Source organism: Clostridium sp. CTA-7 (genome assembly GCF_054768095.1).
Map to the genome: position 1 here is coordinate 57,672 of NZ_BAAAAV010000009.1, position 57,671 is coordinate 115,342.

54 protein-coding genes and 1 pseudogene (1 of these 55 only partly in view) are annotated in these 57,671 nt (G+C 28.0%); 49 read left to right on the plus strand and 6 right to left on the minus strand.

Annotated features, from left to right (window positions below; all coding sequences use genetic code 11):
- Positions 1–11: 11 nt before the first annotated feature.
- The 23 genes from ACYUEX_RS15555 (at position 12) to ACYUEX_RS15665 (ending at position 25,641) form a co-directional block, all read left to right on the plus strand.
- On the plus strand, positions 12–1,613 hold the full coding sequence (locus ACYUEX_RS15555; RefSeq protein WP_460288994.1) for an NAD(P)/FAD-dependent oxidoreductase: 1,602 nt from the start codon (positions 12–14) through the stop codon (positions 1,611–1,613).
- Between the two features lie 238 nt (positions 1,614–1,851).
- Positions 1,852–2,760 (plus strand): phosphate butyryltransferase, encoded by a 909-nt coding sequence (gene ptb / locus ACYUEX_RS15560; protein WP_460288995.1) that lies wholly within the window; start codon positions 1,852–1,854, stop codon positions 2,758–2,760.
- 25 nt (positions 2,761–2,785) lie between these two features.
- Positions 2,786–3,856 (plus strand): butyrate kinase, encoded by a 1,071-nt coding sequence (gene buk / locus ACYUEX_RS15565; protein WP_460288996.1) that lies wholly within the window; start codon positions 2,786–2,788, stop codon positions 3,854–3,856.
- 150 nt (positions 3,857–4,006) lie between these two features.
- On the plus strand, positions 4,007–4,840 hold the full coding sequence (locus ACYUEX_RS15570) for an AIM24 family protein (protein ID WP_411169569.1): 834 nt from the start codon (positions 4,007–4,009) through the stop codon (positions 4,838–4,840).
- Between the two features lie 100 nt (positions 4,841–4,940).
- Positions 4,941–5,240: a YerC/YecD family TrpR-related protein gene (locus ACYUEX_RS15575; protein ID WP_322389793.1), complete on the plus strand. Its 300-nt coding sequence runs from the start codon at positions 4,941–4,943 to the stop codon at positions 5,238–5,240.
- A 113-nt stretch (positions 5,241–5,353) separates the two neighbouring features.
- Positions 5,354–6,697: a phosphoglucosamine mutase gene (gene glmM / locus ACYUEX_RS15580; RefSeq protein ID WP_460288997.1), complete on the plus strand. Its 1,344-nt coding sequence runs from the start codon at positions 5,354–5,356 to the stop codon at positions 6,695–6,697.
- Positions 6,698–7,105: 408 nt separating this feature from the next.
- Positions 7,106–8,134 carry a LacI family DNA-binding transcriptional regulator gene (locus tag ACYUEX_RS15585; protein WP_460288998.1) on the plus strand — a complete coding sequence of 343 codons (1,029 nt, stop codon included), beginning with the start codon at positions 7,106–7,108 and terminating at the stop codon, positions 8,132–8,134.
- Positions 8,135–8,183: 49 nt separating this feature from the next.
- On the plus strand, positions 8,184–9,503 hold the full coding sequence (locus ACYUEX_RS15590; protein WP_460288999.1) for a glycoside hydrolase family 30 protein: 1,320 nt from the start codon (positions 8,184–8,186) through the stop codon (positions 9,501–9,503).
- A gap of 98 nt (positions 9,504–9,601) precedes the next feature.
- A complete protein-coding gene (locus ACYUEX_RS15595) occupies positions 9,602–10,885 on the plus strand; it encodes an ABC transporter substrate-binding protein (protein ID WP_460289000.1) in 1,284 nt (427 codons plus the stop codon).
- Between the two features lie 147 nt (positions 10,886–11,032).
- Positions 11,033–11,995: a carbohydrate ABC transporter permease gene (locus ACYUEX_RS15600; protein WP_411169575.1), complete on the plus strand. Its 963-nt coding sequence runs from the start codon at positions 11,033–11,035 to the stop codon at positions 11,993–11,995.
- The gene (locus ACYUEX_RS15605) at positions 11,995–12,843 is read left to right on the plus strand and encodes a carbohydrate ABC transporter permease (protein ID WP_411169576.1); all 849 of its coding nucleotides are present in this window, start codon (positions 11,995–11,997) and stop codon (positions 12,841–12,843) included. The genes ACYUEX_RS15600 and ACYUEX_RS15605 overlap by 1 nt, the downstream gene beginning before the upstream one ends.
- A gap of 19 nt (positions 12,844–12,862) precedes the next feature.
- Complete coding sequence (locus ACYUEX_RS15610; protein WP_460289001.1) at positions 12,863–15,139, plus strand: glycoside hydrolase; 2,277 nt, start codon at positions 12,863–12,865, stop codon at positions 15,137–15,139.
- Positions 15,140–15,269: 130 nt separating this feature from the next.
- Entirely contained in the window at positions 15,270–17,312 is a 2,043-nt protein-coding gene (locus ACYUEX_RS15615; protein ID WP_460289002.1) for a beta-galactosidase, read from the plus strand.
- 143 nt (positions 17,313–17,455) lie between these two features.
- Positions 17,456–17,884 (plus strand): Rrf2 family transcriptional regulator, encoded by a 429-nt coding sequence (locus ACYUEX_RS15620; RefSeq protein ID WP_460289003.1) that lies wholly within the window; start codon positions 17,456–17,458, stop codon positions 17,882–17,884.
- A gap of 135 nt (positions 17,885–18,019) precedes the next feature.
- Entirely contained in the window at positions 18,020–18,643 is a 624-nt protein-coding gene (locus ACYUEX_RS15625) for a DsbA family protein (RefSeq protein ID WP_460289004.1), read from the plus strand.
- A gap of 66 nt (positions 18,644–18,709) precedes the next feature.
- Positions 18,710–19,486, plus strand: coding sequence for a 4,5-DOPA-extradiol-dioxygenase (gene ygiD, locus ACYUEX_RS15630; RefSeq protein ID WP_460289005.1), 777 nt, complete (start codon positions 18,710–18,712; stop codon positions 19,484–19,486).
- 71 nt (positions 19,487–19,557) lie between these two features.
- Positions 19,558–19,977, plus strand: a complete 420-nt coding sequence (locus ACYUEX_RS15635; protein WP_322412729.1) for a hypothetical protein — start codon at positions 19,558–19,560, stop codon at positions 19,975–19,977.
- 79 nt (positions 19,978–20,056) lie between these two features.
- Positions 20,057–21,013 carry a 1,4-dihydroxy-2-naphthoate polyprenyltransferase gene (menA, locus tag ACYUEX_RS15640; protein ID WP_460289006.1) on the plus strand — a complete coding sequence of 319 codons (957 nt, stop codon included), beginning with the start codon at positions 20,057–20,059 and terminating at the stop codon, positions 21,011–21,013.
- Between the two features lie 220 nt (positions 21,014–21,233).
- A complete protein-coding gene (locus ACYUEX_RS15645) occupies positions 21,234–21,686 on the plus strand; it encodes a hypothetical protein (protein ID WP_460289007.1) in 453 nt (150 codons plus the stop codon).
- Positions 21,687–21,948: 262 nt separating this feature from the next.
- Entirely contained in the window at positions 21,949–22,584 is a 636-nt protein-coding gene (locus ACYUEX_RS15650) for a CatA-like O-acetyltransferase (protein WP_460289008.1), read from the plus strand.
- Positions 22,585–22,679: 95 nt separating this feature from the next.
- Positions 22,680–22,940 carry a GIY-YIG nuclease family protein gene (locus tag ACYUEX_RS15655; protein WP_411169585.1) on the plus strand — a complete coding sequence of 87 codons (261 nt, stop codon included), beginning with the start codon at positions 22,680–22,682 and terminating at the stop codon, positions 22,938–22,940.
- A gap of 683 nt (positions 22,941–23,623) precedes the next feature.
- Entirely contained in the window at positions 23,624–25,450 is a 1,827-nt protein-coding gene (glmS, locus tag ACYUEX_RS15660) for a glutamine--fructose-6-phosphate transaminase (isomerizing) (protein WP_460289009.1), read from the plus strand.
- A gap of 26 nt (positions 25,451–25,476) precedes the next feature.
- A complete protein-coding gene (locus tag ACYUEX_RS15665; protein WP_322379274.1) occupies positions 25,477–25,641 on the plus strand; it encodes a hypothetical protein in 165 nt (54 codons plus the stop codon).
- 62 nt (positions 25,642–25,703) lie between these two features.
- On the opposite strand, the gene ACYUEX_RS15670 is transcribed toward ACYUEX_RS15665, so the two are convergent.
- Complete coding sequence (locus ACYUEX_RS15670; RefSeq protein WP_460289010.1) at positions 25,704–26,438, minus strand: alpha/beta hydrolase; 735 nt, start codon at positions 26,436–26,438, stop codon at positions 25,704–25,706.
- Between the two features lie 67 nt (positions 26,439–26,505).
- Here ACYUEX_RS15670 and ACYUEX_RS15675 point away from each other — a divergent pair, with 67 nt between their 5' ends.
- The 7 genes from ACYUEX_RS15675 to ACYUEX_RS15705 all read left to right on the plus strand — a co-directional run bounded on the left by ACYUEX_RS15675 (position 26,506) and on the right by ACYUEX_RS15705 (position 32,392).
- The gene (locus tag ACYUEX_RS15675; protein ID WP_460289011.1) at positions 26,506–27,351 is read left to right on the plus strand and encodes a helix-turn-helix domain-containing protein; all 846 of its coding nucleotides are present in this window, start codon (positions 26,506–26,508) and stop codon (positions 27,349–27,351) included.
- Positions 27,352–27,461: 110 nt separating this feature from the next.
- Positions 27,462–28,406 (plus strand): ABC transporter substrate-binding protein, encoded by a 945-nt coding sequence (locus ACYUEX_RS15680; RefSeq protein ID WP_460289012.1) that lies wholly within the window; start codon positions 27,462–27,464, stop codon positions 28,404–28,406.
- Positions 28,407–28,460: 54 nt separating this feature from the next.
- Positions 28,461–29,468, plus strand: a complete 1,008-nt coding sequence (locus ACYUEX_RS15685; RefSeq protein ID WP_460289013.1) for a FecCD family ABC transporter permease — start codon at positions 28,461–28,463, stop codon at positions 29,466–29,468.
- On the plus strand, positions 29,461–30,483 hold the full coding sequence (locus tag ACYUEX_RS15690; protein WP_460289015.1) for a FecCD family ABC transporter permease: 1,023 nt from the start codon (positions 29,461–29,463) through the stop codon (positions 30,481–30,483). The genes ACYUEX_RS15685 and ACYUEX_RS15690 overlap by 8 nt, the downstream gene beginning before the upstream one ends.
- Before the next feature lie 10 nt (positions 30,484–30,493).
- Positions 30,494–31,279: an ABC transporter ATP-binding protein gene (locus tag ACYUEX_RS15695; RefSeq protein ID WP_460289016.1), complete on the plus strand. Its 786-nt coding sequence runs from the start codon at positions 30,494–30,496 to the stop codon at positions 31,277–31,279.
- A 236-nt stretch (positions 31,280–31,515) separates the two neighbouring features.
- On the plus strand, positions 31,516–31,758 hold the full coding sequence (locus ACYUEX_RS15700; protein WP_460289017.1) for a hypothetical protein: 243 nt from the start codon (positions 31,516–31,518) through the stop codon (positions 31,756–31,758).
- Positions 31,759–32,092: 334 nt separating this feature from the next.
- The gene (locus ACYUEX_RS15705) at positions 32,093–32,392 is read left to right on the plus strand and encodes a (2Fe-2S)-binding protein (RefSeq protein WP_460289018.1); all 300 of its coding nucleotides are present in this window, start codon (positions 32,093–32,095) and stop codon (positions 32,390–32,392) included.
- A gap of 88 nt (positions 32,393–32,480) precedes the next feature.
- Here ACYUEX_RS15705 and ACYUEX_RS15710 read toward each other — a convergent pair whose 3' ends face one another.
- Both ACYUEX_RS15710 and ACYUEX_RS15715 read right to left on the minus strand, forming a co-directional pair.
- Positions 32,481–33,611: an MFS transporter gene (locus tag ACYUEX_RS15710; RefSeq protein ID WP_460289019.1), complete on the minus strand. Its 1,131-nt coding sequence runs from the start codon at positions 33,609–33,611 to the stop codon at positions 32,481–32,483.
- A 164-nt stretch (positions 33,612–33,775) separates the two neighbouring features.
- Positions 33,776–34,402, minus strand: coding sequence for an FMN-dependent NADH-azoreductase (locus ACYUEX_RS15715; RefSeq protein WP_460289020.1), 627 nt, complete (start codon positions 34,400–34,402; stop codon positions 33,776–33,778).
- Positions 34,403–34,570: 168 nt separating this feature from the next.
- Here ACYUEX_RS15715 and ACYUEX_RS15720 point away from each other — a divergent pair, with 168 nt between their 5' ends.
- The 3 genes and pseudogenes from ACYUEX_RS15720 to ACYUEX_RS15730 all read left to right on the plus strand — a co-directional run.
- A complete protein-coding gene (locus ACYUEX_RS15720) occupies positions 34,571–35,044 on the plus strand; it encodes a MarR family winged helix-turn-helix transcriptional regulator (protein ID WP_411169597.1) in 474 nt (157 codons plus the stop codon).
- A gap of 212 nt (positions 35,045–35,256) precedes the next feature.
- Positions 35,257–35,379, plus strand: coding sequence for a hypothetical protein (locus ACYUEX_RS15725; protein ID WP_460289021.1), 123 nt, complete (start codon positions 35,257–35,259; stop codon positions 35,377–35,379).
- 27 nt (positions 35,380–35,406) lie between these two features.
- Positions 35,407–35,526: pseudogene (locus tag ACYUEX_RS15730) on the plus strand (HNH endonuclease); the annotation flags it as partial.
- A gap of 146 nt (positions 35,527–35,672) precedes the next feature.
- Here ACYUEX_RS15730 and ACYUEX_RS15735 read toward each other — a convergent pair.
- The gene (locus tag ACYUEX_RS15735; RefSeq protein ID WP_460289087.1) at positions 35,673–35,840 is read right to left on the minus strand and encodes a hypothetical protein; all 168 of its coding nucleotides are present in this window, start codon (positions 35,838–35,840) and stop codon (positions 35,673–35,675) included.
- Between the two features lie 626 nt (positions 35,841–36,466).
- Between ACYUEX_RS15735 and ACYUEX_RS15740 the strand changes: the two genes are divergently transcribed.
- From ACYUEX_RS15740 to ACYUEX_RS15755, 4 genes are read left to right on the plus strand one after another with little or no spacing between them, the layout of a single operon-like run.
- A complete protein-coding gene (locus ACYUEX_RS15740) occupies positions 36,467–37,249 on the plus strand; it encodes an ABC transporter ATP-binding protein (protein ID WP_460289022.1) in 783 nt (260 codons plus the stop codon).
- Positions 37,239–39,290 carry an FtsX-like permease family protein gene (locus tag ACYUEX_RS15745; protein WP_460289023.1) on the plus strand — a complete coding sequence of 684 codons (2,052 nt, stop codon included), beginning with the start codon at positions 37,239–37,241 and terminating at the stop codon, positions 39,288–39,290. The genes ACYUEX_RS15740 and ACYUEX_RS15745 overlap by 11 nt, the downstream gene beginning before the upstream one ends.
- A 14-nt stretch (positions 39,291–39,304) precedes the next feature.
- On the plus strand, positions 39,305–39,973 hold the full coding sequence (locus ACYUEX_RS15750) for a response regulator transcription factor (RefSeq protein ID WP_460289086.1): 669 nt from the start codon (positions 39,305–39,307) through the stop codon (positions 39,971–39,973).
- Positions 39,963–40,982, plus strand: coding sequence for a sensor histidine kinase (locus tag ACYUEX_RS15755; protein WP_460289024.1), 1,020 nt, complete (start codon positions 39,963–39,965; stop codon positions 40,980–40,982). Before ACYUEX_RS15750 ends, ACYUEX_RS15755 begins: the two co-directional genes overlap by 11 nt.
- A 201-nt stretch (positions 40,983–41,183) precedes the next feature.
- Here ACYUEX_RS15755 and ACYUEX_RS15760 read toward each other — a convergent pair whose 3' ends face one another.
- On the minus strand, positions 41,184–41,672 hold the full coding sequence (locus ACYUEX_RS15760; RefSeq protein WP_460289025.1) for a DUF892 family protein: 489 nt from the start codon (positions 41,670–41,672) through the stop codon (positions 41,184–41,186).
- A 235-nt stretch (positions 41,673–41,907) separates the two neighbouring features.
- Between ACYUEX_RS15760 and ACYUEX_RS15765 the strand changes: the two genes are divergently transcribed.
- The 9 genes from ACYUEX_RS15765 (at position 41,908) to ACYUEX_RS15805 (ending at position 54,560) form a co-directional block, all read left to right on the plus strand.
- Complete coding sequence (locus tag ACYUEX_RS15765) at positions 41,908–42,330, plus strand: MarR family winged helix-turn-helix transcriptional regulator (RefSeq protein WP_460289026.1); 423 nt, start codon at positions 41,908–41,910, stop codon at positions 42,328–42,330.
- A gap of 80 nt (positions 42,331–42,410) precedes the next feature.
- A complete protein-coding gene (locus ACYUEX_RS15770) occupies positions 42,411–43,010 on the plus strand; it encodes a nitroreductase family protein (protein ID WP_411169604.1) in 600 nt (199 codons plus the stop codon).
- Positions 43,011–43,145: 135 nt separating this feature from the next.
- Positions 43,146–43,853 carry a pirin family protein gene (locus ACYUEX_RS15775; protein ID WP_460289027.1) on the plus strand — a complete coding sequence of 236 codons (708 nt, stop codon included), beginning with the start codon at positions 43,146–43,148 and terminating at the stop codon, positions 43,851–43,853.
- Between the two features lie 298 nt (positions 43,854–44,151).
- On the plus strand, positions 44,152–47,679 hold the full coding sequence (gene nifJ, locus ACYUEX_RS15780; RefSeq protein ID WP_460289028.1) for a pyruvate:ferredoxin (flavodoxin) oxidoreductase: 3,528 nt from the start codon (positions 44,152–44,154) through the stop codon (positions 47,677–47,679).
- Between the two features lie 535 nt (positions 47,680–48,214).
- On the plus strand, positions 48,215–49,711 hold the full coding sequence (locus ACYUEX_RS15785; protein ID WP_460289029.1) for a glycosyltransferase family 39 protein: 1,497 nt from the start codon (positions 48,215–48,217) through the stop codon (positions 49,709–49,711).
- A gap of 142 nt (positions 49,712–49,853) precedes the next feature.
- A complete protein-coding gene (locus tag ACYUEX_RS15790) occupies positions 49,854–51,317 on the plus strand; it encodes a glycosyltransferase family 39 protein (protein ID WP_460289030.1) in 1,464 nt (487 codons plus the stop codon).
- Complete coding sequence (locus ACYUEX_RS15795; RefSeq protein ID WP_460289031.1) at positions 51,318–53,120, plus strand: LTA synthase family protein; 1,803 nt, start codon at positions 51,318–51,320, stop codon at positions 53,118–53,120. It abuts the gene before it with no gap.
- Positions 53,121–53,175: 55 nt separating this feature from the next.
- Complete coding sequence (locus ACYUEX_RS15800; protein WP_460289032.1) at positions 53,176–54,135, plus strand: glycosyltransferase family 2 protein; 960 nt, start codon at positions 53,176–53,178, stop codon at positions 54,133–54,135.
- Between the two features lie 14 nt (positions 54,136–54,149).
- Entirely contained in the window at positions 54,150–54,560 is a 411-nt protein-coding gene (locus ACYUEX_RS15805) for a GtrA family protein (RefSeq protein WP_460289033.1), read from the plus strand.
- Positions 54,561–54,650: 90 nt separating this feature from the next.
- Here the strand turns inward: ACYUEX_RS15805 and ACYUEX_RS15810 are convergent, their stop codons facing one another.
- Positions 54,651–55,388 carry an NAD-dependent protein deacylase gene (locus ACYUEX_RS15810; RefSeq protein WP_460289034.1) on the minus strand — a complete coding sequence of 246 codons (738 nt, stop codon included), beginning with the start codon at positions 55,386–55,388 and terminating at the stop codon, positions 54,651–54,653.
- Positions 55,389–55,967: 579 nt separating this feature from the next.
- Here ACYUEX_RS15810 and ACYUEX_RS15815 point away from each other — a divergent pair.
- From ACYUEX_RS15815 to ACYUEX_RS15825, 3 genes are all read left to right on the plus strand, one after another.
- Complete coding sequence (locus tag ACYUEX_RS15815) at positions 55,968–56,894, plus strand: lysostaphin resistance A-like protein (protein WP_460289035.1); 927 nt, start codon at positions 55,968–55,970, stop codon at positions 56,892–56,894.
- Positions 56,884–57,276, plus strand: a complete 393-nt coding sequence (locus ACYUEX_RS15820; RefSeq protein WP_411169616.1) for a helix-turn-helix domain-containing protein — start codon at positions 56,884–56,886, stop codon at positions 57,274–57,276. Before ACYUEX_RS15815 ends, ACYUEX_RS15820 begins: the two co-directional genes overlap by 11 nt.
- Positions 57,277–57,598: 322 nt before the next feature.
- A protein-coding gene (locus ACYUEX_RS15825; RefSeq protein WP_460289036.1) for a GNAT family N-acetyltransferase crosses the window boundary here: on the plus strand, positions 57,599–57,671 show its start. It continues 446 nt past the right edge of the window; 73 of the gene's 519 nt are visible here — the first part of the coding sequence; it begins with the start codon at positions 57,599–57,601; the stop codon falls past the right edge of the window.

Here is a 57,671-nt window from a genome sequence, read left to right on the forward strand (position 1 = left end):
GAGATTTAATTATGGCAATTAGAGTTAATAATATGGCCTTAAAAATAGATGAAGATAAAAATTTATTAATAAAAAAAGTAGCTAAAAAACTAAAAGTTTCTATAGATGAAATGCAAAATTTCAAAATAGTAAAAGAAAGCCTAGATGCAAGAAAGAAAAATGATATAAAGTATATATATTGCGTAGAAGTAGAGCACAAAAATGAAGAGAAATTGGTCAATAAATTAAGAGATAAAGATGTAAAGCTAGAAGATCCTCATTATGATGCCGATATAGTTTTTGGTGGAAAAGAACTAAAAAATAGGCCAGTAGTAGTTGGATTTGGACCGGCAGGAATATTTGCAGCTTTATTATTAGCAGAAAAAGGATATAAGCCTTTGGTAATAGAACGTGGAGAAGATGTGGATAAGAGAACAGAGACTGTTGATAAGTTCTGGAAAACAGGTGAATTAAATACAGAGTCTAATGTTCAATTTGGAGAAGGGGGAGCAGGGGCCTTTTCAGATGGTAAATTAACTACAAGAATCAAAGATAGAAGATGTGACTATGTATTAAAAGGGTTAGTTAGAGCTGGTGCACCAGAAGATATAACCTATGTAGGAAAGCCTCATGTTGGAACTGATATTTTAAAGGGTGTAGTTAAAAATATAAGAGAGAGAATTAAAGAATTAGGTGGAGAGGTATTATTTTCATCAAAATTAGAAGAGATAAAAAGTGAAGCTGGTGAACTAAAATCAATTATAGTTAATGGAAAAGAAATAGAATGTGAAAATCTTATATTAGCAATTGGACATAGTTCCAGAGATACATATGAAATGTTACATAAAACAGGAGTGTCTATGGAACCAAAAGCCTTTGCAGTTGGAGTTAGAATAGAGCATCCTCAAGAACTTATAAATAAAAGTCAATATGGAGATATGCATGAACATCCAAAGCTTAAAGCAGCAGAATATAGATTAACTTATCAAAGTGAAAAGTTAAAAAGAGCAGTTTATTCATTTTGCATGTGTCCTGGTGGTGTTGTAGTTGCAGCAGCTTCAGAAAATGAAAGATTAGTATCAAATGGAATGAGCTATCATGCAAGGGATTTAGCTAATGCAAATTCAGCTCTAGTGGTAACTGTAGGACCAGATGATTTTGAAGGAGATTCACCGCTTAGAGGAATGGAGTTCCAAAGACACTATGAAAGCTTAACATTTAAAGTAGGTGGAGGAAAATATAAAGCTCCAGTACAATTAGTTGGAGATTTTATGGAAGACAGAGTAAGCACAAAATTAGGAAAAGTTATTCCTAGCTATACAGCAGGTTATGTATTTAAGGATTTAAGAGAGTGTCTTCCTGATTATGTAATAGAAGCCTTAAAAGAAGGAATAGCTGATTTTGATAAGAAAATAAAAGGATATGGAGATTTCGATTCAGTTTTAACAGGTATAGAAACAAGAACATCTGCTCCTGTAAGAATAACTAGAGATGAAAAGCTTCAAAGTATATCAATAAAAGGTTTATTCCCAGCAGGGGAAGGCGCTGGGTTTGCAGGCGGAATAATATCAGCAGCAGTTGATGGATTGAAGGTTGCAGAAAAAATAATGGAAGAATATAAGCCAATAAAATAAATATTAGAGAAAATTCTGAAAATTCAAGTTTTCAGAATTTTTTTTGATACAATATAAAAGAGAAAAGGAAATATTTGTAGTTTATATCACTAATTGATATAATTTTAACAAAAAAGGGTTGAAGGTAAAGATTAATTAAGGACTATAATAAGCATTAAAGAAAGAAAATTCTTAATTTTTAGAATAGTAATTAATTATTAAAATAAAAATTTACATAATGAGTATGAGGGGTGCTAAAATGAGTAAGAATTTTGATGATTTATTACAGAAGATTAATGGTTGTACTAAGAAAAAGGTGGCAGTTGCTGTAGCTCAAGATGAACCAGTTTTAGAAGCAGTTAAAGCAGCTAAAGAAAGAGGAATTGCAGATGCCATTTTAGTAGGAGATTCCAATAAGGTAAAAGAAATAGCAGAAAAGATTGATATGGATCTTTCACAATTTGAGGTTGTTCGCGAAACAGATATAAAGAAAGCGACTTTAGAAGCAATAAGATTAGTATCAACTGGTAAAGCTGATATGGTTATGAAAGGATTAGTAGATACAGCCACATTTTTAAGAAGTGTTCTCAACAAAGAAATAGGATTAAGAACAGGAAAGCTTATGTCACATGTTTCTGTATTTGAAATACAAGGAGTAGATAGATTAATTTTACTAACAGATGCAGCATTTAATACTTATCCAGATTTAAAGGCAAAGGTTCAAATATTAAATAATGCAGTAGATGTAGCACATGCTTGTGGAATAGAAGTTCCTAAGGTAGCACCTGTATGTGCTGTAGAAGTTGTAAATCCAGATATGCCAGCAACAGTAGATGCAGCATTATTATCAAAGATGAATGATAGGGGACAAATTAAAGGTTGTGTAGTAGACGGACCTTTAGCTCTTGATAATGCGCTATCAGAAGAAGCAGCACATCATAAAGGAATAACAGGAAAAGTAGCAGGAAAGGCAGATATAATATTACTTCCAAATATTGACACAGCTAATGTTATGTATAAAACTTTAACATATACATCAAAATCAAGAAATGGAGGACTTTTGGTTGGAACATCTGCACCTGTAATTTTAACATCAAGAGCCGATAGTTTTGAAACGAAGGTAAACTCCATTGCTTTAGCAGCATTAGTTGCAGAAGCTAAAAAGTAAAATAAGGAATGGAGGAAGCTTTGTTATGTCTTACAAATTATTAATCATCAATCCAGGATCAACTTCAACTAAAATTGGTGTTTACCAAGATGAAAAAGAGGTTTTTATAGAAACCTTAAGACACTCTGCAGAAGAAATAGGAAAGTATGAAAGTATTTATGATCAGTTTCTATTTAGAAAAGAGATAATTATAAAAGTACTAAAGCAAAATAATATTGATTTAAAAACTTTAGATGCGATAGTTGGTAGAGGTGGAATGCTAAAGCCAATGGAAAGTGGTACTTATAAGGTTAATGAAAAGATGATAGAAGATTTAAAAGAAGGTATTCAAGGACAGCATGCATCAAATTTAGGAGGAATAATTGCAAGTCAAATAGGTAATGAACTGAACATACCATCTTTTATAGTAGATCCAGTTGTTGTAGATGAACTTAATGATATAGCAAGAGTTTCAGGCGTTCCTGAGTTACCAAGAGTTAGTAAGTTTCATGCTTTAAATCAAAAAGCTGTAGCAAAAAGATATGCAAAGGAATCAGGAACTAAATATTCAGATTTAAATTTAATAGTTGTTCATATGGGGGGCGGAGTTTCAGTAGGAGCCCATAAAAATGGAAGAGTAGTAGATGTAAATAATGCATTAGATGGAGAAGGGCCATTTTCACCAGAAAGAGCGGGATCAATACCAGTAGGAGCTCTTATAAAAATGTGCTATAGTGGAGAATTCACAGAACAAGAAGTATACAATAAGATACTTGGAAAAGGTGGATTTGTAGCATACTTGAATACAAATGATGCAAGAGATGTACTAAAATTAGCAGCAGAAGGAAATAAAGAAGCGAAGTTATGCTTTGATGCATTTATATATCAAATTTCTAAATCAGTTGGTGAAATGGCAACAGTTTTAGACGGAAAAGTTGATAGAATAATTTTTACAGGAGGAATAGCTTACTCAGAAAAAGTTGTAGAAGAATTAAAAAAGAGAGTAGATTGGATAGCAGATATTACAGTATATCCAGGAGAAGATGAATTATTAGCTTTAGCACAGGGAGCAATAAGAGTAATGACTGGAGAAGAAGAAGCAAAGGAATATAACTAAAGGAACAAAGCTACTATGAATATTAACATTTGATATTTATAGTAGCTTTTTATTAAGACTTTAGATTAACTTTATATATAATATACCTAAATTTACATAGTAGTTTACAAATATAAATTTATGGTAAAATATAGATAAGGGAGGGGTTTTATGAGAACTTCGTTTAATACAAATAATAAAATGACAATGCTATCAGAAATGAGAAATGATAGTATATTTCAGATATTAGAATATGATGATCTAGAAGGATCAGATGATCTAAACTTATCAATATATCTTAGTTTTATGAAAGAATCCACAGTTAAACTGAGACAAGTAAGAATAATATTAGATGATAGTGCAGTTAAAATAGAGTCAGGAGCATTAAGCTATATGAAAGGAAATGTAGAAATAGAAAATAAAACTGGGGGGATCTTAGGAATTGGAAAAAAATTTTTTTCCAGTAAAGTAACAGGAGAGCCAATGTTTAAGCCAACTCTTAAAGGAACTGGTGAAGTTTTTCTAGAGCCAAGGTTTGGACATTTTACATTAATAGAGTTAGAAGATGAAGAAATAATAGTAGATGATGGTTTGTTTTATGCTTGTGAAGAAGGAATAGAAGTAGAGCCAGCAATGCAAAAAACTGTATCTTCAATGCTTTTTGGAAATGAAGGAGTTTATCAAACAAGACTAAGAGGTAGTGGAATAGTAGTATTAGAAATACCAGTACCAGATAAAGAAATATTAAGATGTAAAATGTTTAGAGATACTTTAAAGGTTGATGGAAACTTTGCTATTTTAAGAAGTGGAAATATAGAATTTTCAGTAGAGAAATCAGGAACAACATTAATAGGAACAGCCTTTAATGGAGAAGGATTACTTAATGTTTATAAGGGAACGGGAGAAGTGTGGTTAGTACCAACTAAGGCTATATATGAAGAGCTTAAAGAAACAGGGCTAAAGGATTTAAAATCTCCTGAAGGAAGAATTGATACAGAAATTTAAAATAACTTTCACTTCATATTAATAAAGTTGTAAACTGCTAAAAAGATAGTTATAATTTAATTTGTAATAATTATTTGAAATAAAACAAGGAGTGAGATATTTGGGAATAGTTGAAAGTAAACTTAAGAATCCTGAACTAGATTTGTTTTTTGAAGCTGTATTAAAGCTTGAAAATATAGATGAATGTTATAACTTCTTTGAAGATGTTGCAACTATAAATGAGATTAAGGCATTAGCACAAAGAATGTATGTTGCTAAAATGTTAAAACAAAAAAAAGTATATACAGAAATAGCAGAAAAAACAGGGGCCAGTACAGCAACTATAAGTAGAGTTAATAAGTGCTTAAACTATGGAACTGGAGGATACAACTTAATATTAGATAGACTAAATGAGAAATAGAAATTATAAAAGTTGTAATATATAAAAGTTGTAATATATAATTGAAAAATGTATACTATTACTATGACATTATGTGAAATCAATAAACTAGTAGAAAAAGTGAGGTAAAAAATATGGGTAGAATATTTGGGACTGATGGAGTTAGAGGTATTGCTAATACAGAGTTAACAGCTAACTTAGCGTATGGGTTAGGTAGAGCAGGAGCTTATGTACTAACAGAAGGAACTCATAAACCAAAGATATTAGTAGGTAAAGACACTAGAATATCAGGAGATATGCTAGAAGCTGCACTAGTATCAGGAATACTATCAGTAGGAGCAGAAGCTGTTATTTTAGATGTTGTACCAACTCCAGCAGTAGCTCATTTAATAAGAGAATATAATGCTGATGCAGGTATAATGATTTCAGCATCACATAACCCTGTTGAATATAATGGAATAAAGTTTTTTGATAACAAAGGATACAAGCTGCAAGATGAATTAGAAGATGAAATACAAAGAGTTATAGAAAGTGGATTCGAAGGAGTACCAAGCCCAACAGGACACGATTTAGGTAGATCATCTATTGAGGTTGGAGCTCTTGATGAGTATACTGATTATGCTTTATCAACAATTCCAGTAGATTTAAAAGGCTTAAGAGTTGCTTTAGACTGCGCAAATGGAGCTTGTTACAAAGCTGCTGTTAAAGCATTTAGAGAACTTGGTGCAGAAGTTTATGTTATAAATGACAATCCAGATGGAACTAACATAAATGAAAACTGTGGATCAACTCACCCAGAAGAATTACAAGATTACGTTGTAAGAAAGAAATGTGATTTAGGTTTTGCTTTTGATGGTGATGCAGATAGATGTTTAGCTGTAGATGAAAAAGGAAATCTTATAAATGGAGATTTCATATTAATGCTATGTGCAAAACACCTTAAAGATTTAGGAAAGCTTAAAGATAATACTTTAGTTGTAACAGTAATGAGTAACTTAGGGTTAGATATTGCTTGTAAAAAGGAAAATATAAATACAATAAAAACTAAAGTTGGAGATAGATATGTGTTAGAGGAAATGGTTAAGGATGGATATATTCTTGGTGGAGAACAGTCAGGACATATAATATTCTTAGATTACAACACAACTGGAGATGGATTAGTTACAGCACTTCAAGTTTCAGCAATAAGAAAGAGAAGCGGAAAAACTTTAAGTGAACTTGCAGGAATAATGAAAGAACTTCCACAAGTATTAGTTAATGCCGAAGTTCCAAATGATAAGAAAAACATATATTTAGAAGATGAAGAAATAGTAAATGAAATAAAGAAAATAGAAGAAACTTTACATGGAGAAGGAAGAGTTTTAATAAGACCTTCAGGAACAGAGCCATTAGTTAGAGTTATGTTAGAAGGCGAAAACCAAGAAGAAATAGATAAAATGGCACATGGCTTAGTAGATTTAATATTAAGTAAAATATAAAAGTAAAGGGTTGATTAAGTTCAGCCCTTTTTTAGTGTAAATAAAGATATTTTTAAAGAGGGTATTGACAAAAAAAAACAAAAAATATAGAATTAAACTGTAATCATTTTCAATTAATGGAAAGATACTATAAATATATAAGGCATATGAACAAATAAAAGTAACGGGTTACATTTATAAAAGCGATGAATTATATCTATAAAAGTAACGGGTTACATTTATAAAAGCAATAAATTATACTTGTAAAAGTAACGGGTTACATTATAAAAACAATGAATTATACTCATAAAAGTAATGGGTTACATTCATGAAAGCAATAGATTATAATTACTAAAGTAATGAATTACACTTATAAAAGTAATGAGTTACAAATTGAGGAATAATTGCAGAAAAAATTTAGGAGGAAATATGAAAAGTAAAAATATAACAATATATGATGTAGCAAGAGAATGCAATTTATCAGTTGCAACTGTTTCAAGAGTAATTAATAATAATGGGAAGGTAAAGGAGAACAATAAAAAGAAGGTTTTAAGTAAAATTAAAGAATTAAATTACCAACCTAATTCTCTTGCTATAAGTTTATATAAAAAAGATACAAGCACTATTGGAGTAATATTACCAGATATAACAAGTCCATTTTTTTCAAGAATATTTATTGAAATTGAGAAGAGGGCAATAGAAGAAGGTCTAGTAACCTTTTTATGTAATTCTATGAATAATTATAAAAATGAAGAATTATATCTTAAAACATTATCTCAAAAGCAAGTAAAGGCGATTGTTTTAATAGGAGGAATAATAAATAAAACAACTTCAAATAAAAAAAATCGTGAGTTAATTGAAGGTATAATAAAGCATACACCTATAATTATGGTAAATGGATATGTAGAAGGTATAGATTGTAGCATAGTAAGCACTGATGAAAGAAGTGGAATATTTGCTTTAGTAGATCATCTTTATGAATCAGGGCATACAAAAATTGGAGTTGTAGGTGGTATTAGAGGCATAAGTTCAACAGACTTAAAAATTGAATATTTTAAAGAAGCTTTAAAAGAAAAAAATTTAAAATATAATAAATCATGGACAATTCCTTGTGGATTTTCAGTGAATGAAGGAAAGCTGGGTATGGAAAAACTTCTAGAAAATAATAAAAGACCAACAGCTGTAATATGTATAAATGACTTAATTGCTTTAGGCGCAATTACTTATTGTCAGGATAATAATATAAATGTTCCGAATGATATTTCAATTGCAGGGTTTGATGACACATATATGTGTGAATTGATAAACCCTAAGTTGACTACTGTCAATCAAAATTATGAGGAAATGGGAAATGCTATCATGGATATAATAAAAGATAATAATTTTATTAAATGTGATTATCATAAAAAAATTGATGTTAAGTTAGTAAAAAGAAATTCTATTAAACAAATAAAATAACTTAAAAATAAAATTTACAAATTTCTTAGTAATGTTAGGAGAGAGAGAGATGGTGAAAGTAAGTATATTACCTAGTGATAAATATCAAACAATGGAAGGGTTTGGGGTTTCGGGTGCTTGGTGGTCACAGATTATTGGTGGATGGAGCGATGAAAACAGAAAAAAAATTATTGAATTGCTATTTCACAAAGATAAAGGTATAGGAATGACTATTTATAGATACAACATTGGAGCTGGGAATGGGGAAGAGATAAAAGATAGATGGAGAAGAACAGAATCTTTTAAAGTAGAAGATGGTTCGTATAATTGGGAAAAAGATAAAAATGCTTTAAAGGTTTTAGATGAAATAAATAAAATTGGTGTCAATAGAATAGTGGCGTTTGCAAATAGTCCAGTGGCATCAATGACAAAATCAGGATATGTATCAGGTAACATAGATGGTACATCTAACTTAAAAGATGAGTGCTATAAAGAATTTTCGGAATATTTAATCAATGTTTGTGAGTATTTAACTAAAGAAAGAAATATACCAATAGAGTGGATAAGCCCTATTAATGAGCCGCATTGGGATTGGAAGAAAATAAAAGGTCAAGAAGGATGTCATTATTCTACTTCTGAATGTGTAAAACTTATAAAAATATTAAGCAAAAAAATAAAAGAGAGTAATAGTGGTTTGAAAATTGCCACTATTGAGGCTGGACATTGGCAGGGAGCAGAAGAATATATTAAAGATATATTTGATGATGAGGAGTTAAAGGAAGAATTAAAGGAATTTCATGTTCACTCATATTTTTCAACAACTGAGGACAAGGAAAAGGCCACAGAATTTATAAAGAGAAATTATCCAGATATAAAACTTCATATGAGTGAGTGGACTGAAATGCAGGATGGTAGAGATTATGGAATGGATTCAGCCTTAAAATTAGCTAATGAAATATATGAAGATCTTACTATTCCACAGGTTGTATCCTGGCAATATTGGATAGCTGTATCAAAATATAATTATAGAGATGGATTAATTTATACAAATGAAGGAACAGAAGATATTGAAGAAACAAAGAGATTATGGGTTATGGGGAATTATAGTAAATTTGTAAAAGAAGGTGATTGCAGAATACATTGCGAAAGTAGTAGTGATGAAATAATGACTTTAGCTTTTCTTACAGATAAAGGATACAAGCTAATTATTATTAATAATGCGGACTGTAATGAAGAAATTAATTTGGAGTTTAATGAGGAAAACAAATATAAAAATTTAATTATATATGAGACAAGTAATAGAAATAATTTAGAGAATATTTACTATGGAAAATATTGTGATAAATTTGTTGTACCTGGAAAAAGTGTTACTACGGTAATAATTAATTAATTAATTAATTTTAAGATAAATAAATAAAATTAGGTGAACAGAATAATTAAAAAGTTTGAAATTTAAAATTAAAATAAATTTAAAGGGTAGGGAGAGTTATGAAAAAGAAAATTTTATCAATTTTATTATGTTCAGTATTTGCTGTTGGATTATTAACAGGTTGCGGTGCTAAGGATAAAAAAAATAGTGAAGCAAAAGAAAATGTTGAGTTAACAATGACTATGTGGGGGAGTGAAGAAGATCAAAAAATTTATCAAGAGAGATTAGATGCAGCAAAAGAACTATATCCTGAAATCTCAGTTAATTTGGTATATATACCAAAGGAGTATAATCAAAAATTACAAACAATGATAGCAGGTAATACAGCACCAGATATAATGGAGCTTTCAGATGAAATACATGTATATTCAAGCAAAAATCAATTAGTTCCACTAAATGATTACTTAAATAAAGATGGCATAAATCTAGAAGAGCGTTTTGGAACTACTTATGAACAATATACTAGAGATGGAAAAACTTATGCATTACCAGATAGAGGTGGTAATATGTTAGTTTATTACAATAAAGATTTGTTTGATGCAGCAGGTGTTAAATATCCAACTGCTGATTGGACTTGGGATGATATGTTAAATGCAGCACAAAAACTTACAATTAAAGAAGGGGATAAAGTTAAACAATATGGTTTCGCAGCAGGTGCATGGTGGCCATGGTGGATGAGTTTTATGTATCAAAATGGAGGAAAAATTCTAGATGATAATGGTAAGCCAATAGTAAATAGCAAGGAAAATATTGAAGCATTACAGTTCTATAATAATTTAGTATATAAATATAAGGTAGCCCCATCACCTAGTGACTTTGCAAACTTAGGAGACGTTAAGCCAGACCAATTATTTGCTCAAGGAAAAGCTGCTTTTGTAATAACAGGTTTCTGGAATGTCAATTCATTAAGCAAGGTAGAAGCATTAAATTGGGATATAGCTCCATTATGGAAGAATAAAGTAAGTGCAACAGCCTCATTTGGTTCTGGACTAGCGATTTCTAGTAAATCTAAACATCCAGAAGAAGCTTATAAAGTAATTGAATATTTAACAAGTGAAAAAGGTCAAATGCCAATAGTGACAAATAAAGAAGATGCACCTGCTAACTTACAAGTTTTAAATAGTGATGAATTTAGTAAGGCAGAATGGAGTAAAAATCCTATTAATATTCAAGCATGTAAAGATTCAGCTGAAATGGCTTTTAATACACCACTTTCTGAACACTGGAATGAAATGCTAAAGGTATTTGAAGACGGACTAGCAGAATACTTTAATGGAACAGAACAAAGTGCAGAAAAAGTATTAAATAATATTCAAGTACAATTAGAGGAAATGTTTAAATAATAATCTTAAAATTATATATGACAAATAAAATATATAATTTTACACTTTAAGTGGAGTATAAAGCTCCACTTAAAGTGTAAAAAATGGTTAGGATTATCTTAAAAAATATAAAATAATTTAGAAAAATACTTAAATAGGAGAAAAGGTATGGAGGGTAATATTATTGTAGAAGAAAGTAAGCTTAAAAATAAATATAAGAAAAAAATTAGGAGAAAGCGTACTAACAGAGAAAAAAAAGAAGAAAAATGGTTTTATATTTTTGTATCACCATGGATTTTAGGTTTTTTATTTTTAACTTTGGGACCTATAATAGCATCATTAGCTATTAGTTTAACTGATTGGGACTTATTTACAAAACCTAATTTTGTGGGATTGGATAATTATATAAAATTATTAACACAGGATAAGATATTTAGACAAGTTATATATAATACATTTTATTATGCTATTATTTCTGTTGTATTAAATATGGCATTTTCATTATTATTAGCATATTTGCTAAGCATAAAGCTAAGAGGAATAAAGTTTTTTAGGACTATATTCTATTTGCCAGCAGTAGTTCCTATTGTAGTTTCATCAATGGTATTTAAATGGATATTAGCACCAGATACAGGGCTTTTAAATAAATTTTTATCTATATTCGGAGTGAATGGTCCGGCATGGCTATTAGATCCTAAATGGGTAAAACTATCATTTGTGTTTTTAGCAGTTTGGGGTGTTGGTATTAATATGGTTTTAATACTTTCTGCTATGCAAGGTGTTTCAAATGATTTATATGAATCAGCTAGCTTAGATGGAGCAGGAGAATTTAGAAAGTTTATGAGTATTACAGTACCTATGATAAGTCCAGTTATTTTCTTTAACTTAATAATGGGAATAATAAAAGGGCTTCAAGCATTTTCGGAAATTTATATTATGACTGCAGGAGGGCCAAATAACGCTAGTAATATGATGGTACCATATTTATTTGATAATGCATTTAAGTTTTATAAGATGGGATATGCATCAAGTATTTCATGGATTTTGTTTATTATAATTATAGTTTTTTCATTAATTGTATACAAGTCATCTGATTTATGGGTATATTACGAAAGTGAGGTAAAAGAGTAATGAATACAAAAATTTCTTTACTAAGAAGAATCATATTATATATGGTGTTATGTGTAATAGGAATGGTATTAGTAACTCCTTTTATTTATATGATATCAATATCATTATCTACACCAGAAACTACGACAAAAATGGCTTTTACATTAATACCCAAAGAGTTCAATTGGCAAAACTATTTTGATGTGCTTACTAATGAAAGAATACTTAAATATTTGTTAAATAGTATTATTCTTGTTGTATTTTGTGTTATTGGGCAAGTTTTTGCAAGTTCCTTCGTAGCCTATGGATTTGCTAGAATAAGAGCAAGAGGGAAAAATATATTATTTATTATTCTTTTAGCTACAATGATGATACCTTCACAAATAACAATGATACCTCAGTTTATAATATTTAGTAAATTAGGGTGGATAAATACACTTCTTCCGATAATAATACCAAATTTATTCGGTGGAGCTTTTAATATATTTTTAATTAGACAGTTCATAACTGGCATACCGGTTGCTTATGATGAGGCGGCACAACTTGAAGGGTTAGGGTACTTTGGTATATACAGAAAGATAATGTTGCCATTACTTAGGCCGATTTTAGTTACTGTAGCAATATTTACATTTAATTATAACTGGGGGGCTTTTATGGAACCTTTGATATATATAAATGATATCGAAAAAATGCCTTTGGCATTAGGAGTACAAGTTATGAGTGCTACATATAATGCTGGTGCAACACCAGAATGGAATATAGTTATGGTAGCATCATTATTGTTAACAATACCAATGGTAGCAGTTTATTTCTTAGGGCAAAAGTATATTTATCAGACAAACATAGTAGGTAATAGCTCATTAAAATAATTATATATGGAGGATATTTATGAAATCTGTAGTAAGTTTAGTGACATCTATTGCGTTGATGACTTCAATATTGGTTAGCAATTTTGGAGTATCTGTAAAAGCGGATTCTAAATCAATTGATCAAGGGACTCGCGTTTATATTGATCCTAAAATTAATTACCAAACAATAGAGGGATGGGGAACTTCGCTAGCATGGTGGGCAAATGTACTAGGGAATTGGAAGGATCAATCAAAAATTGATGAAGTTACAAAGAAGTTATTTAGTCAAAGTGAAGGGTTGGGATTAAATGCTGTTAGATACAATATTGGAGCAGGTGGAACATTGACCCCATCATTAGGTAAACAACCAAGGATAGGAGCATCGATTGAGAGTTATCAGCCATCAGCAGGAGTGTGGGATTGGAATGCAGACAAAGGACAAAGGTTAATACTTCAGAAATCAAAAGAACTTGGAGTGGATTTCTATGAAGCTTTTTCAAATTCACCACCTTATTGGATGACAAAAAGTGGTTCTCCAGCAGGAAACTGGAATGGAAGTAATAACTTAAAAGATGATATGTATGACGATTTTGCTAATTATTTAACTGAAGTAATAAAGTATTTTAAAGATAATTTTGGGATTGAATTTGATACGGTAGCTGCGTTAAATGAACCCAATTCTATTTGGTGGACTAGCTACAATAATCAAGAAGGATGTCATTTCGATAGAGATAAACAAAATCTTGTTATAAAAGAATTAGGAAGACAGTTACAAGAAGCTGGGTTAAATACAACAATAAGTGCACCAGAAGAATATAACATTAATGATACAATAGCATCATATCTTTCATATGAACAACAATCTAAGGATTATATAACTTCTATTCATACACATACTTATGCGGGAGATAAAAGAAAAGAGTTAAAAGAACTTGCAGCAAATCAAAACAAGAGTCTTTGGAATTCAGAGGTATCTTTAGGAGGAAGTTCAGGACACAATCATAATGATATGACTAGCGCAATTGAACAAGCAAATAAAATAAGAACAGATATAGTAGATATGGGAACAACAACTTGGTGTTATTGGCAGGCTGTAGAAGATGAAGCGGGTGGACATAATCACGGGCTAATACATGCAAATTTTCAAGGAGAAGAGGAGTATTATATAACTAAACAGTATTACGGCATGGCTAATTATGCTAAATTTGTTAAACCAGGGTTTAAAGTAATTGAGTCAAACAATTCCAAAACTCTAGCAGCCTATAATGAATCTACTGATGAATTAGTTTTAGTAGTTACTAATGATAGTAATAGTAATATTCCATATAACTTTGATTTATCTGAATTTTCTGGAGGAGAGAAAATAGCAAAGTCTTATAGAACTTCAGATAATGAAAATTTAGCTCAATTAGAAGATATTAATATTACAAGTGATAGTCTATATGTTGATTCTAAGGCAAATTCAATAACAACTTATATTATTTCTAATATTTCATATAAAGAAAGAGAAAATATTGCATTAGGTAAAAATGCGTATACAGATAATGAAGAGATATCTAAAGGAAATGTAGTGAAAAATATAAATGATGGTAATGGTATTACAAGATGGAGTGCTAATGATGGTAATAAAAATCATTGGGTAACCATTGACTTAATGGAAACATATGATATAAATTCTACAGAAATTATATGGGAAGAAAAGGACAAGCAATATAAATATAAAATAGAGGTTTCTAGTGATAATACAAATTGGATAGAGGTAGTGAATAATTTAAGTGATTATAATAAAATTCAGTCTGATAGATTTAATACGATTAAAGCAAGATATGTAAAATTAACAATACTAGAACCGCCAGCGAAATATTGGGCTAGCATAAATGAGCTTAGAGTATTTAAAGATGATAATCTACCATATACAATTCTATTAAATGATAATAAAAAAGGTAGTGGAATAAATGAATTCAACTATTCTAATGGGTGGAGTTATTATAATGAGCAACAAGGTGCCTATATGAAAGATAATCACTATACTAGCACTAAAGAAAACACTGTATCATTTAAGTTTAATGGGAATAGAGTACAGATATATGGAGCAAAGGATTCAGGTATGGGGATTGCATCAATAATGATTGATGGATTAGATAAAGGCATAATAGATTACTATAATCCTAGTAGGTTAGATGGAGCTTTAATTTTTGATAGTGGGGAATTGTTAAACGGTGAACATGAAGTAGTAATTAAATGCTTAGGAGAAAGGAAGCAAAGTTCTTTTGATAATTATATTACATTAGATTATGTAAAAGTATATTCAAATTAGTGTATTTTAAAAATTTATTAATAGACTATCTTTAATATTTTAAAGATAGTCTATTAAAATGATAAGTCTATATGTAATTAATATGAATTTAGATATAAGTATTTTTAAGGACGATTAGGGAGGGATATAAGTGATTAGGAAAAAAGTACCATTTTTATTTTATGGTGGCGATTATAATCCAGATCAATGGACTGAAGATATTTGGGAAGAAGATATAAGGATTTTAAAAAAAATGAAGATAAACATAGTTACATTACCTGTGTTTTCTTGGGCAAAATTACAACCAAATGAAGATACCTTTGATTTTAAATGGTTAGATAAAATAATTGACAAATTATATGAGAACGGAATCAGTGTAGTAATGGCGACGCCAACAGCTGCACAACCGGCTTGGGCATCAAAAAAGTATAAAGATATATTGCCTGTAGATACTTATGGTAATAAAAGACATCATGGAGGTAGAAGCAATTTCTGTCCAAATAGCTCAGATTATAGAAGATTATCAAGTGGTATAGCAAGTAAGATGGCAGAGCATTATAAGGAAAATAAAGCTATAGTATTATGGCATATAAATAATGAGTATGGCACATATTGCTATTGTGAAAATTGTAGGAAAGCATTTATATTATGGCTTAAAGAGAAGTACAAGACTTTAGAAAATTTAAATGATAAATGGAACACTACTTTCTGGAGTCATACTTATTATGAATGGGATGAAATAGAAGTTCCATCGGCTTTAAGTGAAATATTACCAGGTAGATTAGCAGGTCGAGATGGTACTAATTTTCAAGGAATGGCAATAGATTATAAAAGATTTATGTCAAATAGTATTCTAGGTTGTTTTATTAATGAAAAAGAAGCAATAAGAGAACATATGCCTGATACACCTGTTACAACAAACATATGGGGGATTTCAACAAATATTGATTTATTTGAATGGGCTAAGCACTATGATATAGCTTCATGGGATAATTATCCATCTAATTTAGACAAGCCGAGTGACGTAGCTTTTAGACATAGTGTTGTAAGAGGATTAAAGAAGCAACCATTTTTAATTATGGAACAAACACCAAATCAACAAAATTGGCAAGATTATAATGCTTTAAAAAGACCAGGTGTTATGAGATTATTAAGTTACCAAGGTATTGCACAAGGCAGTGATGGTGTAATGTTCTTTCAGATAAGGCAATCAAGAGGTGCTTGTGAAAAATACCATGCAGCCATTATACCACATGTTGGGAATGAAAATACACGAATTGGTAGAGAGTTAATGGAGCTAGGGAATGAGCTTAATAGCTTAAGTGATATAATTATTGATTCAAATATAGAATCAAAGGTTGCAATAATTATGGATTGGGATAATTGGTGGGCAGTAGAGTACTCTAGTGGTCCAAGCGTAGATTTAAAATACTTAGAACAAATTCAAAAGTACTACGGAATATTACATGGATTAAATATTCCAGTAGATATAGTGCAACCAGATAGCGATTTATCAGAGTATAAAATAGTAATTGCGCCAATATTATATATGGTTTCAGAAAAAAACAAAAAAAATATAGAAAGTTTTGTAAGAGATGGAGGCACTTTTATAACAACGTTCTTTAGTGGAATAGTTGATGAAAATGATTTGGTAATATTAGGTGGATATCCAGGCGCTTTCAGAGATTTACTAGGTATATGGATTGAAGAAACAGATGCGTTATATCCTGATATGCAAAATTATATAAAAGTAAACACTAAAATTAAAGGATTTGAAAATTTAGATGGAAGTTATAAATGTAATTTAATTTGTGATGTTGTTCATTTAGAAGGAGCAAAAGAAATAGCTACTTATGAAACAGACTTCTATAAAAATACTCCAGTGATAACAGAAAATGATTTTGGTAATGGTAAAGCTATTTATTTGTCTTCAAATATTGAAGACAATTTTATTAAAATGTTAATGAAAAAATATTTAAAAGAAAATAATATTAATGGTATTTTAGAAGGAATAATGGATTTAGAAATAACTAAAAGAACGAAGGATGGAGTAGAATATATATTTATACTAAATCATAAAGATGTAGATGTAGAAATAGATTTAGGTGAAAGGAAATATATAGAATTAATAACTAAAAAGTCATTAGAGGGAAGAATGAAAATTAAAGCAAAAGATGTATGGATACTGAAATAAAATATAAAAATTAAGAAGGTACAATTAATGAAGGGGCTGTCGCACTAATTATTTAGTGTGACAGCCCTATTTTTTTGATTGTAAATAATATATTGACATTTCATTTGGTTGTAACTATAATAGTTACAACGGGAGGGATTATTATGAAAATAAGTAGCAGATTTTCTGTAGCTGTTCATATACTATCAGTAATATCTATGGAAAAAGATAGATTATGTACTTCAGAATGGATTTCTGAAAGCGTAAATACTAATCCAGTAATTATTAGAAGAGTTACGGGTATGTTAAAAAAAGCTGGTATAGTTAGTGTAAATCCAGGAAGTGGAGGAGCATATCTTTTAAAAGATATAGAAGAAATTTCTTTATTAGATGTATATAGAGCAGTTGATGTTGTTGAAGAAGGTCAGCTTTTTCAAATACATGAAAATCCTAATCCTAAGTGTCCAATCGGAGCTAATATTCAGCTTGTATTAGAGATTATACTTTTTAAAGCTCAAGATGCCATGGAAAATGTTTTAAAGAGCGTCACTATGAAAGATATAGTTGAAGGACTAATTAAAAAGATGGAATAAATATATTCTATTTTTTTATAGTAGTTGTAACTTCTGTAGTTACAACGAAATTATTTAAGAGATTATATAAAGAATATTCAAAGTTTATATAGTTACTATTTAAAAATTATTTGAATTTAGGAGGAATAAGTAAATATGAAGAAAAAAATATATTATATTATGGATACAATGTGTGGTTGGTGTTATGGTTTCAGTAACGTAATAACTGAAATACAAGAAAAATACAATGATAAATATGATTTTGTAGTTTTACCAGGAGGAATGTGGATAGACGAAAATGTTAAAGTTATTAATGATGATTTAGGAAATTATATAAAGAGTCATAATATAAATATAGAGCGATTAACAGGAAGAAAGTTTGGAGAAGGATTTAATAAAAATGTGTTAGATAATAAAAATATGGTTTTAGATAGTTTACCTGGAGCAAAAGCTGTAGTTTTAGCACAAAAGCTAAAGAAGGACACTGTATTTGACTTTCTTAAAAAGATTCAAGAATCATTCTTTATTGAAGGAAACGATCCTAATAACTTAGAAATATATACTACAATAGCAGAAGAGTTTGGAATAGATAAAGATGAGTTTGAAAAGAAATTTTTATCAGAAGAATTAACAAATGAAACTTACTCAGTTTTTAATATGGTAGCTTCAATGGGAGCAATGAGTTTTCCAACTGTTATTATGGTAGAAGGTAATAAAGGAACAATAATAGCACAAGGTTACAGTAGCTTTGAAAAATTAGACAAAATACTATCTATATAGATGATAAATAAAAGATGATCTAACTTAGATCTTATTAATAAAATTATAAATAAGGAGGAAAATAATATGAATAAGAAAATGCCAGTTCTATTTCTTTCACATGGAAGCCCTATGAATGTAATATTAGATAATGATTATACAGAAGCATTAAAAATATTAGGAAAGAGTTTAGAAGTACCAAAGGCAATAATGATAATTTCAGCGCATTGGAAGACAAGAGGAACTTATTTAACCTACAGTGATAAACCAAAGCAAATCTATGATTTTTACGGATTCCCAGATGAATTATATAATATAAAATATAATCCTGATGGGGGTAAAGAGTATGCTGAGTTAGTTGCTAAAGAATTAGCTGATAATAAAGCAATGCTTACAGATGAATGGGGATTGGATCATGCTGCATGGGGAGTATTAAAATATATGTATCCTAATGCTAATATACCAACATTTGAAATAAGTATAAATGGATTATTAAATGAAGAACAGCATTATGAAATAGGAAAGAAATTATCAAAATTTAGAGATATGGGAATTCTTATAATAGCTAGTGGAAATATAGTTCATAACTTAAGAGAAATGAATCATGATATGTATTCAGAACCTTTTGATTGGGCTATAAAGTTTGACAATCATATTGCAGAAGCAATTAAAAATAGAGATAATAAGAGCTTGATAGACTATAAAAAAAATGGAGTTGAAGCTGAATTATCAGTTCCAACAGATGAACACTATTTACCATTACTATATATAGCAGGATTACAAGAAGAAAATGATAAAGTAGAGTTTATTCATGAAAGTATACAACATGGTTCTATGTCTATGAGGTGCATAAAGATAGGTTAACAATAAGTTTATTTTCTACACAATTAAAGTATGATATAATACATATAACCAAAACAAAGGAGGATGGGGATATGTTTTTAAATGAACTTAATAAAGAGATAGGAACAGCATATATCAACTTACTTATAGAATTTGCTTTAGTTGATGATAAAATAGAGAAACAGGAAAGAGAGTTAATTGAGAGAGCTTTAAAAGAAATGAGCCTAGAAGACTTTGAGTTAGAAGAGGTTACACATGAAGAAACTATACAAACTTTAAAAAATGCTGGTGAGAGAATAATAAATATAGTATTTTTTGAGTTAACTAGAGTTGCATTAGCAGATGCAGAATATGAAATGTCAGAAGTTAGATTTTTAGATAGCTTAGCAGAAGAACTTAACATATCAAGAGTTAAGAGATTCCAAATGGCAGAATATTTTTATAAGCATTCAGAATACGATGAAGAAAATCAAGAAGCAGTTAGATTAGAAGCACAAGCATTTTTGAAGTAAAAAGGAGGCGTAGCCCCTTTTTATTTTTTAAATAAATTAAAAAGTTCTATATTTAAAATGCTTTTAAGGAGGAATATTTTTGAATATAAAAAGCTTTTTAAAGTTAGTAGAAATACAAACTAAAGTAGCAAGTGTAATTCCATTTTTATTAGGAACTTTTTATACTATGTACAGATACGATAATTTTAATATTAAAAATGCAATTATAATGTTCTTATCAATGATTATATTCGATATGACTACTACTGCAATTAACAATTATATGGATTATAAAAAAGCTATTAAAAAAGAAGGTTATGGATATGAAACTCATAACGCTATAGTTAGAGATAAATTGAATCCAAGAATAGTTAGATTAACTATTTATATTATGCTTGTTGTAGCTTCTGGATTAGGATTATTATTAGTAAAAAACACTAATATAATAGTTTTATTAATTGGAATGATTTCCTTTATTATAGGAATTACATATTCATTTGGACCAATTCCAATATCAAGAACACCATTTGGAGAAATATTCTCAGGACTAGTAATGGGGTTTATAATAACATTTTTAGCTATATATATACACATATTCGATTTAGGAATATTATCAATTAATATTTCTAATTTAAATAATATAAGTGTTAACTTTAATATAATTGAATTAATTTATATATTCTTAATAAGCTTACCAGCTATTATGGGAATATCAAATATAATGCTTGCAAATAATATTTGTGATATAGATGAAGACATTGTTAATAAAAGATATACTCTTCCGATATACATTGGAAAAGAAAATGCTTTAAAGCTATTTAGGTGGATGTATTATATTGGATTTGTGGCAATAGTAATAGGAATACTACTTAAAGTATTACCTATAGTTTCAATAGTTACTTTATTAGTCTTAAAAGTTGTACAAGAAAATATAAATAAGTTTAATAAAATTCAAACTAAGAAGGATACTTTTATATTAGCAGTGAAGAACTTTGTAGTTACTAATGTAGTATATTTAGTAACCATAATATTAGGATTACTATTATCTTATATTTAGAATAATATGAAATTATTCTAAAATGCATATCAAAAACTTATAATAAAAAGGCAGTAACTTAAATGTTATTGCCTTTATTTTAAATTAAAAGATGCATTAGAGAAAACTGTGTAACAGGATCTAAATAAAAATATAGTGATTAATCCATATAAAACTTCTCATAGCATAATTTATAAATTTAAAGGAAAAATAAAATTAAAGCTAGAAAGGAGAGATTTATATGAAAAAAATAATAATTGGATTAATGATAATTTTTAGTATAGGATTAATTTCATGTAAACAGAAAAATATAGATAAGCCAGCGACAGATAATACAAAGCCACAATCAAGTGATCAATCAAATCCTGATCAAACTACACCACAATCAGATACAGATAGTAAGTTGCAATCTGGTAAAATTTATATAAACGAGTTATATTCAAGTTTAAAGGATGAAGTAGAAAAGCAAAAGGAAAAGCTTAATCCTGAGGAGTGGGAAAAATTTAAAACTGACTTTAATAATAAATTAAATTCTGTAAAAGGCTCAGTAGAGGACAATTATTTAAATGAAGCTGTAGATAATTTAGAGAAATTATCTAATGAATATGATACTGCAATTAGAGAAGGTGTTGATGTAAGCAAAGAAAAAATTACAGAAATGAAAAATAAAATAGAAGAAACACTAAAGAAATAAGTTAAGGGGCTATTCTAAAATAGAAAGCAATTTCTAAATTAGGGTAGCCCTATTGTTTTATTATAATTATGGATATATATTAATTAATAGCTTTTTTAATATAAGTTTATTTATATCTTATTTAAAATTACTTTTATCGAAATAATTAGTCAGTAAGAATATATTTATGTTATAATTTACATAAAATGTAATGCAATTTAGTTAACAGAAAGATAATATTAAGAGATTTACATACTAATATTTTCATGGAGAGTGATATATAATGAAGTTTATAGATATGGAAAATTGGAATAGAAAAAAGCACTATAATCATTTTAAGGAACTTGACTATCCACATTTTAGTATTTGTGGGAATGTTGATATTACAAAATTTTATAGATACATTAAGGAAAATGAAATACCGTTTTTTATATCATTTTTGTATGTTGCCACAAAAACAGCAAATAATATAAAAGAGTTTCGATTTAGGATAAGAAAAGATAAGGTAATTGAGCATGAAACTATAGATCCCTCCTTTACTTTAATGACTGAAAGTGAAGTATTTAGTTTTTGCAAGGTAAAATTTATAGATGGATTTAATGATTTTAAAATCAATACATTAATGGAAATGGAGAAAATAAAGAAGACTGTAGTTATGGAAGACGAGCCAGGTTGTGATAATGTCTTATATATTACAAGTATTCCTTGGATTTCATTTACCAGTATAACTCAGCCAATTCATATGAATCCTGTTGATAGCATTCCAAGAATAGCATGGGGTAAATATTTTGAGGAAAACGGAAAAATTAAAATGCCATTGTCTATTCAGTTGCATCATGCTTTAGCCGATGGTATGCATGTTGGACAATACTTTAACACAATTCAAGAAATATTAGATAATCCAGAAATACATTTATAGTATATAAATAATATTATTCAATGTATAATTTACTTATATGAGTACGTTTATATAACTTAGCTGATAATAACATTAAATAATATTAGGAGAAGAAAATGAATTACGTATATATATTAAGATGTTCAGATAATACTTTATATACAGGGTGGACAACCAATTTAGACAAAAGACTTAAAACTCATAATAATGGAAAAGGAGCCAAATATACAAGAGCTAGGCTTCCAGTCGAGATTGTATATTTTGAAGAATTTGATAATAAAAAAGATGCAATGAAAAGAGAATGTGAAATAAAGAAGTTGTCTAGAAAAGAGAAGTTAAATTTAATAGAATATTTTAATAAAAGTGTAGCAATATAAAACTATGTTAATGAGTCTTATATTGCTATTTTTATATTAGAAATTACAAATAGTATAAAGATATATGTCTAGACATCTACATGTATAGTTATTAATAGGAGTAAACAGGAGTAAACTAAAGAAATAATAAAGTAGTTTGAATAAATAGCTAAAATTAATTGAATTTAAATAAAAATCATTGATTTTAGGAAAAAATATGATAGAATTAGTGTAGCTTTTAATTTTATATGCATAAAATATAGTGTTAAAAATTGCTATTAAAGGAGATGAAAATTAATTAATAATATTAAAGCGCCAGAACTTAAGTGACACCCCAAATCTACGATTTGGTTGGTGGAACTTACTCAACGACTAAAAGGAGTTGAGTTTCCTGTTTAAAATAGATTTAATAATATTTTAGATTTAAAGGGAAAAAGGAAACTCCTTCTCATATTCATTCCAAGGAGTAAGTTCACCTTGCCAAATGTAAAATTTGGAGGCTCACTTAAGTTGACGAGGTTGGGGAGTATCGATACTTCGGCGGGTGCCCCACGGTATGCACACTACCGTTAACAGCTAATAAAACTGTAAAGTGATTTACAGGACAACATTAGCTTGGTGTTAAAACCTTCAATAAAGAAGTAAATTCTTTATTAGCATTAATAATTAAAAATACAGTTGAAGAAAAGGAAGGAAGAAAATATATGTGCGGAATAGTTGGATTTGTAGGAAAGAAACAAGCATCTGAAATATTAGTTGAAGGATTATCAAAACTTGAATATAGAGGATATGACTCAGCAGGAGTAGCTATATTAGAAGATGGAGATATTAAAGTAAGAAAGTTTAAAGGACGTTTAAAGAATTTAGACGATAATTTAAAGCAGAGTCCTTTAAATGGAACTATAGGAATAGGACATACAAGATGGGCGACTCATGGAGAACCCTCCGATATAAATTCACATCCTCATACAAATGAGAATGTAACAATAAGTGTTGTTCATAATGGAATAATAGAAAATTATATGAGATTAAGAGAATGGCTTAAAACAAAGGGATATGAATTTTATTCAGAAACTGATACAGAAGTTATTCCTAATTTAATAGACTACTATTATAAAGGTGATTTACTTGAAGCTGTAACTAAGGCAACAACTAAAATGGAAGGAAGCTATGCTATAGGTGTTATCTGCAAAAATGAGCCTGACAAACTAATTGCAGTTAGAAAAGACAGTCCATTAATAGTTGGATTAGGTAAAGAAGAATTCTTTATAGCTTCAGATATACCTGCAGTTCTTAACCATACTAGAGATATCTATTTATTAGAGGATAAAGAGTTTGTAATAATAAATAGAGATGGAATAGAAATAAAAACAGAAGATGGAGAAACTATAAATAAAGAAATTTACCATGTTACTTGGGATGTTGATGCAGCTGAAAAAGGTGGATATGAAGATTTCATGTTAAAAGAAATCCATGAACAACCAAAGGCAATAAAAGATACATTAACATCAAGAGTTTTAAAGAATTCACCTATACAATTAGAGAATATAAATCTTACAAAAGAAGAACTTGAAGCTTTTGATAGAGTATTTATAGTAGCATGTGGAACAGCTTACCATGCAGGTTTAGTTGGAAAAACTATTATAGAAAAATTAGCTAAAATACCAGTTGAAGTTGATATAGCTTCAGAATTTAGATATAGAGATCCATTAATAACAGAAAAATCATTATTAATAGTTGTAAGTCAATCAGGAGAAACCGCTGACACATTAGCAGTTCTTAGAGATGCTAAGAAAATAGGAGCAAAGGTTCTTGCAGTTACAAATGTTGTTGGAAGTTCAGTTTCAAGAGAAGCTAATCATGTTGTTTATACTTGGGCTGGTCCAGAAATAGCAGTTGCTTCAACAAAAGCTTATGAAACACAATTAATAGCTATGTATATTTTAGGAATATACTTTGGAGAAGTTAAGGGAACATTAAATAATGATTTATCAGAAAGTCTTAAAGAAGAGTTATTAAACTTACCAGAAAAGGTAAAAGAAATAATAGAAAGAAAAGATGAGCTTCAAAAATTTGCTTCAAAAAATTATATGGATAAAGATCTTTTCTTCTTAGGAAGAGGATTAGATTATGCAGTAGCATTAGAAGGATCTTTAAAATTAAAAGAAATATCATATATTCATTCAGAAGCTTATGCTGGTGGAGAATTAAAGCATGGTCCAATAGCATTAATAGAAAAAGGAACTCCAGTAATAGCTTTATTAACAGAAGACAGATTAAAAGATAAGATGATAAGTAACATCAGAGAAGTAATTACAAGAGGGGCAAGAGTTTTAGCAATAGCAAATGAAGGAGATGATGATGCTAAAGAAGTTTGTAATGATGTAATATACATTCCAAAGACAAACTCTTTATTAACACCAGTATTATCAGTAGTTCCACTTCAATTAATATCATATTATATGGCTAAGCAAAAGGGCTGTGACGTAGATAAGCCTCGTAACTTAGCAAAATCAGTTACTGTTGAATAAATTTATTATAAAGGAGATAAATAATTATGAGTCAAGAATTAATTAATACTTTATTAAATGAATACAAAGAAACTGAAAAAGCATTAGAATTAGGAATGGATTGGCTAGATGATAAAGATTATGCTAAAGGAAAGTTAGATTTAGTAAAAGTAATAATAGATGATTTAGAAAAGCTGTCTAAAGAAATTTAGTAATAAGTATAATATAAGGCTGCACACTCTCACCATTAGTGGATGAGTGTGCAGTTTTTTTATTAAAGTGAAAAAATATATCTAAGAGCCCTACTTATACTAGTAACTACTACAGAACCATGATTTTCTTCTGGTGCAATATAGATATCACAGTTATTATTAAAGCTTTTAATTTTATCGTATATTTTTTGAGCTCCTTCAACCATATAACCTTCTTTTTCTCCAACACCTATAAATATATTCTTTTCGCTATTTTCTAAGTTAGGGAAGCTTAAAAGTTCATAGTCATTCCACCACACTGAAGGACTAAAGGAAATTATATTTTTATATATATTTGAGCCCTTTAATAAATTCCATAATACATAATATCCACTTAAAGAATGGCCAATTATAGTAATATTATTTTTATCAAAGTTAAGATTAGGTTCAATTATTGGTAGAAGTTCTTTTTCTATAAAAGAATTAAAATTCTCACTACCTCCAAGATTATCTGGTATCATAAATTTTCTTTTTTCATCTACGAAGTATTTTTCTGCTGGGGCTGTAAAGTCTAAAAATCTTTTTTCTTTCTTTTCAAATTCTTGATGAAATATACCTACAACTATTGAAGGCCTAATTCCAGTTTTAACGTGTACTTGACCTTGTTGTTTTACACAAGATTTAACTATTTCAAAACAATTTCCACCGTCTAGGACTATTATTAATGGTAAATTATTAGTTTTTGATTCTTCTGGAAGATAGAAATTAATATCATAAAAATTATTAGTATAATTCGATTTTATCTTAAAATTATTCATAAATTTACCCCCTTGTGCTAAGATTTAGTAATAAGTATAAAATAACAAAAGGAAAAGGTCAACGATTATGAAACGAAGTATTAATTGGTTAATTGAATATTTTTCTGAAAATTCTATGGAGTTTGTTGATATTTTTAAGAGCAGTTTACCTCCTAAAGAAAAAGATATTAATAGAAAAACTGCAAAAAATTTATGTGGAATAGTAATACCTGTACGAGGAGAATGTTCATTTTCTGTAAATGATAAAAAATATAGTTTAAATAAAAATACAATACTGCACTGTGGATCAAATATGAATATAAAAGTTGAAACAGAGGAATTAGGTATAGAATACTATGTAGTTCATTATAAAAATATTTTGACTACAGAAAAGTTCGAAAACATAGAAAAAGAATCTTTTTATTTAGAAATTGAGGACAGGCTATCTTTATTAAAGTATTGTGAAACTATTACTGATAAATCATTAAGTCCAGATAATTACTCAAAATTTTCCTGTAAAGTAGATTTTATAAATTTAATAAATTCACTAATAAAGAATGTAAGAGTGTCACAATATAGTGATAAATTAAAGCTGGTAAATAAAGGAATTGAATATATAAATAAAAATTTTAATGAATTAATAACAGTAAGTGAAATATCAGATATTTTAGAAATAGATAGAAGAAGGTTTAGTGATGTTTTCAAAGAGGTTACAGGATTGTCGCCTGTAAAATACTTAACAGAATATAGATTAAAAGAAGCTAAAAGATTATTAAAATTTTCTTCTTATACAATTTCTGAGATAGCTGATATGACTGGATATAATGATTGTTTTTATTTTAGTAAAACTTTTAAAAAAAATGTAGGGATATGCCCTAGAAAATATAGAGAGATTAATAATAATGTTGTTACAAGTATAATAATTAAGAAGTAGATTCGGCAAAAGTACAAAAAAATATCCCGAAAGTCCATTTTACATTTCATAAGATTTTGCTAAAATAATTATGAATTGAAAATGATTATCAATAACGATGGGGGATTGCTATGAAAAAATATTTAACATTATTATTATCAACAGTTTTATTAGTAAGCTTAACTGCTTGTACTGAGAAAGGTTCTTCAGAAAAAAATGATGCAGAAAATAAAGATACAGCATTTACAATAAATTATTTAGGTAAAGAATATTCTTTTGATAAAAAGGTTGAGAATGTAGTTCTTGCAAGCTTAGAAGGAATGGAAGATGCAGCAACTTTAGGAGTTGAAGCAGTAGGAGTATTAGATGTTGCTGGCAAGGTACCTAAATATTTAGAAGAAGACTTTAAAGATGCAACTTTAATAGGGGATAAAATGAATCCTAATTCAGAAGTTATCTTAGGCTTAAATCCTGATGTCATTGTGGGAACTTCAAAGTTTGGAGAGGAAACGATGACTAAGTTAAATAAGATAGCAGTAACATTACCATACTCACACATATCAGCTAACTGGAAAGATAATCTTTTAGCATTAGCAGAAATAACAGATAAAGTTGAAGATGGTAATAAAATAATTTCAGATTATGAGGAAAAAGCTTCAAAAACTAAAGAAAAACTTTCAAATGAATATAAAGATAAAAATGTTTTAGTTATTAGGATTAGACGTGGATTAATGTATGTATATCCGGAAGGTGTATATTTAAATCCAGTTTTATATAATGATTTAGGTCTAAAGGTTCCTGAAGTAGTTACTCAGGCAAAAGCACAAGCTGAATTAACTTTAGAGACTTTAGCAGAAATGAATCCAGATGCAATTTTTCTACAATTTGATGATTCGGAGAATTCAGATGCACCTAAAGCTTTAAGTGAGTTATTAGAAAATCCTATATTTAAAGGTATAGAAGCTTCTAAAAATAATAAAGTATTTGTTAATACTATTGATCCTTTAGCTCAAGGAGGAACAGCTTGGTCAAAAGTTAGGTTCCTAGACGCGGTTGTAGATAATTTATTAAAATAACAAAATTATGCCAGTCATATAAATATGACTGGATAATTTTTTAAGGGGACAAATATGAAGGGTTTTAATAAAAAGTTTTTATCAATATTTATAATATGTATAGTAGGAATAATTAGCGTGACTATTTTATCTGTTAGGATGGGAACTAAAGATATACCAAAAGAAGTGGTTTATGATGCTATATTTAAATTTGATGAAAATAATGTAGATCATTTAATAATAAAAAATAATAGGTTACCAAGAGCTATTGCTGTATTAGTTGTTGGAGGATTTTTAGCAGTTGCTGGAGCAATTATGCAAGGAATAACAAGAAATTACTTAGCCTCGCCTTCATTAATGGGAGTAAATGATGGATCAGCTTTTTTTATTACCATAGCTATGGTTTTTTATCCAGGGCTTTCAAATGGAAGTTTAATTTTAGTTTCAATAATTGGGTCTATAGTTGGAGCCTTATTAGTATTAGGAATAGGTTCATCAATAAAAAATGGTCTATCACCTGTTAGGCTTGCCATTATAGGAACAATAGTAGGTAGTTTTTTAAGTAGTTTAGGATCTACTATTGCAATGTACTTTCAAGTGTCTCAAACTATTTCAGCTTGGTATAATACAAAAGTTCATACTGTAAATAATGATTTATTAAAAATGATAATTCCAATAGGCGTTATTGGAATTTTAATAGCAATAATAATAGCTAAGGATATTACTATAAGCTCACTAGGAGAAGATATAGCTATTAGCTTAGGGCAAAGAACAAATATAGTAAAATATTTATCTATGGGATCAGTAGTACTACTTACAGCTACTTCTGTTGCATTAGTTGGAAAGATTGCTTTTGTTGGGTTAGTAATACCTAATATAATAAGACTTTTAGTAGGACATGATTATAAATATATTATTTCCTATTCCTTAATTGGAGGAGCCTTCTTTTTAGGATTATGTGATTTATTAAGTAGATACATAGAATATCCATTTGAAACACCTATTGGAACTGTAACAGCTATTATAGGTGTACCTTTCTTTTTATATATGATAAAAACTAAGGGAGATTCAAAAAATGCATAAGAAAAAACTTAAATATTCTTCTGTGATAATAGTACTGCTTCTACTAATATTATCTGCTTTTTATTTACATTTAACTAATGGGATATTTAATATAAGTGTAATTGAAGTGTTTCAAACACTATTTAATTTAAATGATAATGAAAAATTCAGGTTAGTAGTATTTGAATTTAGACTTCCAAGAATAATTATATCTGTATTAATCGGAATAGGATTATCAATAGCTGGTCTTTTTCTTCAAGGAATTACAAAAAATGAATTAGCTGATCCAGGAATATTAGGAATAAATTCTGGTGCAAGTGCAGCAGTAATTATATATATGTATTTTGTTAATTTTAATTCATCAGTATCTGATGGAAGTAATTTCTTCAGCATCTTCGCTATGCCTATATTTGGGTTTATAGGTGGTATTTTAGCTGCAATATTAATACTATTATTTTCAAGAAATAATAGTAAGATGGATATGCAAAGACTTATTTTAACTGGTATAGCAGTAAATAGTGGATTCTCAGCTATTTCAATGCTTTTTTCTATGAAAATGAATGCTTCAGATTTTGAATTTGCAGCTATTTGGCAAGCAGGATCAATATATAATGCAAATTGGAGTTTTATTTATATGATGCTTCCTTGGATAATAATTTTAGGATTCTATCTTTATAAGAAAGTTCATTTACTAGATTATTTTCAACTAGAAGAAAGTAGTATAGTTAGTTTAGGTATAAATTTAGAGAAAGAAAAAAGAAAATTATTATTTGCATGTGTTGGGCTAATTAGTTCTTGTGTGTGTGTTGCTGGAAATATTGGATTTATTGGGTTAATGGCACCTCACATAGCTAGGCAATTAGTAGGTATAAAGCATAGAAAACTTATGCCAGTAACTGCTTTAGTTGGAGTTTTTCTTTTAATATTATCAGATTTTATTGCTAAAACTGTTTTTGCACCATCAGAATTAGCTGTAGGAATAGTGATATCTATAATCGGAATTCCTTATTTTATATATTTATTATACAAATCATAAGAGGTAAGATATGAAAAATGCTATTAATATAAAGAATTTAAAAATAGGATATGATAAAAAAATAATAATAGAAGAGTTAAACCTTAGTCTTGAAAAAGGAAAAATAACTAGTATTATTGGCTCTAATGGATGTGGGAAATCAACTCTTTTAAAAAGCATAGGTAGGATACTTAAAAAAGAAAAAGGAGAAATATTTCTTCTAGATAAAAATATGAATGATATGAATAGTAAAGAAATAGCAGAAAAATTAGCTATATTATCTCAAAATCCTACTGCGCCTTCTCAGTTAAAAGTTGAAGAGTTAGTTTCTTATGGAAGATATCCTCATAGAACTAATATAAATAAATTATCTAGTAAAGATAAAGATAAAATTGAATGGGCACTAAAAGTAACAAATACTATTGATTTTAGAGATAGAGAATTATCTGATTTGTCAGGAGGTCAAAGACAAAGAGTTTGGTTAGCTATGGCATTGGCTCAAGAAACAGATATATTATTATTAGATGAACCAACTACTTTTTTAGATATGTCTCATCAACTTGAGGTGCTTAATATTGTAAAAAACCTAAATGAAAGACATCAATGTACAATAGTTATGGTTTTACATGATATAAATCATGCAGCAAAGTATTCTGACTTTATTGTAGCAATGAAGGATGGAGAAATACTTTATAAAGATAAGCCAAATTTAATAATGAATAAGAAAGTATTAAAAGATATTTATAATATAGATGCGGAACTTATAACAAATGAAAATTATAATGTTCCTTTATGTTTAAATTATGAATTATTATAATGAAATTAGAGAAAGCATCCAAGGTAAATGGATGCTTTCTCTAATTTCATTATATCCATTCTCTATTTTTTATAAATGATAGAACTATTAGTTTTGAATATGAGAGTCAACTCTACGAGATAATAAGTTTTTTAATCAATAAAGATATAAAATTTTATGATATTAAAGTTCAAGAAAATTCATTAATTCAGTTATTTGAAGAATCAATAGCAATATAATTTAAAAGGAGAAGTAAAATGGCATTTGGAGCTGAAACTATTACATTAAAACAAAATATATGTATCAATAAGTTTATAAAGGCTAATGCGGTATCCGAAGAAAAAGCTATAGATTACAATGAGTTAAAAATTAAATACTCACTTACTACTAAAATACTAATTAGAGAAGGCGTATTAATAGTTACGAGAGATAATAAAGCATATTTAGATATGGAGAATGTATATAAATTTAAGCATAGTTTTAAAAAAAATTTTATTTAATAGAAGTTTTAATTATAAGAAGATATATCAGAAAAAGTTGATAGTGTTAGGGACGGTAGATAATTCAAGTTATGAAATTAAAAATAAATAATATGAGAAAGCAAAATCAAAGAAAGATTCATACATAACACCTTCTTAAATAAAGTCAATTAAGTTGACCTCATGTGAATTATATTGTATTATATATAATATAGTCAATTAAGTTGATTATAATATTAATATTTATAAAATATTAATATTAAGTATATTATATAGCATTAAAATATATTGTTACATAATGAGATTATGGAATTAATATATTAAACAATAAATTTAAATATGAGGAGAAATACATATGACACTAGAAATGAGTAAATACTTACAAGTTAGAAAGGCTCAAGTACAAGGAGCTAGAACTATTGAAGAACTTAAAGAAATATCTGATATAGTTATTGAAAATGAAGAAGAGCTTAAAGAAGTAGAAGCTCTTATAAAAACCGTATGCAAATGTAAATCTGTATCAATAGATACAGTTGTAGAAGCAGTAAAAAATGGAGCAGATACTGTTGAAAAAGTTGGAGAAGTTACTAAAGCAGGTACAGGTTGTGGAAGATGTCAAGGTATTATATCAAATATCATAGAAAATAAAAGATAATTACTTTACCTTTACCATGAAACCCTCGAAAATGCAGAAATGTATTGTCGAGGGTTATTATTTTAGAATTATAAATAATGAACCGTAACTATTTTAATGTCTTTTTTACAAAGAAAATAAAAATTAATAGACTGATAAAACCGGATGTAGCACAAACAATAAATAACAGTTTATATCCTATAAGTTGTAAAACAAGTCCTAGAATAATAGACCCAAACCCAATTCCTAAATCAAAGGCAGTAAAAAATGTGGCATTAGCTACTCCTATTTTTTCAGGTTTAGCTAATCTTAGAATAGCTACTTGAAGAGCAGGTTGTGCTGATCCAAATCCAATTCCGTATAAAATAGCTGTAATAACTAGGCCAACAATTCCATTTGTGAATGTTAAGACTAATAGTGCGATAATTAGAGTGAAAAGTGCAGGAATAATAATTACATCTTCTCCATATTTATCAGATATTTTTCCGGTAATTGGTCTAATTAATGCTAGTGTGACAGCATAGACTAAGAAAAATGTACCAGCATTAACTTGAATTTTTGCTGCAAACAATGGTAAAAATGTTGTAATTCCACCAAAAGTTATTGATAGGAAAAATGTAACGATAGCCATTGGTAAAAACTCTTTTCCAAAAAATGATATTTTACTTTTATGTGTATGTTCAATTACTGGAATTTTTGTACTAAATGCAAGAATAAATGCAATAAGTGCTAATATTGTACATAGTACAAACAGATAATTGAATGAAAATGATTCTGCTACCCAAAGGCCTAGTATTGGTCCAAGGGCCATACCTAAAGTCATTGAAAGTCCATACCATCCCATTCCTTCTCCACGACGGGATTCTGGAATAACATCAGTTACAGCTGTTCCTATAGAAGTAGTAGCCATTGCCCAACTAACTCCATGTAGGATACGTAAAATCACTAAGAAAACAATTCCTATCACTAAATTATAAAAATACATTGTAATTGCAAAAAATAATAGCCCACTTATTATAAATACTCGTCGGCCATATTTATCCATTAATCCTCCAATAAGAGGACGAATAATTACTGCAGAAATTGTAAATACTCCAATAATAAATCCAACCTGAGATTCACTTCCACCTAATTCTTTAATAAACATAGGTAGTGTTGGCATTAGTAAATAAAAACCACTAAATAGCAGTAGTGCTGTGATTGTCAGCTTTATATAGCTTTTTGTCCATAAACGTTCCATTATATTGAAACCTCGCTTTCTTTTATTTTAATAAATTGAAAATGAAAAGCTCACAGCAATTGGGTTATTATTACTCCCAAATAGCATGGTAAGCAAATAAAAAGGCAGTACATACTTTATAAAAGTATTAGTACTGCTATAGAGATTGACAAGTATTTTCTTACTTAGAATGTACTTGCTAGTTTAATAGCTTTGTTAAGTCCAGAAGAAATAATTTCTTCTGCTTTATCAGGTGATTGGTTGTGTCCTTCAATTACTACTGTCTCTATATCTTTTACTCCAAAGAAGCCCATCATGTTTGATACATATCTAACTGCCATTTCCATTTCAGCTGTTGGCCCTTTAGAATATACACCACCACTTGCGTTTAATAATGCAATTTTCTTATCGGAAATAAGACCTACTGGACCTTCAGGCGTATATTTGAATGTTTTTCCAGCACGGTTTAAGTAGTCAATATATGTATGTAGTACCGCTGGAATTGTTAAATTCCATAGTGGGAACCCAAATATAACTTTATCAGCCGCAAGGAATTGATTTAAATATTTATCAGCAACAGCAACTACTTTTGCTTCATTTTCTGTTAACTCAAGTCCTCTGCTAGCCTTAAAAGTACCGTTAATCATATCTACTCCTACATATGGTAATTCTTCATTGTATAAATCAAGTTCTACCACTGTATCCTCTGGATGTGATTCTTTATAGCTGGCTAAAAAAGCCTCATATAATTTTACACTAATCGCCTGATCTGCAGGACGATTATTTGCTTTTACAAATAAAACTGTTGTCATTTTCTTTTCCTCCTGTTAATTCATATTACGTTGCTATATGAATCATTTAAAGTTAGTCTAGTTCTTTCATAGCAAAAGTAATATAGTCAATTTGATTGACTATATTGAATATAGTATAATAAAAATAAGAAAAAGTCAACTTAATTGACTTTTAAGGAGGTTTTATGTATGAATCATCAAATATTTAGTGGATTAGATCTTACATCACTTTTTTTATTATCTTTTAGTACAGCTATTAACGAATTACATGACAGATTGATGGAATTGGGATTTGAAGATATTAGACCTGTACATGGTTTTATTTTTAGTTGTATCAGCCCTGATGGGGCAACAGGTATAGAATTAGCTGAGTATTTAGGAATTACAAAGCAAGCTGTGAGTAAAATAATAGATTATCTTGAAAAAAATAATTATGTAATACGCAAAACTCACCCTACTGATAAGAGAGGAAAAATTATTGTTTTGACGGAACGAGGCTCCGCAGTAATGAAAGTAAAAGATGAGATATTAAATGAAATTGAGCAACGTTGGAGTGAGAATATAGGTACCGAGCGAATGCAAATGATTAAAGAAGATTTAACTAAATTAGTTTATGAAGCGAGTGGAGGTAAATTGCCATCGAAGTTAAGACCGGTTTGGTAAATATAGAATGCTTCAAAATATTAACTTTAAGGTATGGGCAGTAGGATTTTGGGATATATACAAGGAGAGTGGGAAAACCTAACACTTTTAATCCTTAGAGTTAAATAATATAAAACTATCACTTATTTATAAGTGTTGGTGGTGACACAAATAGAGATGAAACTTTATATAAGATATTTCTCCCTGAGGAAATAGATATATGTAAGGAGTTAATGAAAGAGAGTATTAAAGTAGAAATTAATGAGATAAACGAAAGGAAAGAGCAAGGTTATTACAATATTGCTGAAAATAGATTAAAGATATTTGAATGTGATGGTTATAAATGTAATAAATAATTAACAAGATTTAGTGCTACAGTAGACCATGTACAACCAGTGAGTCAAGGGGGAGATAATTCATTTAGCAATTTAGTGACATGTTGTTTATATTGCAATTCTAGGAGAGGTGCAAAACCCATAATGGAGCAATTTATTGAAAAATAAAAAATTTATGTTTAATTTATATAAAAATTTGATATAATATAAATAAGAAAAGCTTAGTGCGTCAACACTAAGCAATCCTTAGAACATTTATTTTGTTTTAGGGCTATTGGATGAATTTAATTAAATATTAATTTCTAGAAAAGGTGCTACTCTTTGCAGGATGGAGCACTTTTTTCTTTGCTTTTAACTTCTATATCAAGACCAAGAAATTTAATCTTAATTTTCAAATGATGTATAAAAAGATTATGACTAAGAACTAATCTAATAACATAAATAATAGATATACATTTCATAAAAGTATCAAACATATCCAATACCACCCCCTAGCTATGATGAAATACTCACCAATAGCCCAAGGGGATAAAATATTCGAAACCCCCGTAGCCATCCACTACGGATATCAAAATATTACTTTAGAATTATACCATAATTATGTAGAATACATACACAAGAATAAAATGGAAAAACCTTATTTAGTATAGTTACGGAGAACCATATCACAAATAAGTATGAAAATAGTCATAATCATTAAATTGAAAAATATTTTTGTTTAATGTAGAATAGCAACACACTATAACATTTTACTAAATTTGTAAAGAGGGGGGGAATGAAAATTTTGTATAGCTTATTGAAATAAATAAATAATAAAACTTTAGATAATGGAGAAAAATTATATGCTATGAAAGAGCATGAATTTAGGGAACTATTAAGATATTTGTATGACAATGACTATATAAAGTGAGGAATAATATTATCTGATTCCTATTCTTTAAAAAGTGCAACCTTAACAGATAATGGATTTCAAATCCTAGAAAAGTATAAAGACTGGAGATTATTCTCTAGTTTTTCTTTTAAAAGTAAAAACTTACACTATATGTAAGTTTAAATTTAGAGGATTATTTATTAGAATTATATATGAAAAGAGTAGGAGGGGAAATAAATGAATATTAATGATAAATTATTAAAGGTTGAAAATATTAAGAAGGTATATGGAAGTAATGAAAGCAAGACTGAAGCTTTAAGGGGAATTACTTTTGATGTTTTAAAGGGTGAGTTTTTAGGAATAATGGGAGCAAGTGGATCTGGCAAAACAACTTTACTTAATTGTATTTCAACTATGTTAAAGCCTACTTCTGGTAAGGTTTTATTAAATGGAGAAGATATTTGTTCTTTTAAGGGAAGTAAATTAGCTGATTTTAGAGGAAATAAAATTGGTTATTTATTTCAAGATTTCGAGCTATTAGATAATTTAACAGCCAGAGAGAATATTATTTTACCTTTGTCTATTCACAATATTAGTTATGAAGTAGCGAAGGAAAAGTTATTAAAAATAGTTAGTCAATTAGATATTGAATCTGTTTTGAATAAATATCCAAATGAAATGTCAGGAGGACAGAAACAAAGGGTTGCAGCAGCTAGAGCTTTAATTACTAATCCTGAAATTGTATTAGCTGATGAGCCAACAGGTGCTTTGGATTCAAGAAATGCCAAGTCTTTAATGAGTAAGCTTGAACTTATAAATAAAGAAAATGAATCAACTATTTTAATGGTTACTCATGATGCTAATGCAGCAAGTTTTTGTTCAAGAATTTTATTTATACAAGATGGAGTTATTTTTCATGAACTTAGAAGAAATAAAGAAAAAGAGAGTCAAGAGGAGTTTTATGAAAGGATTTTGATGGTAATGGCTCAATTAGGAGGAGGAAGTGCAAATGTTCTTTAAGCATATTTTAAAAAATGCAAAAAAGAGTAGAAAAGAAAATGGGTTGTATTTTGGTTCTTTAATTGTAGCTATAGTATCTTTTTATGTTTTACTTTCTTTAGAAGATCAAGATGTAATTAGCTTTTTAAAAACTATGGAGAGTGATGGAATTCAAAAGCTAATGGTTTTAATTAAGCTTGTATATGTAGTATCTTTATTTTTCCTATTTTTCTTAATTTATTTTTCTAGTAGGTATCATTTAGAAAGAAGAAAAAGAGAGTTTGGAATGTATCAAATGTTAGGTATGAGAAGAGGAAAAATCTTTGGATTACTTATGGGTGAAACAATATACAATAGTTTGATTTCTCTTCTAATAGGAATACCAATAGCTTTATTTTTAACTGAGCTAATAAGTTTAGCTACTATAAAAATAATTGGAATAGGTATTATAGGACATCAATTCAAATTTTCATATATGGGAATTATAGGAACTTTTATAGGGTTTTTGTTAGTACAAATTATAGCTATGCTTTTATTAAGTATATCTATAGCTAAGAAAGAACCCCTTGATTTAATAAAGAAGGATAGTTCTAAAAAACAAGTTATTTCATCTGAAAGATCTAGATGGATTTATTTAATTATAGGAAGCGTTTTATTAGTAATAGCTTACTTAGTTGCTATTTTTCTTTTAAAATCTTTAAATTTAGTTGTTGCTCTTATAGTTTTAGTTACAGGAATTACTGGGACTTTCATGTTCTTTAAAGGAATTAGTGCTTTAATTGGAAATAGATTAAATAAAAAGTCAGAGAAATCTAGTGGATTATTCACATTTACAATGAGACAAATTCAAGAAAATATATTTTTTGAATCAAATACTTTAGCCTTTTCTTCTTTACTAGTTTTGTTATCAATGATATGTATTGCTTTTGGTTCATCTGTAGCTATATCAAGGCAAGATAATACTAATAGAACAGTAGATTTTTCAATAACAGCTTCTGAAGAGGAAGTTAAGGAAACTATAAATTCTTTAGATTTAAATTCTTATGTAGAAAATTATTATCCTGTTTATTTAGAAAATATGAGAACATCACTTCATTCAGATGATAGCAAAGCATTAGAATTTTCTTGGGAAGGATTTAGAAAAGAAATAGAAAAAATGCCAGAATCAAAGAGTAAGTATTCAATATTGCAGTATTTAACACCTGATAATTATCCTTATCTAATTTCTTTAGAATCTTTTAATAATATGAGAAAAGCATCAGGAAAAGAAAATCTTATTTTAGAAAATAATGAAGTTGCCTTTTATTCTAATGCAGGTTTTTACTCTGAAGATTTTATAAAGGAAGTTTTAAAAGGTAATCCATATATTACGATTCAAGGAGAAAAATATGATTTAGTTAATGAGTATTATGTAGAGAATATTGTAGCTGATAGAACTATAACTCTATCAAATGCATTTATTGTTTCGGAGGATTTATATAAGAGGCTTGTAGAAAATAGAGAACCTTCAATTTGGAATTTAAATATAAATAATAATTTGGTAGAAGAGAATGGGTTAATGCAAGCTATAAGTGAAGTTAATGAAATTTTATCTCAAAGTGGATTACAATATGAGAGTTATTTACAAGGTATGGGAAGAAATCTGTTTTATATTGTAGCAGGTAGTTATTTAACTTTATATTTAGGAATTATATTCTTAATAATAGGAAATACAATGATTGGTATTAAGTTCTTAATACAACTTAGTTCTACAAAAGAAAGATACAAAATCCTATTGAATTTAGGGGCTAAAAAATCAGAAGTATTTAAATCTGCAAAATCTCAAGTAAGAATATTTTTTGGATTAGTTATAGGAGTTTCTTTAATAAGTTCAATATTTGGAATATGGGCAATGTTTAATAGTTTTTTAAATGAGGAAAGTAAAAAACTATTGGTATATATTGGGCCGATAGCTTCTGTTATAATTATAATGTTAGTTATAGTAGAACTTATTTATATAAAAATAATTGATAGAACAAGTTATAAAGAAATAAATTCATTAAATTCATTCAATAGGGGGTAAGTGGCTTGGAAAAGGTGTTAATAATAGAAGATGATTTATATATTAGAGAAGAACTTGAAAGTATTTTTGAAAAGAGAGGATATGTAGTAGAAAGCATAACAAATTTTAATAATACTTTAGAAGATATAAAAAAATCTAATCCTGATTTAATAGTTTTAGATTTGAATTTACCAGGAATGTCTGGGTTTGAAATATGTAAATCAGTAAAGCAAAGAACATCTTTTCCAGTTCTTATACTTACATCTAGAAATCAAATGAAAGATGAGTTACATGCATTAGATTTAGGTGCAGATGATTATTTAACCAAGCCTTGTCATCCAGATAGGATAATTGCAAGAGCAGAAAAAATAATTAAGATGTATGGAAAAATTATGAATATTATTTCTGTTGGTAATTTGATTTTAGATGAGAGAATTTATGAAGCTAAATACGTAGATAATTCTATAATACTTCCAGAGAATGAAGGGAAAATACTTCGAGCTCTTATGATTAATTATCCTAATATAGTAAAAAAGGAAGATTTATTTATTGAACTTTGGGGAACAAAAGATTTTGTTGATGAAAATATTCTTCAGGTTAATATGACAAGACTACGAAAAAGCTTATCTAAAATTAAATTAGATAATATCATTACAACAATTAGAGGGATTGGATATAAAATGGAGGAATTAAATGAAGAATAAACTTAAGAAAAGTTTTATAGAATCAGGAACATGGATTTTCCTTTTAATATTAACAAACTTATTTTTTATTTTTATGATATGGCTAGTTTCTCCAAAGAACTTTAAAATTCTAGTTGGTGTAATGATTCTTTTTACTTTAATAGTTATTTTAATTGGATTGCTTTTTGAAGGAAATAAAATAAATAAACAAAAAGTTTATTTTGAAAAATTTTTATATGAACCAAGTGAAGAAAATGAAGGAAAGCTTTTAAATATTTTTAATGAAAATTATATAGATTCAATAAAAAATATTGGAGATAGATTAAGAAGCTTAGAAAAATCTATAAAAGAAAATGAAGAAGGGTATTTGGAGTATGAGGATTTAATAGATGGATGGATTCATGAGATAAAAACTCCAATTCATTTAGGAACCTTATTACTTGAAAATAGAAAGGATGAAATGTCGTCTTTAGTGCATGCTAGATTTAGCCATATCATTCATAGAATTAGTTCTAATTTAGACCTTATTTTATATTATGCAAGACTTCAATCTTCACATATAAATTTTCAACTTAAAAAAAGTAATATTAATGAAATTACAAGCGATGTAATAATGGATTTAAATAGCTTAATTAAAGAAAATAATGTGAATTTAGAAATTGAAGTTGAAAATAAAAGTATAGTTACAGATGAAAGAACTATGAAATTTATTTTATCTCAAGTTATAGAAAATGCTTTAAAATATTCAAAAGATAAAGAAAAATATATTTGGATAAAATCAGGAATATGCAAAGAAAATGAGAGAGTATATCTTGAAATTAAAGATAATGGAGTTGGGGTAGAAAAACAAGATATGCCATTTATTTTTGATAAAGGATTTACAGGAAATTATAATAATGTAAAGAAATCAACAGGAATAGGGCTATATTTAGTTAAGAAATATTGTGACTTAATGAAAATAGGTATAGAAATTGATTCGGTTATAAATGAAGGATTTTCTATAAAGTTTATTTTTCCACATATAAAATAATTATTCAAAGAGACTTATTAAATGAATACAAAATTTTTTATTAAAGCTTTTAATTTTATTTTAAAGTTATTCATAAGTTTACCTACCTTTTGTTAAGAGCTAGTAATAAGTATAAAATAATAGGAAAAGGTAAGCAATATGAAATAAAAAGCTATACATCTTAATTAAAATAGATGTATAGCTTTTTTATATTATATACCATTATTGAGGAGTATACATCCCTTTGCTTTCCATATACTGAAATATGGTTTCCCCATGTTTTTGTTCTTCTTTTTGTATATGGTTTAATACATCACGAACCCTAGTATCTCTAAATTCGAAAATTGTAGTATCATAAGTTCCTGAAACATATTTTTCTGTCATTATTAAGTCTTTACACATATCAGCATCTGATACATTTCCCACATTTGACTGTGTATTATTCATAGTAGGAGCTGAATTTTGATTAGTCATATTCTGACTTGAATTTTGATTTTGTTGTTGACCCATTTGAGGGATTTTGCCACTTAATAATTGGTTAATGCTATCAAGATGAGTTCTTTCATCTTGAGCATGTAAATTAAATATTTGCTTTAATTGGGGGTCTTGTGCTTGATTTGCGTAATTTGTATATTTTTCTATGCAAATTTGTTCATGGCTTTTTTGGTCTTCAAGTAATAATCTTTCCTTTTGTGTTAATGTTATTTCCATATTACTACACCTCCAATTTTATTTTGTGTAAAACTTATTATTTTATACTATTAAAGAATTTGAATTAATAATTAAGAATAATTTTATTAATATGGAGAGAGAATAGAGGATTATATTGAAAAATTGTATAAATACAGAGGGGGAAGGGGATTGATAATTAATATCTAAAATATCTTGACTTAAAGATATTTTAGATATATAATTATCTTGAAATCAAGATAATGTAGGTGAAATTATGAGTGATATAAATTTAAAATTAGTAATTGCAATGGCTAGAACTTATGATGATTTATTTTTTCAAATAGAAAAAAATGTACAAGAGTTTGGATTAAATATTAGTGAATTTGGTGTTTTAGAAATGCTATACCACAAAGGAGATCAACCTGTACAAAAAGTAGCTGAGAAAATTTTAGTTACAAGTGGAACAATAACCTATGTAATAAATAAGCTAGAAAAGAAAGAGCTTGTTGTTCGTAGAAAGTGTGAGAAGGATAAAAGAATATTTTACGTTTCTTTAACAGAAAAGGGAAAGGATTTTATTGCACATATATTCCCAAAACATAAGGAGTTTTTGGATAGTTTATTCATCAATTTAGATGAGAAAACTAAAAAAGAATTACTAGATAATTTGATTCAATTAAGAAAAGTATTAAAGTGACTAATTAAATAATATATAAGATGTATATATTAATATTAAAATTTAGAAAAATTAAAAATATGATAGGAGAATGATTTAATATGAATAAAGATTTTTATAATGCAATAAAGGAAAGAAGAAGCATATATGCAATAAGCAAGGAGTCACCAGTATCAGATGAAAGAATTCAAGAAGTAGTAGAAGAAGCAGTAAAGCATGTTCCATCTGCATTTAATTCACAAGGTTCAAGAGTAGTTGTATTATTTGGGGAAAATCATAATAAGCTATGGGATATTACAATGGAGACTTTAAGAAAAATAGTTCCAGCAAATAATTTCTCTTCTACTGAAGAAAAGATAAATTCATTTAAAGCAGGATATGGAACAGTATTATATTTTGAAGATTTCAATGTAGTTGAATCATTGCAAAAGCAGTTTGAATTATATAAAGATAATTTCCCAGTTTGGGCACAGCAAACTTCAGGAATGTTACAATTTGCTATTTGGACTGCTTTATCTATTGAAGGTCTTGGAGCAACATTACAACATTATACTGAATTAATAGAAGAAGAAGTTAAAAAAGAATTTAATATTCCAAGCGGCTGGAAGATGATTGCACAAATGCCTTTTGGTAAAGGTGTTGCACCGGCAGGAGAAAAAGAATTTATGCCAATAGAAGATAGAGTAAAGATAGTAAAATAGAATAAAAAATTTCTTGTATTTTCATTAAGTAGATATATGTTAAGGATGCATATATCTACTAATTATAATATCGTAATATAGTGAATTTTAAATGTTTAAGTAAATAGTAATTATTAATGAAAGGAGAAAATTATTATGTTAAGAAAATTAGATCATAAAAATATGGGGAAAAGTAATTTAGGATGGCTAAAGAGTACATTCCATTTTTCCTTTGCAGAATATTTTAATATAGATAACATGAATTTTGGAGTATTAAGAGTTATAAATGATGATTTAATAGAAGGTAAAACAGGTTTTGATTTACATCCACATAAAGACATGGAAATTGTATCTTATGTAGTTGATGGAGAATTAACTCATGGAGATACAATGGGAAATAAAAATACTATTTCAAGAGGACATGTTCAATATATGAGTGCTGGTACAGGAGTATATCATAGTGAACATAATTTGGGGGATAGCATAACAAGGCTATTACAAATATGGGTTGTTCCAGATAAAAAAGATTATAAGCCAGCTTATGGAGATTACAGATTTAATGCAGAAGATAGAAAAAACAAATGGCTTAATATAGTATCAAGCAAAGATGGTGATGCACCAATTAAAATAAATCAAGATGCAAACTTTTATGTAGTAGAATTAGATGAAGGAAAAGAAATAGATTTTTCAGTAGAATCTGGAAGACAAGCTTATTTAGTTCAAATAGAAGGAAATTCAACAATAAGCAATATAGAGTTAGACGAAAGAGATGCATTAGAAATAGTAGAAGAAAATATTCTAATAAAAGCTAATAAAAAATCACATGTACTTGCAATTGAGATGAAGAAATCAACAAGATGGTAAAAGTATTAATATATAATAAAAAGAACAAGCAGATTTATTATGCTTGTTCTTTTTTAGTGTATAGAAAATTACTATACATACTTTTTAATTAAATTTTATTAAAATATAGATAAAGATTTGATTATGATAATTATAATCAATTAACTTTTAAAATTATGAAAATTTTGGTATAGTAATTTAATAGATATTTTTATTAATTGAATAATAGGACATGTCTATGCAAATACTTAAATTATTATAAATTAATTATATAAGAACAAATAATTTTTAATTTTACAAAGGAGGCATAAGAATAGATATGAGAAAGACAAAAACAATGGATGGAAATACAGCTGCAGCACATATATCCTATGCATTTACAGAAGTAAGTGCAATTTATCCAATAACTCCATCTTCACCTATGGCAGAACATATGGATGAATGGGTTGCTCAAGGAAGAAAAAATATCTTTGGGAAACCTGTTAGAATAGTAGAAATGCAATCAGAAGCAGGAGCAGCAGGTGCTGTACATGGATCTTTGCAAGCAGGAGCATTAACTACAACTTTTACAGCATCTCAAGGATTATTATTAATGATACCTAATATGTATAAAATGGTAGGTGAAAGGTTACCAGCAGTTATTCATGTAGCAGCGAGAGCTCTTGCTACATCATCATTAAGTATTTTCGGCGATCATCAAGACGTTATGGCTACAAGACAATCAGGTTTTGCTATGCTTTCAGAAGGTTCAGTTCAAGAAGTTATGGACTTAGCACCAGTTGCGCATTTAACAGCGATTAAAGCAAGAATGCCATTTGTTAATTTCTTTGATGGATTTAGAATATCTCATGAAATACAAAAGATAGAGGTTTTAGAGTATGATGAGTTAGCTAAATTAGTTGATTATGAGGCACTTAATAATTTTAGAAAAAATTCACTAAACCCTGATCATCCAGTTATAAGAGGAACAGCACAGAATCCTGATGTATATTTCCAATTAAGTGAGTCATTAAATAAATATTATGATGATATTCCAGATGTTGTTGAAGGGTATATGTCAAAAATAACAGAATTAACAGGAAGAGAATATCATTGTTTTGATTATTATGGAGATAAAGATGCTGATAGAATAATTATAGCTATGGGTTCTGTAACGGAAGTTATAGAAGAAACTATAGATTATTTAAGAGCAAGGGGAGAAAAAGTAGGTCTTGTAAAGGTAAGACTTTATAGACCATTTTCAATAGAAAAGTTATTAAAGGTTATACCTAAGACTGTTAAAAAAATTGCAGTTTTAGATAGAACAAAGGAGCCAGGATCAATTGGAGAGCCATTATATTTAGATGTTGTTAGAGCAGTTAATGAAATGGATAATCCACCTAAAGTATATGGAGGAAGATTTGGACTTGGGTCAAAGGATCCATATCCATCATATATTGTAGCTGTTTATGAAAACTTAAATCAAGATAAACCAAAGAATAGATTTACTATTGGTATAGAAGATGATGTTACCAATTTATCTATTTCACCAAAGGAAGAAATTGATGCCACACCAGAAGGAACAACCTCTTGTAAGTTCTGGGGATTAGGATCAGATGGAACTGTAGGAGCAAATAAAAGTGCTATAAAAATAATTGGTGATCATACAAACATGTATGCACAAGGATATTTTGCTTATGATTCTAAAAAATCAGGAGGAATAACAATTTCGCACTTAAGATTTGGTAAAACTCTAATAAAATCACATTATGAGATAGATCAAGCAGACTTCGTAGCATGCCATAATCAATCTTATGTTTATAATTATAATGTTTTAAAGGGACTTAGAAAAAATGGCATATTTGTTCTAAATACAATTTGGAGCGAAGAAGAATTAAATAAGAAATTACCAGCAAGTGTTAAAAGATATATTGTAGAAAATAATATAGAATTTCATATTATAAATGCAATAAAAATAGCTCAAGAAATAGGTCTTGGTGGAAGAATAAATATGATAATGCAAGCAGCCTTCTTTAAATTAGCAAATATTATTCCACTTGAAGATGCTGTTAAATATTTGAAAGAAGCAGTTGTTACATCTTATGGCAAAAAAGGTGAAAGAGTTATAAATATGAACTTTGAAGCTATAGATAAGGGGATAGAATCATTAGTTAAAATAAACCCACCAGAAGAATGGAAAAATGCTGAAGATAATAAACTAGAAGAAAAAGTAGATCTTCCAAAATTCGTTGAAGAAATATGTATTCCAATAAATAAGTTAGAAGGTAATTATTTACCTGTTTCAAGCTTTGTTAATTCAGGAATAGAGGATGGTACATTTATGGCTGGTACTACATCTTTTGAGAAAAGAGGAATTGCAATCAATGTGCCAGAATGGATACCAGAGAATTGTATTCAATGTAATCAATGCTCATTTGTCTGTCCGCATGCTGTTATTAGACCATTTTTAGCTACATCTAACGAAATAAAAAATGCACCAAGTAGTTATAAAAGCGTAAAAGCAAATGGTATAAAAGGTAAAGAAGAATATTCTTATACAATAGGAATAACTCCTTTAGATTGTACTGGGTGCGGAAACTGTGCTCAAATTTGTCCAGCACCTGGAAAGGCACTAGTTATGAAGCCTATGGATAGTCAAAGTGAGCAAATAGAAGCGTGGAATTATGCGATTGAATCGGTTACTCCAAAAGAAAACCCTATGAATAAAAATACAGTTAAAGGAAGCCAATTTGAACAACCTTTGCTTGAGTTCTCAGGAGCATGTGCAGGTTGTGGAGAAACTGCATACGCTAAGCTAGTTACTCAATTATTTGGAGATAGAATGATGATTGCAAATGCAACAGGTTGTTCATCAATTTGGGCAGCTTCAGGAGCAGCAACAGCATATAGAGCAAATTATAATGGGCATGGACCGGCTTGGGGGAACTCCTTATTTGAAGATAATGCAGAGTATGGATTAGGTATGTACTTAGGTGTTAGAACAATTAGAGAGAGAATTGCAGATAACATTAAAATAGCATTAGAAGGTGAAATGCCAGAAGATACAAAAATGGTATTAAAAGATTGGTTAGATCATAAAGATACTGGAGATGGAACAAGACAAAGGTCAGATAACTTAAGAAGAGTTTTAGAAGAGGATAACTCTGAAATTGCAAAAGAAATATTAAGAGATAAAGAATTCTTTGTAAATAGATCTCAATGGATATTTGGTGGAGATGGATGGGCTTATGATATAGGCTATGGTGGTTTGGATCATGTATTATCATCTGGTGAAAATGTTAATGTCCTTGTGTTTGATACGGAAATTTACTCAAATACAGGTGGTCAATCATCAAAATCAACTCCAGAAGCAGCAGTAGCAAAATTTGCTGCAACAGGAAAGAGAACAAAGAAGAAAGATTTAGGATTAATGGCTATGACTTATGGCTATGTATACGTAGCCCAAGTTTGTATGGGAGCTAATTTAAATCAAACTCTTAAGGCTATTGCAGAAGCTGAGGCTTATAATGGACCATCATTGATAATAGCATATTCAACTTGCATAAGTCATGGAATAAAGATTGGAATGGGAAATACTCCTCATGAAGAAAAAAGAGCTGTAGATTCTGGATATTGGCATTTATACAGATATAATCCTGATTTAAAGGTACAAGGAAAGAATACTTTTGCATTAGATTCAAAAGAGCCTAATTCAAGTCTTAGGGATTTCTTAATGGGAGAAGTAAGATACTCATCCTTAGCAAAAGCTTTCCCAGAATTAGCAGAAGAGTTATTCCAAAAGACAGAAGAAGATGCTAAAGAAAGATATCAAAGATATAAGAGTTTATCTGAAAATTCAATATTGTAAAATATAAAACTAAGATATAAATAAATTAAAATTATAAGAAAAACTATAAATTAATATAGTAAATAAATTATATATAATAATTAAAAAGCTATTTGTTTAAGTATAAAAGTTAAACAAATAGCTTTTTTTACTTTTTAGAAAAATATAAAATTTTAAAGCTTTGAAAATGTGATTTATATATGTCAACTTTTTTACTTTATAGCAAATTGAAATATTTAGGTAGAAATAGAGTGTATTTTTAGTTATAGTCTACATTTTTAATAACAGATGATTAAGAAATATATAAGATAGATATAAGATATAATTAAGAAGTATACATTACTATATTATTAAAGATTTAGTTAAGTTTAGTAAAAAAAGGTAGACTTATTAAACTGGGAGGTATATATTAAAAGTTAGTATTTTAGGTTTAAATGTTAAAATATGTATGATGTGAATTTGACTTAATATTACTTAATATTACTTAAACATTGGGATACATATAAATATATAATTTAGATTAAGTATATTTATATAGTTTTAGGAGGTGCATAATTTGCAAAGCTTTAAAGAGAAGTTTACTACATTCTTTTTAACAGTATTAAAATTTTTAATGATAATACTTATACCTGCTAGTATTGGTGCTATATTTTTTGCTCATATTTTTCTTAGTGCTGAGAATTTAATTAGGAGCATTATAATAGTAACATTAATTATGATAGGTATCATATTAATAGAATTTTATATAATAAGAAAGAATTTTAGTTATAAGAAGCAGATATCTCTAATATTATTTTGTGGATTTATTATAAGAGCTTTATGGTTATTAAATATAAATAGCTTTCCAACATCAGATTATATGATTATTTATGAGTCTGCACAAGATTTTTTAAATGGTAGTACAAGTATGTTTTGGGGAAGTTCATATATAGCTAGATTTCCACATTTAACAATAATGGTGTTTTATATGGCCTTAATGATTAAGATATTTCCTATCAATAACATATTAATGATGAAGCTTGTTAATCTGGCATTAGGTGTTTTAACGATATATATTATCTATTTAATAGTTAAAGAAATATTTAATTCAAATAAAAAAGGAATATATGCAGCTTCATTAGCAACAATATTTCCACCACTTGTAACTTATACAGGTGTTTTTTGCACGGAAAATATAGCAATACCATTATATTTGCTTAGTGTATATATATTTATACTTGTGCTTAGAGGAAAGAAAAATAAATATTATTTAATTTTATCAGGATTAATATTATCTTTTGGGAATTTATTTAGAATGGTAGCAACAATAATAATAGTTGCATATGGAATTTATATAATAATTTATTCTAAGGATAAAATAGTCCATAAAATAAGAAATATAGCATTATATAGTATTCCTTATTTTATGCTCTTATTTTTAGTAAGCTTTACATTGCAAAGCTTAAAAATTACAGAATTTCCACTATGGGAAGGTAGTGAGCCTAAGATAACAAATGTATTAAAGGGAACTAATATAGAAAGTATAGGAAGATGGAATGAGGAAGATGCATCTATTCCTGAAAAATATAATTACGATTATGAAGAAATAAAAGAAGCTAGTGTTGAAATTATTAAAGAAAGGCTAACAACAACTCCACCTTTAAAGTTAATAAGTTTTTATGTTAAAAAATTTGCAATGCAATGGGGTATTGGGGATTTTGAAGGGACTCACTGGACAAAATCATTTGTTCCACAGGAAGATATAGTATTAGATGTTTCCTTAGAAGTTTCACAAACCATCTATTCAATTATGATGATTCTTGTATTTCTAGGAATTTTAAATAGAAAGAATAATAAAGAAAATGAAGAAATTAATTTATTTTATATAATACTATGTGGATATGGCATTATGTATCTAGTAACAGAAGCACAAGGAAGATATTCTTACATTATTTCATGGATATTTATAATTCTAGCAGTAGAAGGAATAAACTTTATATTAAATAAGTTTGATATAGATATTAAAAAAGGTTTTAGTAAAAGAGATATTAGAAAATATGAAAGAAACCTTTAATTAGATCTTAGATAATCCTTAATAAATTCTTAATAAGTGTATCTTAATATAATATTAAAGATTTATTTTTTTGTAAAAATAATATTTATGATTATATTAGCAAAAATAATACATTTATAAAAATTTAGAGGGGGATACGGGTTTGGAGAAAATTAAGGGGAGGTTTACTAAATTCTTTTTAACTATACTAAAAGTATTAATGATAATAGTTATAGTAGCTAGCGCTATATATATTAAAGATTTTAATAAAAATTCTATGATGATAGGAATTTTTTTATTAAGCATCATAGCTATAGAGTTTTATATTATAAAAAAGAATATAAGTTATAAAAAACAAATATTATTAATATTACTTTGTGGATTTATTTTAAGAAGCTTATGGTTATTAAATGTAAATAGCTTTCCAGTATCAGATTTTAGAGTTATTTATGAATCTGCACAAGATTTTTTAAATGGAAGTACAAGTATGTTTTGGGGAGATTCATATATAGCTAGGTTTCCACATTTAACAGCAATGGTACTTTATATGGCTTTAATGATTAAAATATTTCCAATTAATAATATATTAATGATGAAAGTTGTTAACTTATCATTAAGTGTTTTAACAATATACATTATATATTTAATAGTTAAAGAAATATTTAATTCAAATAAAAAAGGGATGTATGCAGCTGCATTAGCGTCAGTATTTCCACCATTTGTAACTTATCCAGCTGTCTTTTGTACAGAAAATATAGCAATACCATTATATCTGATTAGTGCATATATATTTATACTTGTTCTTAAAGGAAAGAAAAATAAATATTATCTCGTCATATCAGGGTTAATATTATCTTTTGGGAATTTATTTAGAATGGTAGCACTAATAATGATAGTTGCATATGGAATGTATATAATAATTTATTCTAAAGATAAAATAGTTAATAAAATAAGAAATGTAGCATTATATAGTGTTCCTTACTTTATGCTTTTATTTTTAGTAAGCTTTACATTACAAAGCTTAAAAATTACAGAATTTCCATTATGGAAAGGCAGTGAGCCTAAAATAACAAACATATTAAAGGGAACTAACATTGAAAGTGGTGGAAGATGGAATGAAGAAGATGCATCTGTTCCTGAAAAATACAATTATGATTATGAAAAGGTGAAGGAAGCTAGTGCTCAAATTATTAAAGATAGATTAACTACAACTTCGCCTATAGAGTTAGTAAAATTTTATATTAAGAAATTTGCATTGCAATGGAATGAGGGGGACTTCGGAGGAATCTATTGGACAAAATTAGATGTTCCAGAGGAAGATATAATAGTAGATGTTTCATTAGAAGCTCCACAAATTATTTATTTAATTATGATGATTCTTATATTTTTAGGAATTTTAAATAGAAAGAATAATAGAGAAAATCAAGAGATGAATTTATTTTACATAATATTATGTGGGTATGGTGTTATGTATTTAGTAACAGAATCACAAGGAAGATATTCTTATATTATTTCATGGGTATTTATAATTTTAGAATTAGAAGGAATAAACTTTTTATTAAAAATATTTAATAAAAGACCTAATGAAAAGTTTGAGAAAGAAGAGAAATTGGAGAAAGTTGCTTAAATGAAAAAAATTAATAAAAGAATATTATGGATAAGTATAACAATTAGTATTTTATATATAAAAAGTTTGACTTTAACATTTATGAGTGCTTCAAATAGTGGTTTTAGTTTCTATGGTATCCCTTTTGATATAAGGCTTATGATAGCTCATTTAGCTATATTAGGAATAATTATATTTCCTAGCTTAATATTTAAAGGTAAGGCTTCAATAAGATATCTAATTGCTATAAATTTAATATACTCTATTTTTATGATTTTTGACATATGGTCATATAGAGGTACAGGGTATTTGTTAGAGTTAAAGTATTTATTTTTCAAAGATGGATTTAACCCTTTAAATGGAAGGATCATTAATCCAGGATTTATAGATATAGTTTATATAATAGATATTCCAATAATGATATTTTATTGTAAAAGGTTAAAGGGAAATGTTAATTTTAAAAGAAACTTTAGGGGAGCGATATTAGGGTTAATTACTTGCATAGCAATAATATGTTCATCTCATTATTTATTTGATATAAAAGGAGTTTTAAATGGGAAAATAAGATTCTTTCAAGAGGATTGGCAGGCTTCCTGGAGTCCAGCTCAAAGGCTTTCTAATAGATCACCTCTTGGACATCATATATATGAATCTTATAAAACCTTAAAGAAAGTTAATAAAAAAGTTGATTATGATGAAATAAAAGAAATTGATGAATGGTTAGCATGGAATAAGGAAACAGTTGAAGATAATGAATATAAAGGAATAGCAAAAGGTAAGAATATTGTGTTTCTTCAAATTGAATCCTTAGAAAACTTCGTTATAAATCAAAAGGTATATGACCAAGAGATAACACCTAATATGAATGAAATTATAAGAAAAGGATTATATTTCAATAATATTCATGAGCAAAATAATGCTGGAAATAGTATTGATATGGATATGATGGCTGCATCAGGGGTATTACCTTTAGGGGATGTTATAACATATTTAGAATATCCAGAAGTAAAGTATAAGTCCTTTCCAAGGCTTTTAGAGGAAGAGGGATATAATACTATTTTAACTCATGCTGAAAGAGCTGGTGATTGGAATTGGGCAGAGGCTGGAAGATCAGCAGCAGGTTATAATGAAGTTTGGGATATAAAGAAATATAAGATAGATGAGTATGCAGGATTTGGTTTATCAGATAGAAGTTTATATACTCAATTTAGTGGAAAGATTTCAAAATTAGAAGAACCTTTTCTAGCAGTTGTACCAACATTAACAAGCCATGGGCCTTTTGATATAGATAAGAAATATAGAGAACTAGATTTACCAAAAGAGTTAGATGAAAATAAGTTGGGCGGATATTTTCAAAGTGTTAATTATGCAGATAAGCAAATAGGATTATTTTTTGAGTTATTAGAACAAAATAATATGTTAGACAACACAATAGTTGTAATATATGGCGATCATGGTGGAGTGCATAAATACTATATGGAAGATGTTGAAAGTACAGATATGCCAGGAGATTGGTGGCAAGCAAAAGATAACGAAGTTCCTCTTATAATATATGGAAAAGATATACCAAGTAAAACTATAAGTACTTATGGAGGACAAATAGATATAGTGCCAACAGTTTCATATTTATTAGGTATTGATACAAAGGATTATTATATGGGAAGAAATTTATTAACAACCAAAAGAAATGCAACAGTTATAAAAGGTGGAATAGTAGTTGGTAATCCATCTAAAGAAGAAGAAGTAAGATTAGAGCAGGCTTATGATATAGCTGATAAAATTATAAAAAATAATTACTATGTAAATACCAATAAAGTAAAATAATTAGATTATGCTGTAAACTAAAATATATAGTTTATACTTTGAGCGGAGGATTTTTATGGATAAGATATTATATTTAGTTATTCCTTGTTATAACGAAGAAGAAGTTTTGTCTGAGACAAGTACGAGACTTCTAGACAAGATAAATACAATGATTAACAATGAAGATATATCAAAAGAAAGCAAAATACTATTTGTAAATGATGGATCAAAGGATAAGACTTGGAATATAATTGAAGGTTTATATAATAAGAATAGTATATTTAGCGGAGTTAACCTTTCAAGAAATAAAGGGCATCAAAATGCACTATTAGCAGGACTTATGGTTGCAAAAGAACATGCAGATATGGTTATATCACTAGATGCAGATTTACAAGATGATATTAATGTAATAGATGAATTTGTTAAAGAATATTATTCTGGAAGTGATATAGTATATGGTGTTAGAAGCTCAAGAAAAACAGATACTTTTTTTAAAAGAACAACAGCTTTAGGATATTATAAAGTTATGAATAGGTTAGGTGTAGATTTAATTTATAATCATGCTGATTATAGGTTAATGAGCAAAAGAGCTATTGAAGGTTTAAGTGAATTTAAAGAAGTAAATTTGTTTTTAAGGGGGATAGTTCCTTTAATTGGGTATAAGTATTCTATTGTAGAGTATGAAAGACATGAAAGATTTGCAGGGGAATCTAAGTATCCATTAAAAAAGATGTTAGCTTTTGCGTGGGATGGAATAACATCTTTTAGTATAAAACCAATAAGGATAATTACAAGCTTAGGGTTTTCTATATTTATACTTAGTTTAATAGCATTAGTATATTCTTTAGTAGTAAAATTTATGGGGAAAACTCAAGCTGGTTGGACATCGTTAACAATTTCAATTTGGATGATAGGAGGAATACAACTTCTTTCATTAGGGGTTATAGGGGAGTATATTGGAAAGATATATAATGAAACTAAGAGTAGACCAAGATATATTATAAAAGAGATATTAATTGATGATAAAGAAGAGTAGTAGGTGCAAGTTAATTGAATAGTTTAATAGATAAAATTAAAAAAATATTTATTACGAAAGAGTTTATAATGTTTTTAATAATAGGTGTTATTAATACTTTTAATGGAGTAATTTTTTCTTATGTATATTCAAATATGTTAAATGAAAATATTGCTTTTGTGTTTGGATATGTTTCAGGATTAATCGTAGCATATATACTAAATAGCTATCTAACTTTTAAGGAAAAGCTGGCTTTTAAGAAGTTTGTAAAATTTGCAATATCATATATACCTAATTTTATAATTCAAAACATAGTAGTAATAATAACCTTTAACATTATGGGTTTGGATAAGCTTATAGCATATATACTAGCAGCAATATTAGGAATTCCAGTAACTTTTATATTGTTAAAATTTTTTGCATTTAAAAAAGAACAAAATGAATAGTTAAAAAGGCTTATTTAATTTATATCAATAATATAAATTGAATAAGCCTTTTTAAGTAAACTTAATTATAAATAAATACGATAATTGTTTTTAAAGGAGTTCTAGGGCTTCACTTAAAATTTTTCCAAGAGAATCGTTAATTACTAAATTAGCTTTATTATCAGCAGATGTAGAACTTTTATTTATTAAAATAAGATTCTTACCCCTAAAATAGTCTATAAGTCCAGCAGCTGGATAAACAACAAGGGATGTTCCACCAATAATTAAAGTATCAGCATGAGAAATAGCATTAACTGCACATCTAATTACATCATCATCTAAGCCTTCTTCATAAAGAACTACATCAGGCTTGACAGTTCCATCACATTTAGTACAAGTTGGTACTTCTTTAGAATTTAAAATAAAGTCAGCATCATAAAAAGCATGACATTTGACACAGTAGTTTCTATGAACTGATCCATGAAGTTCATAAACATTTTTACTTCCAGCGGCTTGATGAAGTCCATCTATATTTTGAGTTATAACAGCTTTTAATTTTCCCATTTCTTCAAGCTTAGCCAATGCAATGTGTGCGCCATTAGGTTTAGCTTCAGGGTAAATAAGCTTAGCTTTATAGAAGTTAAAAAACTCTTTAGGATATCTCATATAAAAGCTATGAGATACTAATTGCTCAGGAGTAAAAGTTATATTAAGCTTTTCATTAAATAATCCATTGGAACTTCTAAAATCAGGGATTCCTGATTCAGTGGACACACCTGCACCACCAAAGAAAACTATATTGTTACTTTCTTTTAAAATTTGTGTTAGCTTCTCTATATTATTGTACATTAAATCATCTCCAAATTATATTTATTAGTTTTATTATGACATAAGATAATAGAAAGGGAAATTAAAAAAAGATGGTATTGGATGGAAAAAATATAATGTAATTTATAATGAATTAAGTAAGATGCTTTATATTATATGAGGTGCATGAAATAAGAAAAATTTTAAAAACATATAACTTTCTGCATATTTAAATAGTAGATAGAAATTTTTTTGCTTAATAAAATTATTGATAAAATCAGTAAAATCAAGGGTTTACAAAGGGGGTAACGAAACGCGTACCCCTTTAAATATATATAAAATAATTTGTGAAGTAAGGTTTATATATAGATTTTAAAGACATATAAGAGTTTTAAAGAATACTTTGTATGTCTTTATAAAATACTGATGGGATACCGATTAGAGTAAATGGTATGGTATTCATTACTGATATATCCCTTAAGTCCTTGAAAAATCAAGAATGTTAAGTTTGGTTGACAAATTTCCAAGTATAATTGGTCGCAAGTTTTAAAGATAAAATATAAACTTTGTTGTAAGAGAAGATATATTATTTTCTTAAAAAAGAATTGGGGGACAGAATTTATGAAAAAAATTATAATTAGGATTAATCCTTTTAAAAAAGATGAGGGTGATATTAGTAAAGGATTATATGTGATTAAGAAGTTACTTGGATTTTTTTTAGTATATATATCATCTATGATTATTGGAGAAGTTATAGTAGTATTTGGATTAAATCTAGCAGGATATGATTTTTTACAAGGTGAAATGCCTAATGATGATATTATGATGTTAATTAAGTATTATGGATTTTCAATTCATCTAATAATAACAATTTTATATTGTAAGTTTATAGAAAATAGAGACGTAGAAAGTATGGGGATTGTAAAAGCTAACATAGTAAAGTCATATTTTTTAGGTACAGGAATAGCAATGATGCTACTTAGTATTATATTTACTTTATGCTTAATAAGTGGTTCTATTTTCTATAATGGAGAAAACAATGATATAAGTGTTATTTTAATTTTATTGTATCTTGGAGGATTTGGTATTCAAGGAGCAATGGAAGAAGTTATGTGTAGAGGTTTTTTAATGAATTCACTTAGATGTAAAGTATCTATACAAATAGCAATACTAATTAGTTCTTTTATGTTTACTTTTCCGCATTTATCAACGCTTTTTCAATTTAGTATATTAGTTAGAATAATAGGAATAGTTAATTTATTATTATTTTCAATTATGGTATCTTTATTGATGATTAAGTATAATAATATATGGGTGTCATGCGCTGTTCATAGTGTTTGGAATTTTGTGCTTGCAATTATAATAGGTATTAATGTAAGCGGCTCAAATAAAACATCGTCAGTTTTTAACTTTAATGTTAACAAAAGTATAGAGTTATTAAGTGGTGGTCAATATGGATTTGAAGCCGGATTAATTTGTACAGTGGTATTAAGCTTATTCATTATAATGTTATTAAGAAAGGGTAAAGGGGAGAGATATGGCATTTAGCAATAAATTATATTCCTTGAGGAAGCAGAAAGGTTTGTCTCAAGATGAATTAGGTAGTAAGTTAAATGTTTCAAGGCAGACAATTTCTAAGTGGGAGCTTGGAGAAACTACACCGGAGTTAGAGAAATTAATAGCGGTAGGTGATTTTTTTCAAATATCTCTAGATGAATTAGTAATGGATGCAAAAGAAAGAGAGAGTACAAAAATAGATTCATCAAGAAAGAGTAATTTAGAAACAATAATTGATAGTATTGATAGAGAAAAAGTTAAGATATCTACGAAGAAAATATCTAAAGTAGTGCTGATAATTATAGGAATAATTTTTGTGATTGATTTCATTTCAATTATTGTATATTTTATATTTTATGGTTTTCCATCATAAAAATTTATATATTAGACTATCTGTACAATCTAGAATTAAGTTATAGACATGCATGAATTTTAAAATATTCTGTATGTCTTTATTTTATAGTGTGAAGTTTTCAATGAGATTCTATTAATGTATTAACATCTATAAAGAAAATAATAATATTCTTATTTAAGATAAATTTTCACACTAATTATTAACATCTTCTAATTACTATCATTAGTTGCATTATGGCATAAACAATTATATAAATTAAGTAAAAATAAAAAGGATAATATTGGTATAACATATGGTGTTATATTAATAAAGGTTAATTGTATTTTATAAGGAGAAAAATATGGAGATTATAGTTAAATTACTTGAAGAATCTGATTTAAATGAGTTATTAGCTTTTGAAATAGAAAATAAAG

Coding starts and splice junctions, on each gene's coding strand:
- ACYUEX_RS15720 (WP_411169597.1), top strand. CDS start 34,571: ATGAATCATCAAATATTTAGTGGATTAGATCTTACATCACTTTTTTTA.
- ACYUEX_RS15675 (WP_460289011.1), top strand. CDS start 26,506: ATGAAACGAAGTATTAATTGGTTAATTGAATATTTTTCTGAAAATTCT.
- ACYUEX_RS15740 (WP_460289022.1), top strand. CDS start 36,467: ATGAATATTAATGATAAATTATTAAAGGTTGAAAATATTAAGAAGGTA.
- ACYUEX_RS15690 (WP_460289015.1), top strand. CDS start 29,461: ATGCATAAGAAAAAACTTAAATATTCTTCTGTGATAATAGTACTGCTT.
- ACYUEX_RS15595 (WP_460289000.1), top strand. CDS start 9,602: ATGAAAAAGAAAATTTTATCAATTTTATTATGTTCAGTATTTGCTGTT.
- ACYUEX_RS15670 (WP_460289010.1), bottom strand. CDS start 26,438: ATGAATAATTTTAAGATAAAATCGAATTATACTAATAATTTTTATGAT.
- ACYUEX_RS15770 (WP_411169604.1), top strand. CDS start 42,411: ATGAATAAAGATTTTTATAATGCAATAAAGGAAAGAAGAAGCATATAT.
- ACYUEX_RS15705 (WP_460289018.1), top strand. CDS start 32,093: ATGACACTAGAAATGAGTAAATACTTACAAGTTAGAAAGGCTCAAGTA.
- ACYUEX_RS15665 (WP_322379274.1), top strand. CDS start 25,477: ATGAGTCAAGAATTAATTAATACTTTATTAAATGAATACAAAGAAACT.
- ACYUEX_RS15655 (WP_411169585.1), top strand. CDS start 22,680: ATGAATTACGTATATATATTAAGATGTTCAGATAATACTTTATATACA.
- ACYUEX_RS15715 (WP_460289020.1), bottom strand. CDS start 34,402: ATGACAACAGTTTTATTTGTAAAAGCAAATAATCGTCCTGCAGATCAG.
- ACYUEX_RS15610 (WP_460289001.1), top strand. CDS start 12,863: ATGAAATCTGTAGTAAGTTTAGTGACATCTATTGCGTTGATGACTTCA.
- ACYUEX_RS15650 (WP_460289008.1), top strand. CDS start 21,949: ATGAAGTTTATAGATATGGAAAATTGGAATAGAAAAAAGCACTATAAT.
- ACYUEX_RS15710 (WP_460289019.1), bottom strand. CDS start 33,611: ATGGAACGTTTATGGACAAAAAGCTATATAAAGCTGACAATCACAGCA.
- ACYUEX_RS15600 (WP_411169575.1), top strand. CDS start 11,033: ATGGAGGGTAATATTATTGTAGAAGAAAGTAAGCTTAAAAATAAATAT.
- ACYUEX_RS15755 (WP_460289024.1), top strand. CDS start 39,963: ATGAAGAATAAACTTAAGAAAAGTTTTATAGAATCAGGAACATGGATT.
- ACYUEX_RS15585 (WP_460288998.1), top strand. CDS start 7,106: ATGAAAAGTAAAAATATAACAATATATGATGTAGCAAGAGAATGCAAT.
- ACYUEX_RS15695 (WP_460289016.1), top strand. CDS start 30,494: ATGAAAAATGCTATTAATATAAAGAATTTAAAAATAGGATATGATAAA.
- ACYUEX_RS15745 (WP_460289023.1), top strand. CDS start 37,239: ATGTTCTTTAAGCATATTTTAAAAAATGCAAAAAAGAGTAGAAAAGAA.
- ACYUEX_RS15590 (WP_460288999.1), top strand. CDS start 8,184: ATGGTGAAAGTAAGTATATTACCTAGTGATAAATATCAAACAATGGAA.
- ygiD (WP_460289005.1), top strand. CDS start 18,710: ATGAATAAGAAAATGCCAGTTCTATTTCTTTCACATGGAAGCCCTATG.
- ACYUEX_RS15810 (WP_460289034.1), bottom strand. CDS start 55,388: ATGTACAATAATATAGAGAAGCTAACACAAATTTTAAAAGAAAGTAAC.
- glmS (WP_460289009.1), top strand. CDS start 23,624: ATGTGCGGAATAGTTGGATTTGTAGGAAAGAAACAAGCATCTGAAATA.
- ACYUEX_RS15555 (WP_460288994.1), top strand. CDS start 12: ATGGCAATTAGAGTTAATAATATGGCCTTAAAAATAGATGAAGATAAA.
- ACYUEX_RS15765 (WP_460289026.1), top strand. CDS start 41,908: ATGAGTGATATAAATTTAAAATTAGTAATTGCAATGGCTAGAACTTAT.
- ptb (WP_460288995.1), top strand. CDS start 1,852: ATGAGTAAGAATTTTGATGATTTATTACAGAAGATTAATGGTTGTACT.
- nifJ (WP_460289028.1), top strand. CDS start 44,152: ATGAGAAAGACAAAAACAATGGATGGAAATACAGCTGCAGCACATATA.
- ACYUEX_RS15570 (WP_411169569.1), top strand. CDS start 4,007: ATGAGAACTTCGTTTAATACAAATAATAAAATGACAATGCTATCAGAA.
- ACYUEX_RS15820 (WP_411169616.1), top strand. CDS start 56,884: ATGGCATTTAGCAATAAATTATATTCCTTGAGGAAGCAGAAAGGTTTG.
- ACYUEX_RS15700 (WP_460289017.1), top strand. CDS start 31,516: ATGGCATTTGGAGCTGAAACTATTACATTAAAACAAAATATATGTATC.
- glmM (WP_460288997.1), top strand. CDS start 5,354: ATGGGTAGAATATTTGGGACTGATGGAGTTAGAGGTATTGCTAATACA.
- ACYUEX_RS15635 (WP_322412729.1), top strand. CDS start 19,558: ATGTTTTTAAATGAACTTAATAAAGAGATAGGAACAGCATATATCAAC.
- buk (WP_460288996.1), top strand. CDS start 2,786: ATGTCTTACAAATTATTAATCATCAATCCAGGATCAACTTCAACTAAA.
- ACYUEX_RS15685 (WP_460289013.1), top strand. CDS start 28,461: ATGAAGGGTTTTAATAAAAAGTTTTTATCAATATTTATAATATGTATA.
- ACYUEX_RS15725 (WP_460289021.1), top strand. CDS start 35,257: ATGAAAGAGAGTATTAAAGTAGAAATTAATGAGATAAACGAAAGGAAA.
- ACYUEX_RS15645 (WP_460289007.1), top strand. CDS start 21,234: ATGAAAAAAATAATAATTGGATTAATGATAATTTTTAGTATAGGATTA.
- ACYUEX_RS15795 (WP_460289031.1), top strand. CDS start 51,318: ATGAAAAAAATTAATAAAAGAATATTATGGATAAGTATAACAATTAGT.
- ACYUEX_RS15605 (WP_411169576.1), top strand. CDS start 11,995: ATGAATACAAAAATTTCTTTACTAAGAAGAATCATATTATATATGGTG.
- ACYUEX_RS15680 (WP_460289012.1), top strand. CDS start 27,462: ATGAAAAAATATTTAACATTATTATTATCAACAGTTTTATTAGTAAGC.
- ACYUEX_RS15815 (WP_460289035.1), top strand. CDS start 55,968: ATGAAAAAAATTATAATTAGGATTAATCCTTTTAAAAAAGATGAGGGT.
- ACYUEX_RS15760 (WP_460289025.1), bottom strand. CDS start 41,672: ATGGAAATAACATTAACACAAAAGGAAAGATTATTACTTGAAGACCAA.
- ACYUEX_RS15620 (WP_460289003.1), top strand. CDS start 17,456: ATGAAAATAAGTAGCAGATTTTCTGTAGCTGTTCATATACTATCAGTA.
- ACYUEX_RS15625 (WP_460289004.1), top strand. CDS start 18,020: ATGAAGAAAAAAATATATTATATTATGGATACAATGTGTGGTTGGTGT.
- ACYUEX_RS15800 (WP_460289032.1), top strand. CDS start 53,176: ATGGATAAGATATTATATTTAGTTATTCCTTGTTATAACGAAGAAGAA.
- ACYUEX_RS15775 (WP_460289027.1), top strand. CDS start 43,146: ATGTTAAGAAAATTAGATCATAAAAATATGGGGAAAAGTAATTTAGGA.